General features: G+C 56.2%; 75 protein-coding genes and 1 other annotated feature (2 of these 76 only partly in view). All 75 genes read left to right on the forward strand.

The features are described 5' to 3' along the window. Positions 1 to 318, forward strand: the 3' portion of a protein-coding gene (gene rplC, locus FLZ89_RS06885) for a 50S ribosomal protein L3 (RefSeq protein ID WP_141263500.1). The gene continues 312 nt to the left of window position 1, outside the view; only the last 318 of its 630 coding nucleotides appear in the window; its start codon lies beyond the left edge, outside the window; it ends in the stop codon at positions 316 to 318. 6 nt (positions 319 to 324) lie between these two features. Next, positions 325 to 981, forward strand: a complete 657-nt coding sequence (gene rplD / locus FLZ89_RS06890; RefSeq protein ID WP_141263498.1) for a 50S ribosomal protein L4 — start codon at positions 325 to 327, stop codon at positions 979 to 981. 54 nt (positions 982 to 1,035) lie between these two features. Then, positions 1,036 to 1,326 (forward strand): 50S ribosomal protein L23, encoded by a 291-nt coding sequence (rplW, locus tag FLZ89_RS06895; RefSeq protein ID WP_141263496.1) that lies wholly within the window; start codon positions 1,036 to 1,038, stop codon positions 1,324 to 1,326. A gap of 24 nt (positions 1,327 to 1,350) precedes the next feature. Further along, positions 1,351 to 2,181, forward strand: a complete 831-nt coding sequence (gene rplB, locus FLZ89_RS06900; protein WP_141263494.1) for a 50S ribosomal protein L2 — start codon at positions 1,351 to 1,353, stop codon at positions 2,179 to 2,181. 24 nt (positions 2,182 to 2,205) lie between these two features. Then, positions 2,206 to 2,490: a 30S ribosomal protein S19 gene (rpsS, locus tag FLZ89_RS06905; RefSeq protein WP_106006341.1), complete on the forward strand. Its 285-nt coding sequence runs from the start codon at positions 2,206 to 2,208 to the stop codon at positions 2,488 to 2,490. A gap of 11 nt (positions 2,491 to 2,501) precedes the next feature. Further along, a complete protein-coding gene (rplV, locus tag FLZ89_RS06910; RefSeq protein WP_141263491.1) occupies positions 2,502 to 2,840 on the forward strand; it encodes a 50S ribosomal protein L22 in 339 nt (112 codons plus the stop codon). Positions 2,841 to 2,844: 4 nt separating this feature from the next. Then, positions 2,845 to 3,504 (forward strand): 30S ribosomal protein S3, encoded by a 660-nt coding sequence (gene rpsC / locus FLZ89_RS06915; protein WP_141263489.1) that lies wholly within the window; start codon positions 2,845 to 2,847, stop codon positions 3,502 to 3,504. Further along, complete coding sequence (rplP, locus tag FLZ89_RS06920) at positions 3,504 to 3,938, forward strand: 50S ribosomal protein L16 (protein WP_141263487.1); 435 nt, start codon at positions 3,504 to 3,506, stop codon at positions 3,936 to 3,938. The genes rpsC and rplP overlap by 1 nt, the downstream gene beginning before the upstream one ends. After that, complete coding sequence (rpmC, locus tag FLZ89_RS06925; RefSeq protein ID WP_141263485.1) at positions 3,928 to 4,131, forward strand: 50S ribosomal protein L29; 204 nt, start codon at positions 3,928 to 3,930, stop codon at positions 4,129 to 4,131. Before rplP ends, rpmC begins: the two co-directional genes overlap by 11 nt. A 33-nt stretch (positions 4,132 to 4,164) precedes the next feature. Then, a complete protein-coding gene (gene rpsQ, locus FLZ89_RS06930; RefSeq protein WP_141263483.1) occupies positions 4,165 to 4,419 on the forward strand; it encodes a 30S ribosomal protein S17 in 255 nt (84 codons plus the stop codon). Positions 4,420 to 4,449: 30 nt separating this feature from the next. Beyond that, on the forward strand, positions 4,450 to 4,818 hold the full coding sequence (gene rplN / locus FLZ89_RS06935) for a 50S ribosomal protein L14 (protein ID WP_106006335.1): 369 nt from the start codon (positions 4,450 to 4,452) through the stop codon (positions 4,816 to 4,818). A 21-nt stretch (positions 4,819 to 4,839) separates the two neighbouring features. Beyond that, positions 4,840 to 5,166 (forward strand): 50S ribosomal protein L24, encoded by a 327-nt coding sequence (gene rplX, locus FLZ89_RS06940; protein WP_141263481.1) that lies wholly within the window; start codon positions 4,840 to 4,842, stop codon positions 5,164 to 5,166. A 23-nt stretch (positions 5,167 to 5,189) separates the two neighbouring features. Beyond that, positions 5,190 to 5,732 carry a 50S ribosomal protein L5 gene (gene rplE / locus FLZ89_RS06945; protein ID WP_141263479.1) on the forward strand — a complete coding sequence of 181 codons (543 nt, stop codon included), beginning with the start codon at positions 5,190 to 5,192 and terminating at the stop codon, positions 5,730 to 5,732. A 15-nt stretch (positions 5,733 to 5,747) separates the two neighbouring features. Then, on the forward strand, positions 5,748 to 5,933 hold the full coding sequence (locus FLZ89_RS06950) for a type Z 30S ribosomal protein S14 (protein WP_141304676.1): 186 nt from the start codon (positions 5,748 to 5,750) through the stop codon (positions 5,931 to 5,933). Between the two features lie 35 nt (positions 5,934 to 5,968). Further along, positions 5,969 to 6,361 carry a 30S ribosomal protein S8 gene (gene rpsH / locus FLZ89_RS06955; protein WP_141263475.1) on the forward strand — a complete coding sequence of 131 codons (393 nt, stop codon included), beginning with the start codon at positions 5,969 to 5,971 and terminating at the stop codon, positions 6,359 to 6,361. Between the two features lie 16 nt (positions 6,362 to 6,377). Next, complete coding sequence (gene rplF, locus FLZ89_RS06960; RefSeq protein ID WP_141263473.1) at positions 6,378 to 6,929, forward strand: 50S ribosomal protein L6; 552 nt, start codon at positions 6,378 to 6,380, stop codon at positions 6,927 to 6,929. Positions 6,930 to 6,940: 11 nt separating this feature from the next. Then, positions 6,941 to 7,306: a 50S ribosomal protein L18 gene (gene rplR, locus FLZ89_RS06965; RefSeq protein ID WP_141263471.1), complete on the forward strand. Its 366-nt coding sequence runs from the start codon at positions 6,941 to 6,943 to the stop codon at positions 7,304 to 7,306. 18 nt (positions 7,307 to 7,324) lie between these two features. Next, positions 7,325 to 7,825: a 30S ribosomal protein S5 gene (gene rpsE / locus FLZ89_RS06970; RefSeq protein WP_141263469.1), complete on the forward strand. Its 501-nt coding sequence runs from the start codon at positions 7,325 to 7,327 to the stop codon at positions 7,823 to 7,825. Positions 7,826 to 7,837: 12 nt separating this feature from the next. Then, positions 7,838 to 8,020 carry a 50S ribosomal protein L30 gene (rpmD, locus tag FLZ89_RS06975; protein WP_141263467.1) on the forward strand — a complete coding sequence of 61 codons (183 nt, stop codon included), beginning with the start codon at positions 7,838 to 7,840 and terminating at the stop codon, positions 8,018 to 8,020. A gap of 12 nt (positions 8,021 to 8,032) precedes the next feature. Further along, positions 8,033 to 8,473 carry a 50S ribosomal protein L15 gene (gene rplO, locus FLZ89_RS06980; protein WP_141263465.1) on the forward strand — a complete coding sequence of 147 codons (441 nt, stop codon included), beginning with the start codon at positions 8,033 to 8,035 and terminating at the stop codon, positions 8,471 to 8,473. Next, positions 8,474 to 9,736: a preprotein translocase subunit SecY gene (gene secY / locus FLZ89_RS06985; RefSeq protein ID WP_141263463.1), complete on the forward strand. Its 1,263-nt coding sequence runs from the start codon at positions 8,474 to 8,476 to the stop codon at positions 9,734 to 9,736. Positions 9,737 to 9,757: 21 nt separating this feature from the next. Then, positions 9,758 to 10,411, forward strand: coding sequence for an adenylate kinase (locus tag FLZ89_RS06990; protein ID WP_141304677.1), 654 nt, complete (start codon positions 9,758 to 9,760; stop codon positions 10,409 to 10,411). Next, positions 10,408 to 11,154 carry a type I methionyl aminopeptidase gene (gene map / locus FLZ89_RS06995; RefSeq protein WP_141263459.1) on the forward strand — a complete coding sequence of 249 codons (747 nt, stop codon included), beginning with the start codon at positions 10,408 to 10,410 and terminating at the stop codon, positions 11,152 to 11,154. The genes FLZ89_RS06990 and map overlap by 4 nt, the downstream gene beginning before the upstream one ends. 22 nt (positions 11,155 to 11,176) lie before the next feature. Continuing rightward, positions 11,177 to 11,461 carry a KOW domain-containing RNA-binding protein gene (locus FLZ89_RS07000; protein ID WP_141263457.1) on the forward strand — a complete coding sequence of 95 codons (285 nt, stop codon included), beginning with the start codon at positions 11,177 to 11,179 and terminating at the stop codon, positions 11,459 to 11,461. A 15-nt stretch (positions 11,462 to 11,476) separates the two neighbouring features. Next, entirely contained in the window at positions 11,477 to 11,695 is a 219-nt protein-coding gene (gene infA / locus FLZ89_RS07005) for a translation initiation factor IF-1 (protein WP_141263455.1), read from the forward strand. A 16-nt stretch (positions 11,696 to 11,711) separates the two neighbouring features. Continuing rightward, a complete protein-coding gene (gene rpmJ, locus FLZ89_RS07010) occupies positions 11,712 to 11,825 on the forward strand; it encodes a 50S ribosomal protein L36 (protein ID WP_141263453.1) in 114 nt (37 codons plus the stop codon). An 18-nt stretch (positions 11,826 to 11,843) separates the two neighbouring features. Beyond that, entirely contained in the window at positions 11,844 to 12,215 is a 372-nt protein-coding gene (rpsM, locus tag FLZ89_RS07015) for a 30S ribosomal protein S13 (protein WP_141263451.1), read from the forward strand. Between the two features lie 12 nt (positions 12,216 to 12,227). After that, positions 12,228 to 12,617, forward strand: a complete 390-nt coding sequence (gene rpsK / locus FLZ89_RS07020) for a 30S ribosomal protein S11 (protein WP_141263449.1) — start codon at positions 12,228 to 12,230, stop codon at positions 12,615 to 12,617. 70 nt (positions 12,618 to 12,687) lie between these two features. Further along, positions 12,688 to 13,314, forward strand: coding sequence for a 30S ribosomal protein S4 (gene rpsD, locus FLZ89_RS07025; protein ID WP_141263446.1), 627 nt, complete (start codon positions 12,688 to 12,690; stop codon positions 13,312 to 13,314). Between the two features lie 38 nt (positions 13,315 to 13,352). Then, positions 13,353 to 14,294 carry a DNA-directed RNA polymerase subunit alpha gene (locus FLZ89_RS07030; RefSeq protein ID WP_141263444.1) on the forward strand — a complete coding sequence of 314 codons (942 nt, stop codon included), beginning with the start codon at positions 13,353 to 13,355 and terminating at the stop codon, positions 14,292 to 14,294. A 15-nt stretch (positions 14,295 to 14,309) separates the two neighbouring features. Beyond that, positions 14,310 to 14,648 (forward strand): 50S ribosomal protein L17, encoded by a 339-nt coding sequence (gene rplQ / locus FLZ89_RS07035; RefSeq protein ID WP_141263442.1) that lies wholly within the window; start codon positions 14,310 to 14,312, stop codon positions 14,646 to 14,648. 3 nt (positions 14,649 to 14,651) lie between these two features. Then, positions 14,652 to 15,482: an energy-coupling factor transporter ATPase gene (locus tag FLZ89_RS07040; RefSeq protein ID WP_141304678.1), complete on the forward strand. Its 831-nt coding sequence runs from the start codon at positions 14,652 to 14,654 to the stop codon at positions 15,480 to 15,482. Next, positions 15,458 to 16,309: an energy-coupling factor transporter ATPase gene (locus FLZ89_RS07045; protein ID WP_141304679.1), complete on the forward strand. Its 852-nt coding sequence runs from the start codon at positions 15,458 to 15,460 to the stop codon at positions 16,307 to 16,309. The genes FLZ89_RS07040 and FLZ89_RS07045 overlap by 25 nt, the downstream gene beginning before the upstream one ends. A 4-nt stretch (positions 16,310 to 16,313) precedes the next feature. Beyond that, on the forward strand, positions 16,314 to 17,102 hold the full coding sequence (locus tag FLZ89_RS07050) for an energy-coupling factor transporter transmembrane component T family protein (protein ID WP_141263435.1): 789 nt from the start codon (positions 16,314 to 16,316) through the stop codon (positions 17,100 to 17,102). 97 nt (positions 17,103 to 17,199) lie between these two features. After that, positions 17,200 to 17,940, forward strand: a complete 741-nt coding sequence (gene truA, locus FLZ89_RS07055) for a tRNA pseudouridine(38-40) synthase TruA (RefSeq protein WP_141263433.1) — start codon at positions 17,200 to 17,202, stop codon at positions 17,938 to 17,940. Positions 17,941 to 18,003: 63 nt separating this feature from the next. Next, positions 18,004 to 18,438, forward strand: a complete 435-nt coding sequence (gene rplM / locus FLZ89_RS07060; protein ID WP_141263431.1) for a 50S ribosomal protein L13 — start codon at positions 18,004 to 18,006, stop codon at positions 18,436 to 18,438. A gap of 18 nt (positions 18,439 to 18,456) precedes the next feature. Beyond that, complete coding sequence (gene rpsI, locus FLZ89_RS07065; protein WP_141263429.1) at positions 18,457 to 18,849, forward strand: 30S ribosomal protein S9; 393 nt, start codon at positions 18,457 to 18,459, stop codon at positions 18,847 to 18,849. 15 nt (positions 18,850 to 18,864) lie between these two features. After that, positions 18,865 to 19,011, forward strand: coding sequence for a six-cysteine ranthipeptide SCIFF (gene scfA / locus FLZ89_RS07070; protein WP_141304680.1), 147 nt, complete (start codon positions 18,865 to 18,867; stop codon positions 19,009 to 19,011). Between the two features lie 54 nt (positions 19,012 to 19,065). Next, positions 19,066 to 20,481 carry a thioether cross-link-forming SCIFF peptide maturase gene (gene scfB, locus FLZ89_RS07075; RefSeq protein ID WP_253256428.1) on the forward strand — a complete coding sequence of 472 codons (1,416 nt, stop codon included), beginning with the start codon at positions 19,066 to 19,068 and terminating at the stop codon, positions 20,479 to 20,481. Positions 20,482 to 20,638: 157 nt separating this feature from the next. Continuing rightward, positions 20,639 to 22,066: a M23 family metallopeptidase gene (locus FLZ89_RS07080; RefSeq protein ID WP_141304682.1), complete on the forward strand. Its 1,428-nt coding sequence runs from the start codon at positions 20,639 to 20,641 to the stop codon at positions 22,064 to 22,066. A gap of 322 nt (positions 22,067 to 22,388) precedes the next feature. Continuing rightward, positions 22,389 to 23,303: a thioredoxin-disulfide reductase gene (trxB, locus tag FLZ89_RS07085; protein WP_141263421.1), complete on the forward strand. Its 915-nt coding sequence runs from the start codon at positions 22,389 to 22,391 to the stop codon at positions 23,301 to 23,303. A 94-nt stretch (positions 23,304 to 23,397) separates the two neighbouring features. Next, a complete protein-coding gene (copZ, locus tag FLZ89_RS07090) occupies positions 23,398 to 23,604 on the forward strand; it encodes a copper chaperone CopZ (RefSeq protein ID WP_141263419.1) in 207 nt (68 codons plus the stop codon). 139 nt (positions 23,605 to 23,743) lie between these two features. Then, complete coding sequence (locus FLZ89_RS07095) at positions 23,744 to 24,616, forward strand: peptidase MA family metallohydrolase (protein WP_141263417.1); 873 nt, start codon at positions 23,744 to 23,746, stop codon at positions 24,614 to 24,616. A 331-nt stretch (positions 24,617 to 24,947) separates the two neighbouring features. Further along, the gene (locus tag FLZ89_RS07100) at positions 24,948 to 26,087 is read left to right on the forward strand and encodes a S1C family serine protease (RefSeq protein WP_172613485.1); all 1,140 of its coding nucleotides are present in this window, start codon (positions 24,948 to 24,950) and stop codon (positions 26,085 to 26,087) included. Between the two features lie 6 nt (positions 26,088 to 26,093). After that, positions 26,094 to 26,576 carry a 23S rRNA (pseudouridine(1915)-N(3))-methyltransferase RlmH gene (gene rlmH / locus FLZ89_RS07105; protein WP_141263413.1) on the forward strand — a complete coding sequence of 161 codons (483 nt, stop codon included), beginning with the start codon at positions 26,094 to 26,096 and terminating at the stop codon, positions 26,574 to 26,576. Positions 26,577 to 26,792: 216 nt separating this feature from the next. Then, positions 26,793 to 28,103: a putative manganese-dependent inorganic diphosphatase gene (locus tag FLZ89_RS07110; protein WP_141263411.1), complete on the forward strand. Its 1,311-nt coding sequence runs from the start codon at positions 26,793 to 26,795 to the stop codon at positions 28,101 to 28,103. Between the two features lie 155 nt (positions 28,104 to 28,258). Continuing rightward, on the forward strand, positions 28,259 to 29,599 hold the full coding sequence (locus tag FLZ89_RS07115; RefSeq protein ID WP_141304684.1) for an MFS transporter: 1,341 nt from the start codon (positions 28,259 to 28,261) through the stop codon (positions 29,597 to 29,599). Positions 29,600 to 29,646: 47 nt separating this feature from the next. After that, positions 29,647 to 29,925 (forward strand) — a binding site (T-box leader). Positions 29,926 to 30,029: 104 nt separating this feature from the next. Continuing rightward, entirely contained in the window at positions 30,030 to 31,094 is a 1,065-nt protein-coding gene (gene aroF / locus FLZ89_RS07120) for a 3-deoxy-7-phosphoheptulonate synthase (RefSeq protein WP_141263407.1), read from the forward strand. A 180-nt stretch (positions 31,095 to 31,274) separates the two neighbouring features. Beyond that, complete coding sequence (locus FLZ89_RS07125; protein ID WP_141263405.1) at positions 31,275 to 31,709, forward strand: DUF1934 domain-containing protein; 435 nt, start codon at positions 31,275 to 31,277, stop codon at positions 31,707 to 31,709. Positions 31,710 to 31,752: 43 nt separating this feature from the next. Then, complete coding sequence (gene argS, locus FLZ89_RS07130; protein WP_141263403.1) at positions 31,753 to 33,435, forward strand: arginine--tRNA ligase; 1,683 nt, start codon at positions 31,753 to 31,755, stop codon at positions 33,433 to 33,435. A gap of 32 nt (positions 33,436 to 33,467) precedes the next feature. Further along, on the forward strand, positions 33,468 to 35,081 hold the full coding sequence (locus tag FLZ89_RS07135; protein WP_141263401.1) for a CTP synthase: 1,614 nt from the start codon (positions 33,468 to 33,470) through the stop codon (positions 35,079 to 35,081). Continuing rightward, positions 35,078 to 36,166, forward strand: a complete 1,089-nt coding sequence (locus tag FLZ89_RS07140; RefSeq protein ID WP_141263399.1) for a lipid II:glycine glycyltransferase FemX — start codon at positions 35,078 to 35,080, stop codon at positions 36,164 to 36,166. Before FLZ89_RS07135 ends, FLZ89_RS07140 begins: the two co-directional genes overlap by 4 nt. A gap of 36 nt (positions 36,167 to 36,202) precedes the next feature. Further along, positions 36,203 to 37,441, forward strand: a complete 1,239-nt coding sequence (gene alr / locus FLZ89_RS07145; RefSeq protein ID WP_141304685.1) for an alanine racemase — start codon at positions 36,203 to 36,205, stop codon at positions 37,439 to 37,441. Positions 37,442 to 37,554: 113 nt separating this feature from the next. Beyond that, the gene (locus tag FLZ89_RS07150) at positions 37,555 to 37,905 is read left to right on the forward strand and encodes a response regulator (RefSeq protein ID WP_141263395.1); all 351 of its coding nucleotides are present in this window, start codon (positions 37,555 to 37,557) and stop codon (positions 37,903 to 37,905) included. Between the two features lie 149 nt (positions 37,906 to 38,054). Further along, entirely contained in the window at positions 38,055 to 38,729 is a 675-nt protein-coding gene (locus FLZ89_RS07155) for a hypothetical protein (protein ID WP_172613486.1), read from the forward strand. 43 nt (positions 38,730 to 38,772) lie between these two features. Next, the gene (locus tag FLZ89_RS07160; RefSeq protein ID WP_141263391.1) at positions 38,773 to 39,645 is read left to right on the forward strand and encodes a class II fructose-1,6-bisphosphate aldolase; all 873 of its coding nucleotides are present in this window, start codon (positions 38,773 to 38,775) and stop codon (positions 39,643 to 39,645) included. Between the two features lie 37 nt (positions 39,646 to 39,682). Beyond that, positions 39,683 to 39,835, forward strand: a complete 153-nt coding sequence (locus tag FLZ89_RS07165; RefSeq protein ID WP_141263389.1) for a DUF1540 domain-containing protein — start codon at positions 39,683 to 39,685, stop codon at positions 39,833 to 39,835. Between the two features lie 234 nt (positions 39,836 to 40,069). Further along, positions 40,070 to 40,717 (forward strand): fructose-6-phosphate aldolase, encoded by a 648-nt coding sequence (gene fsa / locus FLZ89_RS07170; protein ID WP_141304686.1) that lies wholly within the window; start codon positions 40,070 to 40,072, stop codon positions 40,715 to 40,717. Between the two features lie 19 nt (positions 40,718 to 40,736). Then, the gene (gene rho, locus FLZ89_RS07175; RefSeq protein ID WP_141304687.1) at positions 40,737 to 42,017 is read left to right on the forward strand and encodes a transcription termination factor Rho; all 1,281 of its coding nucleotides are present in this window, start codon (positions 40,737 to 40,739) and stop codon (positions 42,015 to 42,017) included. A 191-nt stretch (positions 42,018 to 42,208) separates the two neighbouring features. Further along, entirely contained in the window at positions 42,209 to 43,105 is an 897-nt protein-coding gene (locus tag FLZ89_RS07180; protein ID WP_141304688.1) for a peptidoglycan DD-metalloendopeptidase family protein, read from the forward strand. Positions 43,106 to 43,229: 124 nt separating this feature from the next. Beyond that, the gene (gene rpmE / locus FLZ89_RS07185) at positions 43,230 to 43,430 is read left to right on the forward strand and encodes a 50S ribosomal protein L31 (RefSeq protein WP_141263381.1); all 201 of its coding nucleotides are present in this window, start codon (positions 43,230 to 43,232) and stop codon (positions 43,428 to 43,430) included. Beyond that, positions 43,420 to 44,361, forward strand: a complete 942-nt coding sequence (locus FLZ89_RS07190) for a DUF1385 domain-containing protein (protein WP_141263379.1) — start codon at positions 43,420 to 43,422, stop codon at positions 44,359 to 44,361. Before rpmE ends, FLZ89_RS07190 begins: the two co-directional genes overlap by 11 nt. Positions 44,362 to 44,490: 129 nt before the next feature. Then, positions 44,491 to 45,561 carry a peptide chain release factor 1 gene (gene prfA / locus FLZ89_RS07195; RefSeq protein WP_141263377.1) on the forward strand — a complete coding sequence of 357 codons (1,071 nt, stop codon included), beginning with the start codon at positions 44,491 to 44,493 and terminating at the stop codon, positions 45,559 to 45,561. Between the two features lie 4 nt (positions 45,562 to 45,565). Next, on the forward strand, positions 45,566 to 46,423 hold the full coding sequence (prmC, locus tag FLZ89_RS07200) for a peptide chain release factor N(5)-glutamine methyltransferase (protein ID WP_172613487.1): 858 nt from the start codon (positions 45,566 to 45,568) through the stop codon (positions 46,421 to 46,423). Then, positions 46,377 to 47,525, forward strand: a complete 1,149-nt coding sequence (locus FLZ89_RS07205; RefSeq protein ID WP_141304689.1) for an L-threonylcarbamoyladenylate synthase — start codon at positions 46,377 to 46,379, stop codon at positions 47,523 to 47,525. Before prmC ends, FLZ89_RS07205 begins: the two co-directional genes overlap by 47 nt. 14 nt (positions 47,526 to 47,539) lie before the next feature. Continuing rightward, complete coding sequence (locus FLZ89_RS07210) at positions 47,540 to 48,124, forward strand: manganese efflux pump MntP (protein ID WP_141263373.1); 585 nt, start codon at positions 47,540 to 47,542, stop codon at positions 48,122 to 48,124. A gap of 3 nt (positions 48,125 to 48,127) precedes the next feature. Beyond that, positions 48,128 to 48,691 (forward strand): low molecular weight protein arginine phosphatase, encoded by a 564-nt coding sequence (locus FLZ89_RS07215; protein ID WP_141304690.1) that lies wholly within the window; start codon positions 48,128 to 48,130, stop codon positions 48,689 to 48,691. 137 nt (positions 48,692 to 48,828) lie between these two features. Continuing rightward, a complete protein-coding gene (rpiB, locus tag FLZ89_RS07220; protein WP_172613488.1) occupies positions 48,829 to 49,287 on the forward strand; it encodes a ribose 5-phosphate isomerase B in 459 nt (152 codons plus the stop codon). A gap of 17 nt (positions 49,288 to 49,304) precedes the next feature. Beyond that, the gene (locus FLZ89_RS07225) at positions 49,305 to 49,901 is read left to right on the forward strand and encodes a TIGR01440 family protein (RefSeq protein ID WP_141304692.1); all 597 of its coding nucleotides are present in this window, start codon (positions 49,305 to 49,307) and stop codon (positions 49,899 to 49,901) included. 198 nt (positions 49,902 to 50,099) lie between these two features. Then, positions 50,100 to 51,350, forward strand: coding sequence for a serine hydroxymethyltransferase (glyA, locus tag FLZ89_RS07230; RefSeq protein ID WP_141304693.1), 1,251 nt, complete (start codon positions 50,100 to 50,102; stop codon positions 51,348 to 51,350). A 170-nt stretch (positions 51,351 to 51,520) separates the two neighbouring features. Beyond that, a complete protein-coding gene (locus tag FLZ89_RS07235) occupies positions 51,521 to 51,928 on the forward strand; it encodes a deoxycytidylate deaminase (protein ID WP_141263364.1) in 408 nt (135 codons plus the stop codon). 81 nt (positions 51,929 to 52,009) lie between these two features. Continuing rightward, the gene (locus tag FLZ89_RS07240) at positions 52,010 to 52,318 is read left to right on the forward strand and encodes a MazG-like family protein (protein ID WP_141263362.1); all 309 of its coding nucleotides are present in this window, start codon (positions 52,010 to 52,012) and stop codon (positions 52,316 to 52,318) included. 38 nt (positions 52,319 to 52,356) lie between these two features. Further along, positions 52,357 to 53,514, forward strand: a complete 1,158-nt coding sequence (wecB, locus tag FLZ89_RS07245; RefSeq protein ID WP_141263360.1) for a non-hydrolyzing UDP-N-acetylglucosamine 2-epimerase — start codon at positions 52,357 to 52,359, stop codon at positions 53,512 to 53,514. 122 nt (positions 53,515 to 53,636) lie between these two features. After that, positions 53,637 to 53,909 carry an AtpZ/AtpI family protein gene (locus tag FLZ89_RS07250; RefSeq protein ID WP_141263359.1) on the forward strand — a complete coding sequence of 91 codons (273 nt, stop codon included), beginning with the start codon at positions 53,637 to 53,639 and terminating at the stop codon, positions 53,907 to 53,909. Then, positions 53,881 to 54,202, forward strand: partial view of a hypothetical protein gene (locus FLZ89_RS07255; RefSeq protein WP_141263358.1) — the 5' portion only. 47 nt of this gene lie beyond the right edge of the window; 322 of the gene's 369 nt are visible here — the first part of the coding sequence; its start codon is at positions 53,881 to 53,883; its stop codon lies beyond the right edge, outside the window. The genes FLZ89_RS07250 and FLZ89_RS07255 overlap by 29 nt, the downstream gene beginning before the upstream one ends.

Here is a 54,202-nt window from a genome sequence, read left to right on the forward strand (position 1 = left end):
GGCGAAAAGGTCGATGTTACCGGTATATCCAAAGGTAAAGGTTTTGCCGGCGGCATTAAACGTCACGGTTTTCACCGCGGCCCCATGGAGCACGGTTCCAAGTATCACCGCCGTCCCGGGTCCCTGGCGGCCAAAGGACCGGCCCGCGTCTTTAAAGGGCGCCGCCTGCCCGGCCACATGGGTGCCGAAAGGGTTACGGTACTGGGCCTGGAGGTTATCAAGAACGACCCCGGGCGGAATCTTCTGTTGATCAAGGGTTCCGTTCCGGGCCCGCGCCAGGGGCTGCTGGTAATTAAGAATTCGGTAAAGGGAGGCTAACAGGCAATGCCCAGAGTAGCCGTGTACAATATACAGGGCCAGCAAGTAGGGGAAATGGACCTGGACGAGCGCATCTTCGGCGGCGAGGTTAACGAAGCCGTCCTCCACCAGGCTGTGGTCATGCAGCTGGCCAGCCGGCGACGTGGCACGGCAGCGACCCGCACCTGGGCCGAAGTTAGCGGCGGCGGCCGCAAACCCTGGCGGCAAAAGGGAACCGGCCGGGCCCGGGCGGGTAGTATCCGCTCGCCCCTATGGCGTGGTGGGGCAGTAATTTTTGGTCCTCAGCCCCGTGATTATGGCTTCAAGCTGCCCAAAAAAGTGCGCCGTTTAGCTCTACGTTCGGCCCTGGCGAGCAAAGTACGTGAGGGCAATATAATTGTCCTGGATGAGTTAAAGCTGGCCAGGCCGCGGACGAAGGATATGGTGGCCGTTCTCAGGGCTCTGCATGTCGAAGATAAAGCCCTCGTAGTCACCGCGGGCAAAGAACCCAATGTTGAGTTGTCGGCCCGTAATCTACCGGGAGTGACGTGTTTAACCTCTGCGGGACTGAACGTCTATGATCTCCTTGCCCATGACAAGCTGGTCATTACTAAAGAGGCGATATCCCTGATTGAGGAATCCCTTATGCCAGCTGAGAAACCGGCAATTGCCCAGGAAGCATAAATAAGAAAGTGACGCTTCTGGCCTCTGACTTCAAAATAAGGAGGTGCTGGCTTAATGCGGGCTCCCGAAGAAATAATTATCCAGCCCCTGGTAACGGAAAAGTCTACCGGCCTGATGGCGGAAAATAAATATACTTTTATAGTTGACCGCGGGGCCAATAAGATTGAAATCAAAAATGCCGTCGAGAAACTTTTTAACGTCAAAGTGTTGAAGGTCAATACCCTGATGGACCGCGGCAAAATGCGCCGGGTGGGTCGTTTCCAGGGGCGACAACCAGATCGGAAAAAAGCTATTGTTACCTTAAGACCTGGCGATAAAATAAAGGTCTTTGAAGGGTTGGAGTAGCTTAAAATCAAGGAGAGAAGCAAGATGGCCATTAAGAAGTTTAAACCCACTTCTCCCGGCCGGCGGCAGATGACAGTATCTACCTTTGCCGAGGTTACCGTTGCGGAACCTTATAAACCCCTGGTGGCCCCTTTAAAGAAAACCGGGGGACGCAATAACCAGGGTCGGCTTACTGTCCGGCACCGGGGCGGGGGACACAAGCGCCTGTACCGGATAATCGATTTTAAACGTGATAAAGATGGCATTCCCGGCCGCGTGGCAACCATTGAGTATGATCCCAACCGTTCGGCCAATATCGCCCTGATTAATTATGCCGACGGGGAGAAGCGTTATATCCTGGCACCGGAAAACCTGCAGGTTGGTGACCAGATTATCAGCGGCCCCGGGGCTGACATAAAAATCGGTAACGCGCTGCCTTTAAGCCAGATACCGGTTGGTACCATGGTGCACAATATTGAGCTTAAACCCGGGAAAGGCGGCCAGATGGTCAGGGCAGCCGGGACCAGCGCCCAGCTGATGGCCAAAGAAAACGGTTATGCTCTCCTGCGCCTGCCTTCCGGCGAATTACGCAAGGTGCAGGAAGAATGCCGGGCAACTATTGGCCAGGTTGGCAACCTCGACTGGGAAAACATCACCATTGGTAAAGCCGGGCGCAGTCGCTGGCTGGGCATCCGGCCGACGGTGCGCGGTGTGGTCATGAATCCGGTGGACCATCCCCATGGTGGCGGTGAAGGAAAAGCTCCGGTAGGCCGCAAGCACCCGGTGACACCGTGGGGTAAACCGGCCCTGGGCGTTAAAACACGTAAAAAGCGGAAACCCAGCGATAAGCTCATTGTCAAGCGCCGGAATGAATAAAGGGGTGAAAGGAGGTTCCTTTTTATGGGCCGCTCCCTGAAAAAAGGGCCGTATTGTGATGAAAAGCTGCTCAAGAAAATTATTGAAATGAACGAGAAGGGTACTAAACGGGTGATTAAAACCTGGTCCCGCCGTTCAACTATCTTTCCGGAGATGGTAGGACATACCATAGCCGTCCACGACGGCCGCAAGCACGTACCAATTTATATTACCGAAGATATGGTCGGACACAAGCTGGGCGAATTTGCTCCCACCCGCGTCTTTCGGGGGCATGGCGCCCATACGGAGCGTTCCACAGCGCTGAAGTAGGGGGTAAACAGATGGAAGCAAGGGCGGTAGCTAAATATATCCGGATTTCCCCGCGACGCGTCCGCCAGGTAGTTGATTTGATACGCGGCAAAGGAGTGCGGGAGGCTGAGGCCATTCTGATGGTCACGCCCAAACGGGGGGCCCGGGCGGTAGCCAAGGTATTAAAATCGGCTGTCGCCAATGCTGAGCATAATTACGATATGGATGCCAGCAAGCTGGTGGTCACCCGCGCTTATGTTGACGAAGGGCCGACCCTGAAACGCTACCAGCCGCGGGCCATGGGCAGGGCCAATATCCGGCGGAAACGTACCAGCCATATAACTGTGGTGGTTGGGGAAAAGGAGGACTGATTTCGTGGGTCAAAAAGTTCACCCCAAGGGATTACGTCTCGGCATTATCCGCGATTGGGATTCCCGCTGGTATGCGGGCAAGGAATATAAAACCTTGCTCCACGAAGACTTGAAAATACGTGAGTTCATAAAAAAGCGTCTCTACCAGGCGGGTATTGCCAATGTGGAGATTGAACGGGCGGCCAATCGCGTCAAGGTGATAATCAATACTGCCAGACCGGGAGTTATTATCGGCCGGGGTGGTGCTGAAGTTGAGGCCCTGCGGAAAGAACTGGAGCGTTTAACCGGTAAACAGGTAAGCCTCAACATCGTCGAGATTAAAAAACCGGAACTTAATGCCCAGCTGGTGGCTGAAAATATTGCCGCCCAGCTGGAAAAAAGGGTTGCTTTCCGGCGGGCCATGAAGCAGGCTGTAAGCCGCGCCATGCGTTTGGGGGCTTTAGGCATTAAAATAGCCTGTGGCGGCCGCCTGGCAGGGGCCGAAATCGCCCGTACCGAGTGGTACAGCGAGGGCAAGGTACCCCTGCATACCTTGAGGGCGGATATCGATTATGGTTTTGCCGAGGCCAGTACCACCTATGGTAAAATAGGCGTTAAGGTATGGATTTATAAAGGTGAAGTATTACCTGAACGGGCCAGGGTCCAGGAAGGGGGCCGCAAATAATGTTAATGCCCAAAAGGGTAAAATACCGCAAACCACACCGCCCGGGTACTCGGGGCAAGGCAACCCGGGGGAATGAGATTCACTTCGGGGAATACGGGTTGCAGGCCCTGGAACCGGCCTGGATCACCAGCCGTCAGATTGAGGCTGCCCGTATAGCTATGACCCGTTATATTAAACGCGGCGGCAAGGTATGGATCAAGATTTTTCCCGACACCCCCATTACCGCAAAGCCGGCTGAGACCCGGATGGGCAGCGGCAAGGGAGCGCCGGAGTACTGGGTAGCCGTTGTTAAACCGGGGCGGATCCTTTTTGAGATGGCCGGAGTTACCGAAGAAGTAGCCCGCGAGGCAATGCGCCTGGCCTCCCACAAGCTGCCCATTAAAACCAAGTTCGTAAAACGGTCGGAAGTGGGTGGTGAGGTCAATGAAAGCTAAAGAAATCCGCGAGTTGACCACGGAAGAGCTGCTGCAAAAGGTGGGCGAGCTGAAGCAGGAACTCTTTAACCTGCGTTTCCAGCTGGCCACCGGTCAGATAGATAATCCCATGCGCCTGCGGGAAGTCCGCCGGAGCATAGCCCGGGCCAAGACAATATTACGGGAACGGGAACTGAAACGGGAACAAGCATAAAGACAGTCACGGTACAGAAAGGGGGCAGGCCTTTTGGAAAGGAATCACCGTAAAACGCGGATTGGCAGCGTAGTAAGCGATAAAATGGACAAAACCGTGGTAGTGGCGGTAGAAAACCGGGTGCGCCACCCGTTACTCGGTAAAATTATCCGCAAAACCAAGAAATTCAAGGCCCATGATGAAAAAAATGAATGCCGCATCGGCGATAAAGTCAAGATTATGGAAACCCGACCTTTAAGTAAAGAAAAGCGCTGGCGGGTAGTTGAGATCCTGGAGAAGGCCAAGTAGCCTTATTTTTCGCCGGGAAGGAGGTAAAGCATGATCCAGCAACAGACGATCCTCAAAGTCGGCGACAATACCGGCGCCAGGAAACTGATGTGCATACGCGTCCTCGGCGGTTCCAAAAGGCGTTATGCCAGTGTGGGAGATGTGATTATTGCCTCCGTAAAAGAGGCAACGCCGGGGGGCGTGGTTAAGAAGGGGGATGTCGTCCGGGCGGTAGTGGTACGGACGACAAAGGCTATAAAACGTGAAGACGGGTCCTATATCCGCTTCAATGAAAATGCAGCGGTAATTATCAACGAACAAAACAACCCGCGGGGTACGCGTATCTTTGGACCGGTAGCCAGGGAACTGCGGGAAAAAGATTTCATGAAGATCATTTCCCTGGCCCCGGAAGTCCTGTAGGAAAAGGGAGGTGGCTTGGAATTGACCCCAGTTAAGGTACACGTTAAAAAAGGTGACCTGGTCATGGTAATTAGCGGTAAAGATGCCGGCAAAAAAGGCAAAGTATTGAGCGTCGACCGCGCTAAAGGCCGGGTCATCGTCGAAGGGGTAAACATTGTTAAACGGCACACCCGTCCCACCCCCAAGATGCCCCAAGGCGGGATTATTGAAAAGGAGGCTCCGGTGGCCAGCAGCAATGTTATGCTGTTTTGCAATAAATGTAACCGACCTACTCGAATCGGGAAACAATTTCTGGCCGATGGAACCAAGACCCGGGTGTGTAAAAAGTGCGGCGAAGTAATTGATTAAGCCCAGGTAAAGGAGGGCTGGCTTTGGCTAGACTGAAGGAAAAATACCTGACAGAGATACGTAAGCTCTTACAGGAAAAATTTGGTTACAAAAATGTCATGGAGATCCCCAAACTGGAAAAAATCGTTGTCAACATGGGTGTTGGCGAGGCAACCCAGAATCCCAAGGCCATTGATGGTGCCGTCCAGGACCTGATGGCCATTACCGGGCAAAAACCTATTGTTACCAGGGCCAAAAAATCTATTGCTGCCTTTAAACTGCGCCAGGGAAACAGTATTGGCTGCAAGGTAACCCTGCGGGGAAACAGGATGTACGAGTTTCTGGACCGCCTGATCAATGTGGCCCTGCCCCGGGTCAGGGATTTCCAGGGCGTGTCGCCCAATTCCTTTGATGGCCGCGGTAACTATTCCCTGGGCCTGAAAGAACAGCTGATTTTTCCGGAGATTGAATATGACAAGATCGACAAAACCCGGGGTCTGGAAATAACTATGGTGACTACGGCAAAAAGCGATGAGGAAGCCCGGGAACTCCTGCGCGCTTTTGGCATGCCGTTCCGGGAACAATGATGAAGGAGGAAATCCATGGCCAAGAAATCTTTACGTGTTAAACAAGCACGTCCCCAGAAGTTTAAGGTTCGCGCGTATAACCGTTGCCTGCGCTGTGGCCGTCCCCATGCTTATATTCGGAAGTTCGGCCTGTGCCGTATCTGTTTCCGCGAGCTGGCCTACAAGGGAGAGCTTCCTGGTATAGTGAAAGCCAGCTGGTAAGTGCGGGACGAGAAGGAAGGGGGTAGTTCAAATTGATGACCGATCCCATTGCTGATTTCCTGACCCGCATTCGTAACGCCAACATGGTCTACCAGGAGAAGGTGGAAGTACCGGCTTCCAAAATGAAGCGGGCTATAGCTGAAATCATGAAGAACGAAGGATATATCAAGAACTACGAGTATATTGAAGACGACAAGCAGGGCACCTTGAGGATTTATCTCAAGTATGGGCCCAACAAGGAAAAGGTTATTACCGGCATAAAGCGCATCAGCCGCCCGGGGCTAAGGATTTATGCCAGGAAAGGCGAAATCCCTAAAGTTCTGGGAGGCCTGGGAGTGGCTATAATTTCTACCAGCAAAGGGATACTCACGGATAAACAGGCTCGCCGGGAAGGCGTCGGCGGCGAAGTTATCTGTTACATCTGGTAAGGCTGGAGGTGTTTAAGTGTCACGTATAGGCAGAAAGCCGGTGCAGGTACCGGCAGGGGTAGAAGTAAACATTGACGGCAATACGGTAACGGTAAAGGGCCCCAGGGGAAAACTTACCCGCCAGTTCCCGGCCGAGATTACCATTAGCCGGGAAGGGGATGTATTGCAGGTCAACCGTCCCTCGGATGCCAAACCCCACCGCGCCCTGCATGGTCTTTCCCGGGCCCTGTTGCAAAATATGGTTGATGGTGTCACCAAGGGCTTTCAAAAAAGCCTGGAACTGGTGGGGGTAGGCTACCGTGCCGCCAAGCAGGGGAACAAACTGGTGCTGACGGTAGGCTATTCCCATCCAGTAGAAATAGTGCCGGGAGAAGGGCTGGAGATTGAAGTGCCGGCCCCCAACAAAATAATTGTTAAAGGCATTGACAAAGAAGCGGTAGGGGCACTGGCGGCCAATATTCGCGACGTCCGTCCCCCGGAGCCCTACAAGGGTAAAGGTATTAAGTATGAAGATGAGTATATCCGGCGCAAAGTTGGTAAGACTGGCGCCAAGGGCGGTAAAAAATAGGGGGTAAAGGAATGTTCAAGAAGATAGACCGCAAACTCACGCGGCAGCGGAAGCACCTGCGGGTGCGGCGGCGTATAATGGGCACTCCTGAACGGCCCCGTTTGAGTGTCTACCGCAGCCTGCGCCATATCTACGCCCAGGTGGTAGACGATACCCGGGGTATAACCCTGGTGGCTGCTTCAACCCTAGACCCGGCATTAAAAGACCTGGAAGCTACCGGGAATAAAGCTGCCGCCAGAAAGGTGGGCGAACTTATCGCTCAGAAAGCCCTAGCTAAAGGGATTAAAAAAGTTGTTTTTGACCGGGGCGGCAATATTTACCATGGCCGTATAGCTGCCCTGGCCGAAGGCGCCCGAGAAGCAGGGCTGGAATTTTAAAAGGGAAGGAGGGGAAAAATGGCGCGCGTTGAAAACAAGGACCTGGAGTTAACGGAAAAAGTCGTCCACATCAACCGTGTAGCTAAAGTCGTAAAGGGTGGCCGGCGCTTTAGTTTTTCTGCCCTGGTAGTTGTTGGTGACGGTAAAGGCCATGTAGGTGCGGGCCTGGGCAAGGCCAGTGAAGTGCCGGAAGCCATCCGTAAGGGTATTGAAGATGCCAAAAAGAATCTCATTAAAGTACCGATGGTGGGCACGACCATTCCCCACGAAATTATAGGCCATTTTGGTGCGGGGAAAGTTTTGCTTAAACCTGCAGCCCCCGGTACCGGAGTTATTGCCGGGGGACCGGTACGGGCGGTCCTGGAAGCTGCCGGAATCAGGGATATTTTGACCAAGAGCCTGGGATCGGCCAACCCCAATAACGTCGTCTATGCCGCCCTAGAAGGTTTAAAGGGTCTTAAAAGAGCAGAAGACGTAGCCCGCCTCCGGGGTAAAACTGTGGCCGAGCTGCTTGGCTAGGAGGAGTTGGCATTGGCAAATTTGAAGATTACCCTGGTAAAAAGCTTAATTGGTCGACCGGAAACGGAAAGGAAGACGGCCCGCGCACTGGGTCTTAAGAAACTACATGCGGAAATTATCCGCCCTGATACACCGGCTGTCAGGGGCCAGATAAAAAAGCTGGCCCACCTGGTTAAGTGCGAGGAAGTAGAATAGGAGGTGACAGGGGTGCGCCTGCATGAGTTACATCCAGCACCTGGCTCCAGGTTTAAACCTACCCGGGTAGGACGGGGTATCGGGTCCGGCCTGGGCAAAACTTCCGGCCGTGGCCATAAAGGGCAAAAAGCCCGCTCCGGGGGCGGTGTCCGCCGGGGCTTTGAAGGTGGCCAGATGCCCTTAAGCCGCCGTCTTCCCAAAAGGGGCTTCACCAATAAATTTGCCCGCGAGTTAACGGTCATTAATGTCGGCGAACTGGAACGCTTTGAACCGGATACTGTAGTGACGCCGGAGGTCCTGGCCCGGGCCGGCCTGGTCAAGCAGGCCAGGAACGGCGTCAAAATCCTGGGCGATGGTGAAATAACCAAGCCCCTGACCGTCAGGGTTCAGGCTGCCAGCCGCCAGGCCATTGCCAAAATTGAGGCTGCCGGCGGCAAAGTTGAGGTGATGTAAGTGTTAAACACCCTGGCCAGCGCCTGGAAGCTGGAAGACCTGCGGAAGAAGATATTTTTTACCCTGATGATGTTTATCGTCTTCCGCCTTGGCGCCCATGTGCCCCTCCCTGGAATCAATAATGCCGTCCTGCAGGAATTAGTTCGGGGCGGTACGATATTGGGTTTTTTTGACGTTATTTCCGGCGGGGCCTTTAAGCGATTTACCGTGTTTGCCATGGGCATTATGCCCTATATCAATGCCTCGATTATCATGCAGCTCCTGACGGTGGTCATTCCAGCCCTGGAACGGTTGGCCAAAGAGGATATCGAAGGGCGCAAAAAGATCGTCCAGTATACCCGTTACGGGACGGTTATTTTAGGCCTCCTTCAGGCCCTGGGTATGGCCCTGTATCTCGCGCGCTCGGGGGCTTTCTTAAGACCAGGCCTGCACAATTACCTGGTGGTAGCGGTAATGCTTACAGCAGGTACGGCCTTCCTCATGTGGCTGGGGGAATTAATTACGGAAAAGGGTATTGGTAACGGCATTTCCCTGATTATCTTCGCCGGGATTGTTTCCCGCCTGCCGGCTGGTGCTGTTAGTCTCTACCAGTACCTCACTTCCGGAGAGGTAAGTATCATTTCGTTAATCCTCTTTGCCATTATTGCCGTGGTAATCATTGCCGCAGTAGTGGCCATGCAGCAAGGGGAACGCCGGATTACCGTGCAGTATGCCAAGAGGGTGGTGGGCCGGCGGATTTACGGCGGCCAGAGTACCCACATCCCGTTAAAGGTCAACCAGGCCGGGGTTATTCCTGTGATCTTCGCCATGTCTATCCTGCTCTTTCCCAGCACCCTGGCTTCCTGGTTTCCCCACAGCAGCCTGGCCCAGGCTATAGTAAGGTTTTTTGACCCGCGGTCGGCTTTCTATATGATCCTTTATGCGTTGCTGATCATCTTCTTCACCTATTTCTATACGGCTGTGACCTTCAACCCGCAGGATGTGGCCGATAACATGAAAAAGTACGGCGGCTTCATCCCGGGCTTGAGACCCGGCCGGCCGACTGCCGAATATATTGAACGGATCTTAACCCGGATAACCCTGGCAGGGGCGATTTTCCTGGCCTTTATCGCCGTGTTGCCCAATATCCTGATGGCCGCTACCGGCATTAACGTATATTTCGGGGGCACTTCCCTCCTGATTGTAGTCGGTGTGGCCCTGGAAACCATGAAACAGCTGGAGTCCCACCTGTTGTTGCGGCACTATCAGGGCTTTATGAAGTAAATACCGGGGGGGCTAAAGAGGATGCGTTTGGTATTGCTGGGGCCACCTGGGGCTGGTAAAGGTACCCAGGCCGCGTTAATCTGCAAACACTTGGGTATACCCCATATTTCCACCGGGGATATGTTCCGCCAGGCCATCAAAGAAGGTACCGAACTGGGACGCCAGGCAGAAAAGTACCTGCAAAGCGGGGGCCTGGTGCCCGATGACGTAACTATTGGCCTGATCCAGGAACGCCTGAGCCAATCCGACTGCCGGCAGGGTTTTTTACTGGACGGTTTTCCGCGGACGGTAGCCCAGGCCGAAGCCCTGGATGCCTGGCTGGCCGGGAGAAAGGAAAAGCTCGATGCGGTTATTGATATTGAGGTGCCGCGGGAGGAACTCATGGCGCGTCTGACAGGACGCCGGGTCTGCCGCCAGTGCGGGGCCACCTACCACCTCCAGTACAATCCACCGGCTGAGGCCGGCAAATGCGATGTTTGCGGCGGGGAGCTCATCCAGCGAGCGGACGACACCGCAGCAACTGTCGGCAAACGGTTGGATGTATACAACGAGCAAACGGCGCCCCTTATTACCTATTATCGTCAGCGCGGTCTTTTAAAGGAAATTGACGGCAGCGGGGATATTGCGGCCGTAAGCCGGGCCATCGGTGCGGCCCTGGGAAGAGACTGGCAATGATTATTTTAAAGTCACGCCGGGAAATAGCCCTGATGCGTGAAGCGGGACGGATCGTGGCCCGGACCCTGGCTAAACTTAAAGACCATATCGCCCCCGGGGTAACTACTGCGGAACTGGACCGCATAGCCGAGGATTATATTCGGGAAAATGGTGCCGTGCCGGCCTTTAAGGGCTATCAGGGCTTTCCGGCCAGTATTTGTGTTTCCGTTAATGAGGAAGTCGTCCACGGTATACCAGGTTTAAAGCAACTGGCTGAAGGGGATATTATTAGTATTGACATCGGTGCGGTAAAAAATGGATATGTTGGTGACGCCGCGGTTACTTTTCCAGTTGGCGCTATTGATGCCGAGAAGCAGCATTTGCTGGCCGTAACCGAAGCCGCCCTTTACGAAGGCATCAAACATGCAGTCGCAGGCAACCGGCTGACTGATATATCCCACGCTATCCAGACCTATGTCGAAAAAAATGGCCTTTCGGTAGTCCGTGATTATGTGGGCCACGGTATTGGCCGGGCGATGCATGAAGACCCCCAGGTACCGAACTTTGGTCCCCCGGGTTATGGCCCCCGCCTCCGGGCGGGGATGGTCCTGGCCATTGAACCCATGGTAAATGCCGGTACCCATGAGGTTTATACCCTGGCCAATGGCTGGACAGTAGTGACCAGGGATAAGAAACCTTCGGCGCACTTTGAGCATACGGTAGCTTTGACGGATAACGGACCGGAGATCCTGACGTTACTCTAACTGGCAGGTGGAGGCGAAGGTTATGCCGGCAGGTGAACTAAAGGTGGGGCAACTGGTATATTCCCGGGCTGGGCGCGACCGGGGGCGACCTTTTCTGGTCTGGCAGCTGGCCGGGCCCAGCCGGGTTTATCTTGTTGACGGCCGTTTACGACGTACCAGTAAACCTAAACTGAAAAACGTCCTCCATGTCCAGGCGGTTAACCGGGTAGCGACGGCTATTGCTGACCGGTTAAAACAGGGAGAAGTAGTTACCGATGCCGAAGTACGACGGGCTATTGCCCAGCTCTTAGAGACTGAGCAGGCTTGATAAGGAGGGGTTTATTTGGCCAAAGAGGATGTCATTGAAGTTGAAGGCACGGTGATCGAACCCCTGCCCAATGCCATGTTTCGGGTAGAGCTGGCCAATGGGCACCGGGTGCTGGCCCATGTCTCCGGTAAGATCCGGATGAACTTTATCCGTATTTTGCCGGGCGACCGGGTAATGGTGGAATTGTCACCCTATGATCTCAACCGGGGACGCATCGTTTACCGCTATAAATAATCTGGGAGGGTTTAGTTTGAAAGTCAAGCCTTCAGTGCGGCCTATTTGTGAAAAATGCAAGATCATAAAACGCAAGGGTAGAATTATGGTTATTTGCGAAAATCCCAAGCACAAGCAAAAACAGGGATAGACAGGGGGTAAGGCGTAAATGGCAAGGATTGCCGGGGTAGACCTTCCCCGGGATAAGCGGGTGGAAATTGCCCTGACTTATATTTATGGCATTGGCCGGCCAACGGCAAATAAAATCCTGGCTGCGACAGCCGTTAACCCTGATACCAGGGTAAGGGATCTAACGGAAGAAGAAGTAAGCCGGCTACGCGAATATATAGATAAAAATTTAACGGTCGAAGGGGATTTGCGCCGGGAGGTAGCGTTAAATATCAAGCGATTGATGGAAATAGGTTGCTACCGTGGCCTGCGTCATCGTCGGGGGCTGCCGGTACGCGGCCAGCGCACCAAAACCAATGCCCGTACGCGTAAAGGACCCCGCAAGACTGTGGGCGTGCGGCGCAAGAAGTAAGGGGGAGAAGCTATGCCAAGGAAAACTACCCGGCCACGCCGGCGCGAACGTAAAAATATTGAAAGCGGCGTGGCCCATATTAAATCAACCTTTAACAATACCCTGGTAACCATCACCGATAAAAATGGTAACACTATTGCCTGGGCCAGTGCCGGTACCGTGGGGTTTAAAGGTTCCCGCAAGAGCACACCTTTTGCCGCTCAAATGGCGGCCGAAGCAGCTGCCAGGCAGGCTATGGAACATGGCATGCGCGAAGTAGAGTGCTACGTAAAAGGTCCGGGAGCCGGCCGGGAAGCTGCCATTCGTTCCCTGCAGGCCGCTGGGCTTGAGGTTAGCGTAATTAAAGATGTAACCCCGATTCCCCACAACGGCTGCCGGCCTCCCAAGCGGCGGCGAGTGTAACAGGAGCTTTTAAAGGTCGCAAGAACACGTCGTCGTTAAGAAGCATGCGACTTGCAGAGGAGGTAATACTTTGGCAAGGTATAAAGATGCTACCTGTCGCCTGTGCCGGCGGGAAGGCATGAAGCTTTTCCTGAAAGGCGATCGCTGCTATTCTGATAAATGTGCTGTGGCCCGGCGGTCCTATGCCCCCGGCCAGCACGGCCAGACCAGGAAAAAGCTTTCCGAATACGGCCTGCAGCTAAGGGAAAAGCAGAAGGCCCGCCGCATTTACGGCGTCCTGGAACGCCAGTTCAGCAACTACTTTGAGAAGGCCGAGCGCATGAAAGGCGTTACCGGTGAAAACCTGCTTATCCTGCTGGAGAGGCGCCTGGACAATGTTGTTTATCGCCTGGGTTTTGCCGATTCCCGTGCCCAGGCGAGGCAATTAGTCCGGCACGGCCATTTTACGGTAAATGGCCAGAAGGTGAGTATCCCTTCCTACCTGGTCCGGCCTGGTGATATCATTGCCGTCCGGGAAAAGAGCAAGGAGAGTCCCCTTTTCAAAGAGATTGCCGCGGCGGCAGCCCACCGGACGGTCCCGGCCTGGCTTAAAGCTGACCCGGCAGCTTTAGAAGGGCACGTCCTCTCCCTGCCGACGCGGGAACAGATTGATGTGCCGGTGCAAGAACACCTCATCGTTGAGCTTTACTCCAAGTAAGATGCAGGCTGGATGAGCTCACGAGAAGGAGGGGAACAATGCTCGAAATTGAAAGGCCCAGGATTGAGTGCCTGGAAATGTCCAATAAGTACGGGCGGTTTGTAGTCGAGCCCCTGGAGCGGGGTTATGGAATCACTCTGGGTAATTCCCTGCGGCGGATTCTTCTCTCCTCACTGCCCGGGGCTGCTGTAACCACGGTCAAAATTGAAGGGGTCCTTCATGAGTTTTCCACCATTCCCGGTGTCGTCGAGGATACCACGGAGATTATTTTAAACCTCAAGTCCCTGGCCCTGAAGCTCCACAGCGATGAACCCAAGGTAATAAGAATTGAGGCTGAGGGCGAAGGCGAGGTTACAGCTGCCGATATTATTACTGATGCTGACGTTGAGGTCTTAAACCCCGACCTGCACATTGCCACCATAGAAAAAGGCGGCCGCCTGTTTATTGAAATGACGGTAGAAAAAGGGCGGGGTTATGTCAGTGCGGAAAAAAATAAAAAAGAGGACCAGCCCATCGGGATTATTCCCGTCGATTCCCTCTTTTCGCCAGTCCATAAAGTGAACTATCAGGTGGAAAACACCCGGGTAGGACAGGTTACTGACTACGATAAACTTACCCTGGAGGTATGGACTGACGGTACTATTGCCCCCGATGAGGCAGTGAGCTCGGCAGCCAAAATTCTTATCGAACACATGCGTCTCTTTTTAGGTTTAACGGAGCGCGTCAGCGACGAAGTAACCATGGTTGAGAAAGAAGAAGAAAGCCGGGATCGCCTCATGGACATGTCCATTGAGGAACTTGATCTATCGGTGCGTTCTTACAACTGCCTGAAGCGGGCGGGCATTAATACCGTTGGCGAGCTTTTGCAGCGTACCGAAGAAGATATGATGAAGGTACGCAACCTGGGCAAAAAATCCCTGGAAGAAGTTACGCAAAAGCTCGCGGAACTGGGCCTGTCCCTGCGACAGAGTGATGGGTAAAGGGGTGACATTTAGATGGGTTACCGGAAATTAGGTCGCCTGTCCGGCCACCGGAAAATGATGCTGCGCAATATCGTCACTTCCTTTTTGCGGGAAGGTAAAATAGAAACTACAGAAATGCGGGCTAAAGAACTAAAAAGCCTGGCCGAGAAAATGATTACCCTGGGCAAAAGGGGCGACCTCCATGCCCGGCGCCAGGCCCTGGCCTACCTGCTGGATGAAGACGTGGTTACCAAATTATTTAAAGAAATCGGCCCGCGCTATCAGGATAAAAACGGCGGCTATACCCGGATAATTAAGACCGGCTTCCGGCGGGGTGACGGCGCGCCCATGGTCCGCATTGAACTGGTTTAAGCGATGATCGAGGTCCGGGGCGTCACTTTTTTCTACCCGGGAACTACCGAACCGGCCCTGGAAAATATAAGTTTAACCATCAAGCCGGGGGAATTTGTGGCCGTCACTGGCCCCAACGGTTCCGGCAAATCAACCCTGGCCCGGCTATTAAACGGCCTGCTCCGCCCCGGGGAAGGCCGTGTCCTGGTAGACGGGCTGGACACCGGTGACGAAGCTTCCTTGGTAGAGATTCGCCGCCGGGTAGGGATGGTTTTCCAGGACCCTGACAACCAGCTGGTGGCCGCTACCGTCGAAGATGATGTGGCCTTCGGGCTGGAAAATCTGGGCCTGCCACCGGCTGTAATCAGGCAGCGGGTTGCGGCCGCCCTGGAGGCCGTGGAGCTGGCAGATTTAAGGACCAGGCCCCCCCACCACCTATCCGGAGGGCAGAAACAGCGCCTGGCCCTGGCCGGCGTCCTGGCCATGGAACCGTGTTATCTGGTGCTGGACGAGGCTACGGCCATGCTGGACCCGGTAGCCCGGGAGGAAGTGCTCAAGAAAGTACTGGATTTACGCCGGGAAAAAGGGCTGGCCGTTATCCTTATAACCCACCTTATGGAAGAGGCGGCCCTGGCAGAACGGATGCTGGTCCTGAATGCCGGGCGCATACTTTTGGCCGGCCCGCCTGCAGAAGTGCTGCAGCAGGAGGAGAGGCTGGCGGCAGCAGGGCTAAAGGCGCCGGTAACTGTTGCCCTGGGCAAGAGCTTAAGGCAGGCAGGGCTAAAATTACCGGCCAATTTAGTCACAGTGGAGGAGATGGCCCGGGCCCTATGGAAATTGGCCTCCAGGAAGTAAGTTTTGCCTACAGAGTAGCCGGCAGGCAGTTACCGGTGTTGGAAAACATCAATATCAAAGTCTCCCCGGGTGATTTCCTGGCGATTACCGGGGCCGGGGGTTCGGGGAAATCAACCCTGGCCATGCTTATGGCCGGCCTGCTGGAACCGACGGCGGGCCGGGTTACCCTGGACGGGCGACCGGTCCGGGGGCGGGGTAAAGGGAAAGATACCTTATCCTGGCAGAGGGTGGGCATGGTCTTTCAACAGCCGGAGCAGCAACTTTTTGCCGAAACGGTGGCTGAAGATGTAGCCTTTGGCCCCAGGAACATGGGCCTTAACGGTACCGGGCTCGAAGCCAGGGTCAAGGCGGCCCTCCGTGCTGTAGGCTTGGAGCCGCAAAGGGTGAGTGGGCGTTCCCCCTTTAGCTTAAGCGGGGGACAGCAACGGCGGGTAGCCATTGCCGGGATCCTGGCCATGGAGCCGGAGGTTCTAATCCTAGATGAGCCGACGGCCGGTCTGGACCCGGCCGGCCGGGAACAGATACTCAATGTAATCAGGGCCTTTTACCGCCGGCCCGGGAAGGCAGTAGTCCTTATCTCTCATAATATGGCCGAAGTGGCCGAACTGGCCCGGCAGGTTATAGTATTACACCGGGGGCGGGTGGCTCTCCAGGGTACGCCGCGGGAAATTTTCCGCCAGGGCGAAGCCTTAAGATCCTATGGTCTTATCCCTCCGCCCCTCACCCGCCTGATGCAGAAGCTGCGTCGCCAGGGAGCCCCGGTCACCATGGAAGTCCTAACGTTGACCGAGGCCCGGGAAGCCATCTTGGCCTGGCTGGGGGCTTAGCCTTATGGTTATTGAAGTTGGTCAATATGTCCCGGGGACAAGCAGCATCCATAACATGGATCCCCGGGCCAAACTGCTAGGCTTGCTCCTTTACGGAATAGCTCTTCTAACCGCGCCAACTGGTATAGCAGCGAGCCTTACCGGGGCAGCTATATTACCGGTAATAATCTTGGCCGGCCTGGCACCGGCCTTTATATGGCGCCAGCTGAGGCCGCTTATTGTTTTCCTGGTAATTATCTTTATCCTTCAGGCAGCCTTTACCCCGGGGGAAATAATGGCTGTGGTGGGGCCGGTGAGGATTACCCGGGAGGGGCTCAACTACGGCTTATTGGCCCTGGCCAGGGTGTTTTTCCTGGTCCTGGCCGCGGCTGTACTCATGGCTACGACCGATCCCCTGGCCCTGGCCGACGGCCTGGAGCGGCTGCTGCGACCGGGGCAGAAACTGGGCCTGCCGGCCGCTGAACTGGCCCTGATGCTGACCATGGCCCTCAGGTTTGTGCCCACCCTGCTGGAAGAGGCCGAGCGGATTATGCGGGCGCAGGTTGCCCGGGGAGCGACCTTCCGGGGCAGCCACATCAAAAACCTGATGCCTCTGGTCATCCCGCTCTTTATCAGTGCCTTTCGCCGGGCCGAAGGCCTGGCCGAAGCTATGGAAGCCCGGGCCTATCAGGGTGGTAAAGGCCGTACCCGGATGCGGGAGCTGCATTTTAAGGCGGCTGACTATATCTTCCTCCTGCTGGCCGGCCTTCTGGCCGCCGGGTCGGCCTATTTCCGGCTAAGAGTCGGAAGTTAGGATTGAAGACGCCGCTAAGGAAAGGGGGAGGAGGCGCTTATGTTTTTGCGTCTCCGGGACATATCCCTCCCATATGTTAGGAGGCTAACTTCCGCCCATGCCGCACCTGAAAATTACCCTGGCCTATGACGGCACCAATTACGCCGGCTGGCAGGTGCAGCCGGTGGCCCACGGGCCTACCATCCAGGGTGTCGTAGCCGCAGCCTTAAACCGGCTGACAGGGGAAAGGATCTGCCCGGTAGCTGCGGGGCGGACGGACGCCGGGGTCCATGCCCGCGGCCAGGTAATCAGCTTCTGCACTTCCAGCCGCATACCGGTGGAGCGCTGGCCCCTGGCCTTGAACAGCCTGCTGCCGGAAGATATTGCGGCATTAGACGCTGAGGTAGTATCACCTGAATTTCATGCCCGTTACAGTGCCCGGTGGAAATGGTACCGCTATACCATTTACAACCACAGCCTGCCTGACGTCTTCAGTCGCCGTTACAGCTGGCAGGTACGTTACCCGCTGGACTTTGCCGCCATGGCCAGGGGTGCAAGTTACTTTACAGGCCGCCATGATTTTCGTTCCTTTTGCGCCGCCGGCAGCCCGGTGCGCCAATTTGAACGCGAGGTAGTTAAGGCGCACTTGCACCGCCAGGGTCACTTCATTTTTTTTGATGTGGTGGCCAACGGTTTTCTTTATCATATGGTAAGAATTATGGTCGGCACCCTGGTAGAAATCGGCAGGGGCCGACTGCTGCCGGAGGATGTTCCGGTTATACTTGCCGCCCGTTCCCGGGCAAAGGCCGGCCCGACGGCCCCGCCCCAGGGACTGTGTCTGGAGAGGGTAGCATACTAATTTTCTTGACTTGCCGTAGTTAATTGCTTAAAATAGTCTCGTGATAGGAACAGGAGGGAGAAAATGTCCACCTTTATGGCCAAACCACATGAGGTGGAGCGAAAGTGGTATATCATTGACGCGGCCGGTAAAACGCTGGGTCGCGTAGCCACCGAAGCTGCCCGCCTCCTCAGAGGCAAGCATAAACCCATCTTTACCCCCCATGTGGATTGTGGCGATCACGTTATTGTCATTAACGCAGAAAAAGTACGGCTCACCGGTAAAAAGCTCCTGCAGAAGAAATATATTCGCCACAGCGGTTACCCCGGTGGCTTAAAGGTTATGAACTATGCCCAGCTCTTAAAGACTTTTCCCGAGCGAGCCATTGAGAAGGCCGTGAAAGGGATGATCCCGCATAATCGCCTGGGCCGGCAGATGGTCAAGAAGCTCAAGGTCTACCGCGGCGATAGCCATCCCCACGCGGCCCAGCGGCCGGAAGTCTGGGAGATCAAGGATTAATCGAAGGAGGGGAAAATTTTGGCCCAGGTTCAATTTTACGGCACGGGAAGGCGAAAAAATGCCGTGGCCCGGGTGTACCTGGTTCCCGGCGAGGGCCGGGTGTTAGTTAACGACCGCCCCCTCGATGAATATTTTGGCCAGCAGATCCTGGCTATGCAGGTACGCCAGCCCCTGGAAGTAACCAACAACACGGGCCGCTTTGATGTCCTGGCTAAAGTTAGGGGCGGCGGGATCAGCGGCCAGGCCGGTGCCATCAGGATGGGCATTGCCAGGGCCCTGTTACAGGCTGACGCCGACCTGCGCCCGGTTTTGAAAAGCCATGGTTTCCTTACCCGTGATCCAAGGATGAAGGAAAGAAGGAAGTACGGCTTAAAGAAAGCCCGTAAGGCGCCACAATTCTCCAAGCGATAAGAAGGGGTGTTTCATATGCACATCAAGACGGTTTTTACGCCCCGCCTACAGGAGAGTATCAGGCAGGGCGGCTGCGGCAACTGCCATGTTTCCTGCCAGTCGGCCTGCAAAACATCCATTACCGTCAGCAATCAGCCCTGCGAACGTGAAGAAAGGAAGTAACCACCAAGGCCCGACTTTTCCGGTCGGGCTTTTATTGTTAGGAGGAGACCAATATTGCCATCCCTAAATCTCCAAAATGTTGACTGGCAGGGGGATGTCCACTGGTTCGACTTTGAAGACCTCTGCCTGCTTCTGGACGTCAATAGTGGCGCTCTCCATATAATCGACGCTCCTGCCCGGGCCGTTTTGGAAGAATTGCGGTCCGGGGATGAGCGCGGTACCTTCACCGAAGCCGACTGGCCTGCGCTCCTGCCCCGGTCTGTCCGGGAGTGGGGTGCCGGCACAGTCCTGGAAGTCTGCCGGGAACTGGCTGCCAAACAGGCCGAAGGGACTCTCTTTACCGTCGATGAGGTTGGCCGCAGTTACCAGCCGCCGGCACCCAGCCTCCAGGCCCTCTGCCTCCACGTTGCCCATGACTGTAATATGCGCTGCCGTTACTGCTTTGCCGGCGGGGGCCCTTTTGGCGGCGAGCGGGGCTTAATGAGCCGGGAGACGGGGTACCAGGCCCTGGACTTGCTTTTTAAAGAATCCGGCAACCGCCCCCGGGTGGAGGTCGACTTCTTTGGCGGCGAGCCGCTGCTCAATTTCAGCGTCGTACAGGACCTGGTAGCTTACGGCCGGGAAAAGGCTGCGGCGGCCGGGAAAAAAATCAGCTTTACCCTGACCACCAACGGCCTGGGCTTGACGCCGGCCATCGAGGAGTACCTCATTGAGAACCAGATCAGTGTTATTTTGAGCCTTGACGGTCGCCCGGAAATTCATGACTTAAACCGGAGGACCCGCACCGGCCAGGGCACTTATCACTTAGTGGTCCCCAGGGAGCAGCATTTTGTCGCTGCGTATGAGCACGTGGACTACTGGGTGCGGGGAACCTACACGCGCCAGAATCTCGATTTTACCAGGGATATCCTGCATATGGTAGAATTAGGATTTCGCTACCTGTCCCTGGAACCGGTAGTAGCGGCTCCGGAGGCTGAATATGCTATTAGGGAGGAAGATCTGGACCTGCTGGCGGCACAATATCGCCACCTGGCCCGGGCCTACCTGGAAGCGAGGGCTAAAGGTACACCCTTTAACTTTTTCCACTTCAACATTGACGCTAGTGCCGGCCCCTGCCTTACCAAAAGGCTTACCGGTTGCGGTGCGGGCACCAGTTACCTGGCAGTCACCCCCGGCGGCGACCTTTATCCCTGCCACCAGCTAGTGGGGAGAAAGGAGTACTGCCTCGGCAACGTCCGGGAAATGATCTTGCGTCCTGAAATACGGGAAGATTTTCGCCAGGCCCATGTATATAACCAGCCGGCCTGCAGCCGTTGCTGGGCACGCTTCTACTGTAGCGGCGGCTGCCATGCGGCCAACCTGGCCGCTACCGGGAATTTGCGGCAACCGGCGCCTGTACCCTGCGCCATCCAGAAGATGCGCCTGGAAGCGGCTCTTTATGTGCAGGTCAAGGAAGCCATTGGAGCCTGATTTTACCCGGATTTACAGCGCGCCGGGCCTCCAGGGTTAAAAAAGGGCAAAAAATTTCTAAATGGGGAGGAATCCTGGCTTCAAAGGTAGAATAATAGGAAGGTAAAGGGCAGGAAGAAGCAGTTCCTGCCGTATTTTCGGGGAGAGGAGGCATGCCATGCCGCCGCCGGGTAAGCTGCCGGATGTGGCGGCCATAGCGGGTCGCCTTTTAAAGGATTGGCCGGCACGGTGGAAAGAAGCACCCAGGAATAAAAAACTTTTTTTCATAATAAGCGGTATCCTGGCCGGGGGATTATTGTTGCTGGCCGGATGGTACCGGCTAACTGTTCCCAATGCCTGGGCAGTGATGGTCAACGGTCGCCAGGTGGCTGTAGTTAGCCGTCAGGTAGATATCAATCAGGCCATCCAGGATATTCTCAAGGAAAGCGGGTCAGGCAACTACCAGGGCCTAAAGATTACCGATCAGATTGATTATAAAAAAGTCCGGGTCAACCCGCGGGAAATTATAGATGGCCAGCAATTAAAAAATATTCTCCAGGAGACGCTGCATTTTGTTGCGGCAGCGACAGTAATAACCATTAACGGTCAACCCGAACTTGTGGTGCGGGATGATAGTGTGGCGGATGCGGTCCTGGCCCAATTAAAACAATCCTATCTGCCACCGCCGGGGAGCGGGGAGGTCCAGGAGGTCAAATTCCTGGAGGAGGTAGCCTATGAGCACCGGTCGGTCCGGCCAGAAGAAATTTTAAACCCGGAGGCGGCCCTGGCCAGGCTCAAGGGGACTACGACGGCGAGCCAGGAGTATGTAGTTAAAGAAGGGGACTCTCTGTGGACCATAGCCCGGGAACACGGGTTGCTAGTTGACGATATTAGAGCCGCCAATCCGGAACTCCAGGGCGAACGCCTGGACATCGGCCAGCGCTTAAGACTCACGACAGCGAAGCCACTCCTCCAGGTAATGGTCGTCTATAGACAGGAAGTGAAAGAACCTGTTCCCTATGAAGTGAAAGTAGAAACGAATACCGACCTCTTACGGGGCCAGGAAAGGGTAAAGCAGGCTGGGTCAGAGGGCGAACGGCTGGTTACCTACCAGGTAGTGACTAAAAACGGCGTCCAGGTTGAGAAGAAAGTTATTCAGCAGCAGGTGCTGAAAGAACCTGTAACTAAAATAGTGGAACGAGGGACGCGGGTAGTTCTGGCTTCCCGCGGCGGCGGTTCCGGCCGGCTGGCCTGGCCCATCCGGGGAATTATTACTTCCCCCTATGGTTACCGTGGCCGGGAGTTCCACTCAGGTATGGATATTGACGGCTACGTTGGACAGCCGGTAGGGGCCGCCGAGGACGGAACGGTGACCTTTGCCGGTTACGACGGCGGCTACGGCCGAATGATTACCATTGATCACGGCGGGGGCCTGGTAACCCGATATGCCCATCTATCGGGCTTTAACGTCCGCGTAGGCCAGCGGGTGAACCGGGGACAGGTCATCGGCTATGTAGGGGTTAGTGGGCGTACTACCGGACCGCACCTGCACTTTGAAGTTTTGGTCAATGGCAGTTTCCGTAACCCGTCGGGATTTTTAAATTAGATTATTATCGCCATCCCTGAGGACAAGCCTCAGGGATATTTTTCTTGCCCGACCTTGCCTAACTAAAAGCGAGAGCGTATAATAACTATAGTTTAAACCGAAAAGGGCATGACGGACTGGAAGCAGGCGCATAATATAGCCAAAGTGGACCCATTGGATTGAAATCAAGCGATACTATGAAAATGCCGTGAGGCCTTGGTCCGGGAGAGAACTTTTGCCTGATCGGTGAAGCTGATCGAAGCGGGGGCGCTCCGCAAGGGCCAGGGAACGAACGGTACAATGCAAGCCTGTGACAAGGTTATTTCCGAAGGAGGTAGGCAAGATGCCCCATGATTTGCTTATTATTGGTGGTGGGCCGGCCGGGCTGACAGCGGCTCTTTACGGTGCCCGGGGCGGGCTGGATACCGTGGTGCTGGAGATGGGTGCTCCCGGTGGACAGGCCGGGCTGACAGACAGGATTGAAAATTACCCCGGCTTTCCCGAAGGCATTAATGGTATGGAACTTGCCATGAAATTTGCCGAACAGGCCAGGCGCTTCGGTGCCAGGATAGAAATGACCACAGTCCAGGGAGTGGAGCTTAACGGGGAGATAAAAAAAGCCTTTACCGGGAGCGGTGAGTTTACTGCGAGGGCAGTAATCATCGCCAGCGGGGCTCATCCGCGGCCCCTGGGAGTACCAGGGGAAGAAGAATTTCGCGGCCGGGGTGTTTCCTATTGCGCTACCTGCGACGGCGCCTTCTTCCGGGACAAAAAGGTCGCTGTAGTCGGCGGTGGCGATTCGGCTGTGGAAGAAGCCCTCTTTCTAACCCGTTTTGCCAGCCAGGTGACCATTATCCACCGTCGTGACGCTTTGAGGGCGACGAAAGTGCTTCAGGAACGGGCCCGGGACAACCCTAAAATTTCTTTCTGCTGGAATACGGTTGTAACGAGGATAAAGGGCAAGGAAAAAGTCGGCAGCTTGGAGTTAAAAGATGTAAACAGTGGAGCCACCAGGGAAGAAGCCTTCGACGGGGTCTTTATCTTTATCGGCCTGGAGCCCAACACTGGTTTTCTGAAGGGGACCCTGACCCTGGATTCCCAGGGGTATATTGTTACCCGCGAAAATCTGGCCACTTCCATCCCCGGGGTCTTTGCCGCTGGCGACGTCCGGGCCAAGGATTTCCGCCAGGTGAGTACGGCTGTAGGTGACGGGGCAGTGGCGGCCATGGCGGCTGAGCGCTACCTGGCCGGCCTGTGAAAAAGGAAGGTCCGGGAGCGACATGTTTGACACTTTTCTTTCCGGTAGATTATAATACCTATATACCCATACCGGGTAGGAAGGAGGTGACGGTATGGCGGAAGTTGTCCTGCAGGTCGAGGGGATGACCTGTAATCACTGTAAAATGAGCGTGGAAAAGGCCCTGGGGGGCCTGGAAGGCGTCACGGCAGTAGCAGTCGACCTGGCGGCCAAGACGGCCCGCGTTACTTATGATCCTGCTAAGGTAAACCTGGAAGCTATGAAAAAGGCTGTAACTGAGGCAGGTTATGAAGTAAAATAGACAGGATATTACCAAGCAAACTTTTTTACAAAATCCGGAGCCAAGCCTGCTCCGGATTTTTTACACTCATTACCAGTGAAGCTGCCGCCAGCAATATAGTATAATCGAAACGGGAGAGCCCCTGGGGGAGGGGAGAAACTTGTTACAACACTGGTGGCAGGTAATTATTGTTAGCTGCCTGGCTGTGCTGGCAGTTGCAGTAGTTATCCTGGCGCGTACTACAGCTTTACCGCGTACCTTAAGCTATAGCCTGGTCCGCCAGATAGTGGCAGCACATACCGCCTGGCAGACCCGTAATTGGCAGGAGATAGATAGCTCCCATTTCCGCCTTCGCTACCGGCAGGAGGATGCCGCTATCGCACCCCTGGTCCTGGCAACCGCCGAGGAGGCTTACGGGCCGGTGGGTGCTATGTTACAACATGCACCCCATGGTAAAACTTTAATTATACTTTACCCTGACCGGGAGAGTCTTGCGCGTCAGTTTGGTTGGGCAGCCAGCGAAAGTGCCATGGGGGTTTACTGGGGCGGGGTTATCCGTGTCCTTTCGCCCTTTGACTGGGTGGCCGGCCGGGACCTGAAAGAGATTGCCCATATTTTTGCTGTTTCAGGACCCGTAGCCCATGAATTGACCCACCTTATGGTGGACGAGAAGGCGCGGGGTAACTACCCGCGCTGGCTGACGGAAGGTATTGCCCAGTATATAGAAAAGGAACTTACCGGCTTTACTATGCCGGGTTCGCCGGATGCTACTGGCTGGTATCCATTAAAGGCCATGGATTATGGATTTGATAGCCTGCCTGATCAGGCCCTGGCGTACCGCCAGTCGTTTTTAATGGTTGCCTACCTGGTAGAAAAGTGGGGCTTACCCGCCTTACGCCAGGTCCTGGAACGCCTCGGCCGGGGGGCTCCCCTGGAAAGAGCCTTCCAGGAAGTCCTTGGCGTCAGCACTGTTACCTTTGAGGAAGCCTTTTCCCGGGAATTTCCGGTAAGCAGGTTTTCACAAAGCCTTTAACTTTTCTTCACAAAAATATCACATCTGCGGGTTATATTAAAACCAAACAGATACCCTATAAGGGTATTCTTCGAAATGGAGGTGCGATTTACATGCTCAGGCTCAAGAGGTACTTCTTGCGCCCGGTGGCCCACTGTTCCGGCGGTCACAGTAGGTAGTCCTGGGCATGACGTTAAACTGCCCAACCATCCTCCCTTATAGCTTTTTCCTTAGCTCCTGGAATGGCTTCCGGGAGCTTTTTTTATCTTTAAATTATAAAATAGTGGTCGGCAGGTAATATTAGAACTGAAGGAGAGCAAGCAGTCTTCATTTGGAGCAAGGAGGCATTATTTTGCGTTATCCTTTTCCCGGCAGCTTAAAGTACGTGCGGATCGTGGCAATAATCCTGCTGTTTTTTTTCGGTGCGGTCCTCGGTGCCGGGACGGCCATTGTCATGGCCCCCCGCCTGATGCAGCGGCCCCTGGCGCCGGCACCTGGATCTACGGCCCCCTTAACTCCACCAGCGGGACAACCGGTCCAGTTTACGGACAGTTCACCGGTAGTTACCATTGCCAGGCAGGTTGGCCCGACCGTCGTTGGGGTGGCGGCCATGACGGGCCGCAGCTTTACGGGTGATGGCGGGATAAAACAGGGTTCGGGCGTTATTTTTGACGGTGCTAACGGCTATATCGTCACTAATAACCATGTCATTGCCGGCGCTGAGAGGGTCACCGTCAGCCTCGATCATGACCATGTTTACCCGGCCACCGTCGTGGGAGTCGATGAGCGAAGCGACCTGGCAGTTTTGCAGATCAAGGGAACCAATTTACCCCAGGCCCGCCTGGGAGATTCGGGCGCTGTCCAGGTGGGAGAGACGGTAGTGGCTATTGGCAACCCCCTGGGTCGGGCATTTGCCCGTTCGGTAACGGTGGGGGTCATCAGTGCCTTGAACCGGGAAGTGACCGTGCCCGGGCCCCACGGAGCAGAGATCACCTTGCGGACCCTGCAGACCGACGCTCCCATTAACCCCGGCAACAGCGGCGGTGCCCTGGTAAATTTAAGGGGAGAAATTATCGGCATTAACAGCGTTAAAATAGCCGCCAGCGGGGTAGAGGGGATGGGTTTTGCCATCCCCATCAACGATGCGCGTCCTATTATCGACCAGATCTTAACCCGGGGCTATGTTACCCATCCTTTTCTAGGCGTTTATAACCTCCGGGAGATTACCCCGGAAATGGCTCGGTGGTATAATATACCGGAGGGGGTATATATCGGCGGCATCTTTAATGATGGCCCGGCGGCTAGGGCCGGGCTACAGGTAGGCGATGTCATTATCGCTGTGGACAACAATAAGGTGACGAGCTATGCCGATATCCAGAGCTTGATTAATAAAAAATTACCGGGGGATAAGGTAACTTTAACTGCTGTGCGCCTGGCCGGCAAAAAGCAGCTTAATTTTACAGTAACCCTCGGTGAGTTGCCGTCGAAATAAGGAAGCATGCAGCATATTGATATTGTAGCCGTGGGCCGTGTACGGGAGCAATACCTGCGTGCCGGGATAAACGAATACTTAAAGCGCCTGCAGCCCTATGCCCGGGTGCGCATCCTGGAAGGCCCCGAAAGCAAGGTCCCGGAGCCTTTGAATCCGGCCCGGGTCGAGCAGATCCTGGCCGCGGAAGGAGAAGGACTGAAGCGTCTCCTGCGGCCGGGCGCTTATACCATCGCCCTGGATCGGGAAGGCTTGATGCTATCTTCAGAAGAGCTAGCAACGCGGCTTGCCGATTTAGCCCTGGCCGGGCGCAATAACCTGGCCTTTGTTATTGGCGGTACCCTGGGCCTGGCTCGAGACCTCCTGGAAGCTGCCGACCTGCGCCTCTCTTTTTCCCGCTTTACTTTCCCGCACCAGCTCATGCGGTTAATCCTGCTCGAACAGCTCTACCGTGCCTATAAAATCCAGCGCGGAGAAACCTATCACCGCTAAAGATCCCATCCTCAATTCCATAAACGCCAGCCCCGCATGTGCACGCCTTTGCGGATGGTGGCTGACCGCCAGGGGTGGCACCTTCCCGAGCCCTTGTCTTTTCTTGCTTCTTACAATAGAATTTAGTGAGGTTATATAAGTTCAGCGTAAAATGTGGAGAGTAACCTGCCTTGAGAACGAAGTCGTAAGCAGTTCTTTTGAAAGGGGATCAAGACTATGGGGAAAGAGATCCTGGTAATTGGGCACCAGCGACCGGATACGGATTCTATTGCCGCGGCCATTGGTTATGCCGCTTTAAAGAATGAACTGCACCAGGGGGGGTTCCAGGCCGCCAGGTGCGGCAAACTCAATCGGGAAACGGAGTTTGTCCTATCTTATTTCGATGTCACTGCCCCGCCTTTAGTTAACGATGTCCGTACCCGGGTAAAGGATGTCCTGGACGGCGGGCTCCTCTTCATCCATCCGGAAGCTACAGTGCGCCAGGCAGGTATTTTTATGCGCCAGCATGGCGTTAAAACCCTGGCTGTTGTCGATAACGACCGGCGTTTATTGGGTCTTTTTACTATGGGGGACCTGGCACGGTTACTCCTGGAAGCCTGGGATACGGGCAACGTGCCTATGGACGAACCCGTTCAGCAGGTGATGCAAAGGGATAACCTGGTGGTTTTTCACCAGGACGATCTTATCACGGAAGTCCGCCAGACCATGCTGGACACGCGTTACCGCAATTACCCGGTAGTCGACGATGACCACTGCCTGGTGGGTTTAATTGCTCGCTATCACCTCCTGGCCATGCGGGGCAAAAGGGTTATCTTGGTCGACCATAATGAAAAGAGCCAGGCCGTGCCCGGCATTGAAGAAGCGAAGATCCTGGAGGTCGTCGATCACCATCGCCTGGCTGATATCGAAACGGCCGAGCCCGTGATGGTTCGCAATGAACCGGTAGGGAGCACGGCAACAGTTGTCAGCAAGATGTACCGCGAACAGGGCCTTGAACCCGATAAAGGCATTGCCGGCGTCCTGTGCGCGGCCATCCTATCCGACACCCTGCTTTTTAAATCACCAACAAGCACTTTAACCGATAAAGAGCAGGCAGGGTGGCTGGCCGGGATAGCAGGGATAGACGTTAATGATTTTGGCCGGGATATGTTCCGGGCCGCTTCTTCCCTGGTCGGCCGCTCGGGACGGGAAATTATCCTGGAGGACTTTAAAAACTTCAACTTTGGCGGTACCACCGTCGGCATTGGCCAGATTGAGATTATCGATTCCGGCACCCTGCCGGTTGGCCGCCAGGAACTCATGGCCGAACTGGAAAAGCTTCAGGTAGAAAGGAATTATGATTTAATTGTCCTGATGGTCACCGATTTGATGCGTAACGGTACGGAGCTGCTGTTTACCGGGCCCCAGGCACGGGCCGTGGAACGGGCCTTTAATGTTGCTGCAGGAGCGGGCAGCGTCTTTTTGCCCGGGGTCATGTCCCGCAAAAAACAGGTGGTACCGCCTTTACAGCGCCTGTTGCAGAAGTAAAAGATAATGGCGCCTCCAGAGGGGTGAAAGGAGGCGCCATTGCTTTTATAACATGTTTTACCACTATATCTTTACACATAATATTTACATCTGTCTTGACATATGATAAGATAGTGATGCCGCCAGTTTGGTGAGGTTAAGGAGGGAGACGTTCTTTGAGTATTGCCCGTCGTTTAGAAGGACTACCCTTAGGGGGCTTTCATTACCGGCTGCTCTTTATCTGCGGCATCGGCTGGCTTTTCGACGCTATGGACGTGGGCCTGGTCGCCTTTGTCCTGCCAGCAGTGGGTAAAGAATGGCATCTTTCTGCCGCCCAGTTGGGGGCCCTGGGCAGCATTGGCCTTTTAGGGATGGGCCTGGGTGCAGTTTTGGGTGGAACTTTAAGTGACCTCCTGGGCCGCAAAAGGGTCTTTACTTACACCCTGATTTTTTACGGTGTAGCTACTTTCCTGGCAGGACTGGCAGTTAATTACCCCTGGCTGATGTTTTGGCGCTTCCTGGTGGGCCTGGGTCTGGGGGCAGAGGTACCGGTGGCCTTTACCCTGATGAGCGAATTTTCACCAGCCCGGTACCGGGGTCGCATGGCGGTCTTGCTGGAAAGCTTCTGGGCCTTTGGGTGGATTGCTGCAGCACTGATAGGCTACCTGGCCGTACCCCGGTGGGGCTGGCGCCTGGCCTTTTTTATCGGTGCCCTGCCGGCCTTGTATGCTGCCGTTTTACGCCGGGCTCTACCGGAATCCCCCCGCTATCTGGAGAAAACAGGTAAAGTTGAAGCGGCTGAAGCAATAGTGGCCATGGTGGAGAAAAGCAGCGGCGGCCCTGCGGGAGAAACACCACCTGGCCAGGAAGGGGAAGGAGAGACTGCAGCCAGGGTAACCGTAAGGGATCTCTGGTCGCGGCGCTATTTCCGGCGCACCCTCTGCCTGTGGCTTTTATGGTTCGGGATTAACTTTTCTTATTATGGCATTGTCACCTGGTTGCCTTCCCTGATGGTGGGCAGGGGTTTTACCATCATCAAGAGCTTTGAATACGTTTTAATCATGACCCTGGGCCAAGTACCGGGCTATTTCAGTGCCGCCTACCTGGTGGAGAAGATCGGCCGTAAAGCCACGCTGGTGACTTATCTGGCCCTGAGCGGGGCAGCGGCCTACATGTTCTCCCTGAGCACCACCACCGGCCAGCTTATTCTCTGGGGCCTGGCAGTCTACTTCTTCAACCTGGGAGCATGGGGTGTCCTTTACGCCTATACGCCGGAACTTTACCCCACGGCCATCCGGGCTACCGGTTCCGGCTGGGCCTCCTTCTGCGGCCGCATTGGCGCCATCCTCGCTCCCCTGATAGTAGGGCAGATGCTGGTTCTTATGGGCCAGGCGGCCGCCTACCCGGTGATCTTCCTCCTCTTTACCGCTGTCTTTGTCGTCACGGCTCTGGGAATGCTTATCTTGGGGATTGAAACAAGGGGTAAAACCCTGGAGGAACTTTCTTTTACCCCTTGACGCCGGCCGCGTCCATCTGTTAAATTATCCTTACACAACCAGGTAAAATAAATCCCATGAAGGGGAAAAGTAGGCTTTAGCGGCCTGCCCAGCGAGCCGGTGGCGGTGGGAGACCGGCCGGGAAGCTAGAGCTGAAGTTCGCCCCGGAGGAGCAGGCTGAAGGCCGGCAACAGCCGGCTGGGTAGGCCGGGCCGGAGCTCCCGCCGTTAAAAGGGAGGGGGTATCGGAAGGGACCCCTGGTGATGCCTTTCCCGTACCCTTTAATGAGCGGGCTGCTTTGGCAGCCAAATAGGGTGGTACCGCGGGTATAACTCCTCGTCCCTAGGACGGGGAGTTTTTATTTTGCCGTTATTTCCAGAAGCTCCTTATAAGGCGTTAAGCCCCGTCAAAATAACACAATCCTATTTTCGCAGGATGGGAGGAACGGACTGTGATCATCGTTATGAAACCGGGAGCAACCCGGGAGCAGATCGAGGCTGTGAGCGAGCGCCTGGTGGAACTGGGCTTTAAGACTCACCCCATTTACGGCCAGGAAAAGACTGTTATCGGCGCCATTGGCGATAAGAAAGCCCTGAGTTCGGAAGCCATCATCAACCTGCCCGGCGTAGAAAAAATCGTTCCCATTATGAAGCCCTACAAGCTGGTCAGCCGGGAACTGAAGGAGACACCGTCCATAGTGCGGGTCGGCGGGGTGCCGGTGGGCGGCCGCGGTCTGGTGGTTATGGCCGGGCCTTGTGCCGTGGAAAGCGAGGAACAGCTTTTGAGCACGGCCCGGGCCGTCAAGGCCGCTGGTGCCCAGATCCTGCGCGGCGGCGCCTTTAAACCGCGGACTTCTCCCTATGCCTTCCAGGGCCTGGAAGAAGAAGGCATCAAAATGCTGGCCCGGGTGCGCGAGGAGGCAGGATTGCCCTTTGTCACCGAAGTTGTAGACACCCGGGATGTAGCCCTGGTAGCCGAATATGCCGACGCCATTCAGATTGGCGCCCGCAATATGCAGAACTTCCGTCTCCTGAAGGAAGCCGGGGCTACCGGTAAACCCATCCTCCTGAAGCGGGGCCTGGCGGCGACCATCGAAGAGTGGCTCATGGCGGCCGAGTACATCCTGGACAGCGGCAACCCCAACGTGATTTTATGCGAGCGGGGGATCCGTACCTTTGAGACGGCCACCCGTTTCACCCTGGACCTGGCCGCCGTAGCTGTGGTAAAGGAAAACTCCCACCTGCCGGTGATCGTTGATCCGAGCCACGGCACGGGCAGCTGGCGCCTGGTCCTGCCCATGGCCCGGGCTGCGGTAGCCGCCGGCGCCGACGGGCTAATCATCGAGGTGCACCCCGATCCGGCCCGGGCCCTGTGCGATGGTCCCCAGTCCCTGCACCCGGAAACCTTTGACCGCCTGATGGGCGAACTGGCGCCGGTAGCCCTGGCCGTCGGCCGCGGCCTGGCCCCCACAGGGCTATTTCTAGAAAAGGCTGCCTCCCTTACGGTCGATAAGTAACCACAGTTTATATAAGCTCTCAGCCAGGAGCTTTCTTTTTTGACCAGGTGATAATTGTTATAGCAGGGTATAATTAACAACAAGAATTGTTAAATTATCATTAAAAATAAAAAGGAGATCGTTCTTTTCTGGAGAATTATAACTTGAGGACCCAAAAAATCCCGAAGGGATGTGCGTAGCTTGAAGAAGGACGTACTGGTCAAGGTTAAGGGCACCCAGACCAACGAGCTGGGGGAAAAGGATTCCATCGAGCTGGTTACCGAAGGTCGCTTCTTCATCCGGGATCAACACTACTACATCCTTTATAATGAAACCTGCCTATCGGGAATGGAGGGTACCACTACCACTTTAAAGGTCGAACCCCGGCGGGTAACCTTGAACCGCATGGGTACGGCCGAGCAGAAAACAACCTTTGAAGCAGGTATTTTAAATGCCGGTTTCTATGTAACTCCTTATGGTACTATGAAGATTACAGTTTTACCTTCGAAAGTAGAAGTTGACTTGACAGAACGGGGCGGAAGTATTAATCTAGAGTATGAATTGCAGGTCGGCCAGGAGAAAATCAGTGACAACCAGTTGGAAATCACCGTTGAGCACCTGGAAAACTATGCTTAAGCATGGAGAGAAGCTACGGGGTAAAAAGGAGTACAGGTAAGGCGTGAATATAGTACAGGAAACTAAAAGGCGGCTGGCAGCGGCACTGCGTGATGCCGCTGCCGCCGCCCGGGCAGCCGGTGATATAAGCTTTGAGGCGCTGCCTGATTTTGTAATTGAGGCGCCGCGGGATAAATCTCACGGCGACTTTGCTGCTAACCTGGCCTTGCTGCTGGCCAGGCAGGCCCGCCAGTCACCCAGGAACGTAGCGGAAATTTTAGTGCGACACCTGGAAATACCCCAACCCGGCGTGGCCAGGATCGAGGTGGCCGGACCGGGCTTTATTAATTTTACCCTGGACAACCAGTGGCTCTTGCCGGTATTGCCGGCCGTCCTGGCCGAAGACGAACATTACGGCTGGTCCAATATCGGCCAGGGGGTTAAAGTCCAGGTGGAGTTTGTCAGCGCCAATCCTACCGGGCTCTTGCATATGGGCAATGCCCGGGGGGCGGCCCTGGGGGATAGCATTGCCAACCTCCTTACAGCCGTGGGCTACGACGTTACGCGGGAATTCTATATAAACGATGCCGGCAACCAGATAGAGAATTTCGGCCTTTCCCTGGAAGCCCGCTACCTGCAGGCCCTGGGCTTTGATGCGACCCTTCCCCCCGACGGTTACCACGGGGAAGACCTGGTGGAGACGGTGCGCCATTTTATCGACCAGTACGGAGACAAGTACCTGGACGCCGACCCGGCATTACGCCGGGAAATGCTGGTCCGCTTTGCCCTGGAGGAAAAGCTGGCCGCCATCCGCCAGGTGCTGGAGGATTTTGGCGTTACCTATGATGTCTGGTTCAGTGAACAGTCCCTGCATGATTCCGGGGCTGTTGCCCGGGCCATAGCCGACCTGGACAGGGCTGGCTATATTTATGAAAAGGACGGCGCCCTGTGGTTTAAAGCCACCCGTTTTGGCGCCGAAAAGGATGAGGTGGTGGTGCGCAAGAATGGCCTGCCTACCTATTTTGCGGCCGATATCGCCTACCACCGCAATAAATTTGAACGGGGCTTTGAACGGGTCATCAATATCTGGGGCGCCGATCACCACGGTCATGTGGCCCGCCTGAAAGGGGCCCTCCAGGCCCTCGGTTATGACCCGGGACGCCTGGAAGTGGTTCTCATGCAGCTCGTCCGTCTTTACCAGGGCGGCGAGGTTTTACGCATGTCCAAGCGTACCGGCCGTTACGTAACGTTGAATGAGTTAATTGAAGAGGTGGGCCGGGACGCCGCCCGTTATTTCTTTGTCATGCTGAAGAGCGACAGCCACCTGGAATTTGACCTCGACCTGGCCCGGTCGCAGACGGCCGACAACCCCGTTTTTTACGTCCAGTACGCCCATGCCCGTATTTGCAGTATCCTGCGCCTGGCGAAGGAAAGGGGCCTGGAAGTCCCCCCGGCCCGGGAGGCCCGCCTGGATCTTTTAAAAGAACCGGCCGAAATGGAGTTAATCAAGCAGATTGCCACTTTACCGGAAACGGTGGCCGGGGCGGCCCAGGCTTTGGAGCCCCACAGGCTCACCCGTTTTGCCCATGACCTGGCCAGCCTGTTCCACAGTTTTTATACCAGCTGCCGCGTCCTGGCCGACGACCCGGAGTTAAGGAAGGCGCGCCTGGTACTGGTGGAAGCTACTCGTATAACATTGCGCAACGTCCTGCACCTCCTTGGGGTCAGCGCCCCGGAAAGGATGTAGGCTGAAGCAAAGAGTCTCTTGCGGAGGAAATTATGCCTGCGAAATTTATTTTTGTTACCGGCGGTGTCACCTCTTCTTTAGGGAAGGGGATAACCGCCGCTTCTTTAGGTAGACTTTTAAAGAGCCGCGGCCTGAAAGTCGCCATCCAGAAATTTGACCCCTATATCAACATTGACCCCGGCACCATGAGCCCCTACCAGCACGGTGAGGTTTTTGTCACCGATGACGGCGCTGAGACCGATTTGGACCTGGGTCACTACGAACGTTTTATCGATATTAACCTGACCCGGGCCAGTAACGTCACTGCCGGCAAGATTTACTGGTCGGTCATCACCAAAGAACGCCGGGGCGACTACCTGGGGGGAACTGTCCAGGTAATACCCCACATTACCAATGAGATTAAAGAACAGCTTTACCGGGTGGTCGAAGAAAGCGACCCGGATGTGGTTATCACCGAGATCGGCGGTACGGTGGGCGACATTGAGTCCCTGCCTTTCCTGGAAGCCATCCGCCAGATGAAAAGCGACATCGGTCGCGACCGCGTCCTCTATATCCACGTCACCCTTGTTCCCTACCTGCAGGCTGCCAGGGAAGCCAAAACCAAACCCACCCAGCACAGCGTCAAAGAATTGCGCAGTATCGGTATCCAGCCCGATATCATCGTCTGCCGGACGGAACGTCCCTTTTCCCGGGAAATGGAGGAAAAAATAGCCCTCTTCTGCGACATTGATCCCGATGCCGTCATCCAGGCCTGGGATGTCGATTCCATCTATGAAGTCCCCTTGTTGATGGAAAAGGAAGGCCTGGACAGCATTGTCGTGGAACGCCTGAAGTTGCAGTGCGGGCCCGCGCAAATGGATGACTGGCGCGCCATGGTAGAGCGCATGAAGAGCATTACCCGCCACCTGGAGATTGCCCTGGTGGGTAAATACGTAACCCTGCCCGACGCTTATTTAAGCGTCGTTGAGGCTTTGCGCCACGCCGGTTTCTATCACGGCGTCCAGGTGGACATCCGCTGGATCTACTCTGGCGAGCTGGAACGGAGCGGGCTGGAACAGCTGGAAGGAGTCGCCGGCATCCTGGTGCCGGGGGGCTTCGGTGACCGGGGCACCGAAGGCAAGATTTTAGCAGCCCGGTATGCCCGGGAAAAAAGGGTGCCTTACCTGGGTATCTGCCTGGGCATGCAGCTGGCGGTGGTCGAGTTTGCCCGCCATGTCTGCGGGCTTAAAGAAGCCCACAGCGCGGAATTCAACCCGGAAACCCCCCAACCGGTCATTGATTTATTACCGGAACAGAAGAATATAGCCGAGAAGGGCGGTACCATGCGCCTGGGGTTGTACCCCTGCCGGCTGCAGCCGGGAACGAAGGCCTACCAGGCCTACGGCGAGGAAGTAATCTACGAGCGCCACCGCCATCGCTACGAATTCAATAACAGCTACCGGGCGGAACTCACGGCCAGAGGTATGATCATCAGCGGGACTTCCCCCGACAACCGCCTGGTGGAGATTATCGAACTGGCCGACCATCCCTGGTTTGTCGCCAGCCAGTTTCACCCGGAATTCAAATCGCGGCCCAACCGGCCCCATCCCCTGTTCCGGGACTTTATCGGGGCGGCCCTGGCTTATCAAGGAGGGACAGGGGCATGAACCGCCGGGCGAGGCTCATCGGCCCTGAAGAGGAAAAACGCTTTGACGCCTTTATTGCCGGCCACCCCAAGGGCCATTTTCTCCAGTCCTACGGCTGGGGCGAGGTGAAGGCTACTACCGGGTGGCGACCTTTAAGGCTCGTCCTGGAGGAAGGGGGCAGCATCGTGGCTGCCGCCAGCCTTCTGAAAAGGCAGCTCCCTTACGTTGGCAAATCTATCCTCTATGCCCCCCGGGGACCGGTGGTGGACTTCCATGATCCTGCCCTCTTCAGCGAGCTCCTGGCTGCCATCGACAATGTGGCGCGGCAGGAAGGGGCTATCTTACTGAAGATCGACCCCGACATCCCGGAAGACGATACGGCCGTAAAGGAAATGCTGCGGGCAAAGGGTTTCCGCCTGGCCAACAAAGGGGCGGGTTTTGAAGGCGTCCAGCCACGCCATGTCTTCCGCCTCGACTTAACCCCTTCCCCGGAAGAGCTCCTGGCTGGCATGCACAGCAAAACCCGCTATAATATCCGCCTGGCGCAAAAAAAAGGCGTAGTTATCAAAAGGGACTGCACCCTGGATGACCTGCCAGTTTTTTACGAGATTTTAAAAGAAACCACCCTCAGGGACCGTTTTCTGGTGCGCTCCTACAGTTATTTTGAAACAATGTGGCGGGAAATGGTGGAGCGCGGCTACGCTAAACTCTTCCTGGCTTACTACCGGGGGGAAGCCATTGCCGGTACCCTGGCTTTTATCATGGGCGACAAAGCCTGGTACCTCTACGGCGCCTCCAGCAACCGCCACCGCAACGTTATGCCCAACTACCTCCTCCAGTGGACCATGATCCTGTGGGCCAGGGAACAGGGGTGCACCATGTACGACTTCCGCGGCGTGCCGGGTGACCTGGACGAAAAGAACCCCCTCTACGGCCTCTATCGTTTTAAGAAAGGCTTCAACGGTACCTTTACCGAGTTTATCGGCGAATACGACCGGGTTTACTCCCCCTTTTACTACTGGCTCTGGCAGTCGGTCCTCCCCCTCTATTCTCGTGGTTTCCGCCGCCTGCTTTTCTGGAAGAAAAAGGCTGCCACGGTGGAATGAAATTACTCTTTCAAGATAGGGTGGTGCCAATCCCCTGTGGACTTAGCAGAGCTAACCCGGCTGGTCGGCCCCCGCTGGATTGAGATCGAAGCTACAGCCATGGAGCATAACCTGTGCGCCGTCAAAAGCCTGCTCCAACCCCCGACCCGGCTGCTGGCCGTCATCAAGGCCGATGCCTACGGTGCCGGCGCCGTCGAGGCAGCCCGGATTTTTACGGCAGCAGGAGCAGACTACCTGGGGGTTACTACCCTGGCCGAAGGGCTGGAGTTACGCCGGGCCGGCATTACGGCTCCCATCCTGTTAATGAGCCCCCTGCTGCCGGAGGAACTGCCGCAGGCCCTGCACAATGACCTCACCCTGACCATCAGCAGCCGCAGCGGGGCTGAAGCGGCAGCGGCTGCCGCGGCGGCGATGGGCCGGCAGGCCCGGGTGCACCTGAAGGTAGAGACCGGCCTGCAGCGCACCGGCCTGGAACCGGGAGAAGTGGTCCCCCTGGCAAAGGAAATGCAGTGCTGGCCCGGGGTGCAACTGGAAGGACTCTACAGCCATCTAGCCGAAGCGGCCCGCCCGGGGGCAGCCCGCAGGCAGCTGCAATGTTTCCAAAAAGTTATTATGGACCTGGAAGGGCAGCAAATATCCCTGCCTTTAAAGCATATCTGCAACAGCACCGGCCTGCTGCTCCATCCGGAAATGCACCTTGATATGGTGCGGGCCGGCACCCTTTTGTACGGCCAGTTCCCTTACCGGGCTCCCCGTCGGGGCCTGGAATTAAAGAATCCCTGGCAGTTTAAAGCCCGCATTCTATTTATCCATGATGTGGCGGCCGGTACTCCCGTTGGCTATGGTGGCGATTATGTAGTCAAAAAGGCCACCCGGCTGGCCGTCATCCCTGTGGGTTATGCCGATGGCTTTGCTTTAACGGCCGTGAGCCGCCCCAAAAATCTAAACGACCTGGCCCGCCACCTGGCGAAGACCGTCCTGGCCTACCTGGGCCGTGGTGGCGGGGAGGGGACGGCAGTTACCATTGCCGGGCGGAGGGCGCCGGTGATAGGCCGGGTGGGCATGCAGCTCTCCATAGTCGACGTAGGTCACCTTACGGAGGTAGAGGTTGGGCAGGAAGTAGAGGTTGGCATCCGGCGACCGACGGCCAACGCCCGCTTGCCCCGGGTCTATTGCCGGGAGGGACAACCCTACCTGGTGCGGATGACCTCCGGGGAGATGGTGCCGGTAGGTTCCTCCGCCGCCCAAAGTTTAGCTCCTGAAGCAGGAATTTAGCGATTTATAGCTAAATATTGGATGATATAGAGGAGCTTGAGCGAAGTGCTGAAGAAGGGGGGCTTTGGGACCGCCGCGGTTGGAGGTGAGCTGGTCTGATAGACAAAAAGGTAATGGTAATTGACGACCAGCCGGGTGTACGTCGTTTAATTTGCGAAGCCTTGAGACAGCTTGGTTATAGCTTATGTGTAGCCAGTGAAGGTAGGGAGGCCCTCGAAAAAATTGCCAGCGAAGCGCCAGACCTGGTGATCCTGGATATAAAGATGCCAGGCATGAATGGAGTGGAGTTTTTGAAGGAATTGCGGAAACTTTCTGTTGCCACACCGGTGATAATCATCACGGCGTATAATGAGCTGGATCTGGTAGAACAAGCGAGTGAATTCGGTGCCCGGTATGTCCTGCAGAAACCCTTTGATATCAAGCAGCTATACCGGTTGGTGCAGGCGGCTTTGCAGCCGGAATAATGCCGGATCCAGGTAGCGGAAACAGTTGTAAAGTTGTTGTTACGAAAGGTAAGGGGGCCCTGCTGCTGGCAGGCCCTTTTAAATTTACCCTGGAGCAGGAATTTCTCCGGCTGCGGCGAATATGGAGGGGTGAGGAGGATTAAATAAAAGTGATTATCCACACCCTGAATGTTGTGGTTTTACGCTGTCCATCCTGCGGTCGCCTGGAGTTCCGCGGTTTTTCCCTCTTTAATTTTGCCGGCGGCCGGACATGGCAGGTAGAGTGCAGTTGCGGTACCCCCCTGCTAACCATCAGCAGGAAAAAAGGGAAAAGCTTCTGGCTCCAGTATCGCTGCGGCATGTGTGACAGCCTCCATATCAGCCGCCATACCCGCAAGGAACTGTGGTCGCGGGAGCTCCTGACCCTGACCTGTAAGGAGACAGAGCTGGAGGTAGGCTTCATCGGTCCCCGGGAAAAGGTGCAGCGCGCGGTGCAGCGTCATGACCGCACCCTGGCCCAGGTAGCCCGAGACCTTGGTTTCAGCGATTATTTTGAGGAACCGGACGTCATGTATCAACTGCTGTCCCTTATTTACCAGCTGGCCGAAGAAGGCCGGGTGAGCTGCGGCTGTGGCAGCGAAAACATAGAAATTGAAATTTTTCCCGGCCATTTGCAGCTGCGCTGCCAGGCCTGCCGGGCGGAAAAAAACCTGCCCGCCGCTACCATGGCCGACCTGGAGCAGGTAGAAAACTTGCAGGAAATCCGCCTGCCCGGTCACCTGGTAAGTAGAAATGGAACTCTTTCCAAGCAGCGTTATCGCCGCCGCCAGAAATCGCGGGTATAATGAACGGAAGTTAGAGGCACAATTTTTAAAAGGAGCTGAGCCTATGCCTTTAGTTACCCTGGCCGAGGTTCTCAAAGACGCTGATGCTAAGGGGTACGCCGTCGGCGCCTTTAACTGTAATAATATGGAAATTGTTCAGGCCATTATCAATGCCGCCGAGGCGGAAGGGGCACCGGTCATCATCCAGGCCAGCCAGGGAGCGATTAAATATGCCGGCCTGGAGTATATAACAGCCCTGGTGCGGGCGGCGGCTGCAGGGACCTCAGTCCCGGTGGTCCTGCACCTTGACCATGGCACTGACTTCAACCAGGTCCTGCGCTGCCTGCGGGCCGGTTTCACCTCGGTCATGATCGACGGTTCCAAATACCCTCTGGAAGAAAACATCGCCCTGACCAGGCGCGTTGTAGAGATTGCCCATGCCATGGGCGCTTCTGTCGAGGGGGAACTGGGTAGAATCGGTGGCACCGAGGACCACATCAGCGTGTCCGAGCGTGAGGCGACCATGACCGACCCCGAAGAAGCCAGGCGTTTTGTCGCCGAGACGGGCGTCGACGCCCTGGCTATTGCTATCGGTACGGCTCATGGCCGTTATAAGGGTACGCCCAAATTGGATTTTAACCGCCTGGCCGCCATTGACCGCCTGATCCCCACCCCCATAGTCCTCCACGGTTCTTCCGGCGTTCCCGATGCCGATATCCGCCGCGCTGTGGAACTGGGCGTCCGCAAGATCAACATCGATACCGATATTCGTATCGCCTTTGTCGAAGCTGCCCGCCAGGCCCTGGCAGCCAACCCCGACGAAATCGACCCCCGCAAAGTGCTGGGACCGGCACGGGAAGCTGCCACCGGTATTATCCGCCATAAAATGCAGGTCTTTGGCTGTGCCGGCCGCGTGCATATTTCTCCCCGGAGGTGAGAACCCTATAGGTAAACACCCTGAGGAGGTAGAGAAAATGGCGGGCATAAAATGTGGCGTAGAAGAGTGTCATTTCTGGGATAACATGGCCTGTACTGCTGATTCCATTGAAGTCAGGTCCAGTGGCGACCGCCAAGTCACCACTTCTGATGGGACAGCCTGCCATACTTTCCGCCCCAAGAAGAGATAACTTCAGCGGGCTTTAAAATAAGAGCCCCGCGGCTCTGCCGCCGGGCTCTTATCCTTAATCTAGACTTTTTCCAATCGCCAGCAGGATTCTGGCATTACATGGTGAATGATTTACTAAGGTATTACCCTTCTTTTTTTGCCAGATAACTTTCGTTTTTTATAGCCCTTCACCTATAAGTATCCAACCTCTCACTTCCCACATCTTACATCCATTTTACGGAGGTGCCCCTGAGAAGTGCGTATTTTCATCGATTCCGCCAATATTGAAGAGATTAAAGCAGCCAGTGATCTGGGTATAATTTCAGGTGTAACAACCAATCCTTCCCTGATTGCCAGGGAAGGGCGTAATTTTCGCCAGGTCGTGGAAGAGATCGCCGCTATTGTTGACGGCCCTATCAGTGCAGAAGTAATCAGTACGGAAGCCGGGGCCATGATAGCCGAAGCCCAGGAACTGGCAGCCATATCCCCCAACATTGTCATCAAGATCCCCATGATAGCCGAAGGCCTTAAAGCCGTCAAAAAACTGGCGGCTCAAGGTATTAAAACCAACGTTACCCTGGTATTTTCCGCCAACCAGGCGCTTCTCGCCGCCCTGGCCGGCGCAACCTATGTGAGTCCCTTTGTTGGGCGCCTCGATGATATCAACCACGACGGTATGCAGGTCATTGCCGATATTGTTCCCATTTATGCCCAGTACGGCCTGGAAACTCAGATTATTGCCGCCAGTATCCGCCATCCCCTCCATGTGCTCCAGGCCGCCCGCCTGGGTGCTGATATTGCCACCGTTCCCTATAAAGTTATCATGCAGATGGTAAAGCACCCCCTGACAGATGCCGGCCTGGCTAAATTTCTCGCCGATTGGGAGAAAGTAAAGGATAAGTAATTATGGAGGTTATTACCATTTGAATACTGCCGAGTTAGAAAGCAAGACCATGGTTGAGCTTTACCGGATAGCCAGGGAGCTCAATTTAAGCGGCTACTACCGCCTGCGCAAGAAAGAGCTGGTCTTTGAAATTGCCAAGGCCCTGGCCCAGAAGGAGCAGCAGGAACAGGAAAAGGAAGAGCAGCTGCAGGCCCAGGGCATCCTGGAGATCCTGCCGGATGGCTACGGCTTCTTACGACCCTTCGGCTACATACCCAGCGGCGACGATATCTATATCTCCCCTTCCCAGATCCGCCGCTTTGACCTGCGCACGGGAGACAAGGTAGCCGGGCTGGTCCGCCCTCCGAAGGATAACGAGCGTTTTTTCGCCCTGCTGCGGGTAGAGAAGGTCAACGGGGAAAACCCGGAGACATCACCGGAACGGCTGCACTTTGATGCCCTGACGCCCATATATCCTTACGAACGTTATACCCTGGAGACGGAGAATGGCGATCCCTCCACCCGGATTATCGACCTGATTGCTCCTCTGGGCAAAGGCCAACGCGCCCTGATCGTTTCCCCTCCCAAGGCCGGCAAGACCGTGCTGCTGAAAAAAATCGCCAATGCCATCACTACCAACTATCCCGACGTTGAGCTGATAATTTTATTAATCGACGAACGACCCGAAGAAGTCACCGACATCGAACGCTCGGTGCGGGGCGAGGTGGTGAGCTCCACCTTTGACGAGCTGCCGGAGAACCACGTCAAGGTGGCCGATATGGTCCTGGAACGGGCCAAACGCCTGGTGGAGCATAAAAAAGACGTCGTCGTCCTCCTGGACAGCATCACCCGCCTGGCCCGGGCCCACAACCTGGTCGTCCCTCCCAGCGGCCGCACCCTTTCCGGCGGCGTTGATCCAACCGCCCTTTACAAACCCAAACGCTTCTTCGGCGCTGCCCGCAAGGTCGAAGAGGGCGGGAGTCTCACCATTGTGGCGACAGCCCTGATTGAAACCGGCAGCCGTATGGATGAAGTTATCTTTGAAGAATTTAAAGGAACCGGCAATATGGAACTCATCCTGGACCGGAAACTGGCCGAACGCCGCATCTTCCCGGCCATTGACGTCAAGCGCTCCGGCACGAGGCGGGAGGAATTGTTGTTAAGCCCCGAGGAGCTGGAGCTGGTCTGGAATTTCCGGCGGGTCACCAGCGGTATGGGACCGGTGGAAGTGGCCGAGGTTTTAATTGAATCCATGCAAAAGACCAAAAGCAACAAAGACCTCCTGCGCGCCCTCCCGGCCATGTTCCCCCGGGAGCATTAGTGAGGCTAGCAACCCCGTTAGCAAAATGCTAAAAATAGTATAAACAAAGCCCAGCCAAAATCGGCAGTTGGCAATTGCAAGACTAACCCCGTCCAGAACGGGGTATATTTTTGTTCACGTATGGCTAAAATAAAGGCTAAATGGGAAGAAAGGCAACTTATACCATAATGGTAAAGAACAGGAGTGAAAAAATGCTGTACAAAAAGATGGCGGTAAGCCTGGCCCTGGGGTTGGCCCTGCTGGTTAACAGCCTTTTCGCCCTCCCGGCGCAAGGGGCCGTCATCGAGGATTTGCAGCAGGTGGCCACTGTCCTCGCCCCGGAAACCTACCAGGAATTGGCTGCCCGGGTTAATAACTATACCCGCATCTACCGGGTAGAAGAGGGTGATACCCTGGAACGCATTGCCCGCCGCTACCAGACAGACCCCGAACTGGTGGCGGTGATGAACTACCTGGAACCTGATGCCGCCCTGGCACCGGGACAGTTCCTGGTGTTGCCTCACGAAGCAGAGCAGAGCTATACGGTGGCTGCCGGGGACACTCTCTGGGATATTGCGCGGCGTTTTGACACCAGCGTGGAAAACCTGGCCGCCGCCAACGGTATTGTCGATGCCAGGCGGCTGCGAATTGGTATGGTCCTTACCATCCCCGGTTCACCGGGTGGGGTACCGGTCACCAGGGTAGAGGCGGTACCTGCTTCCCGTAGCTTAAGGCTGATTTCCTTTCTCTGGCCCCTCATCGGTGCCATTACCTCCGGCTTTGGCTGGCGGGATAATGAGTTCCACCACGGCCTGGATATAGCAGGTAAGGTCGGAGATAAAATCCGGGCTGCCTGGTCCGGGGTGGTAACTTTTTCCGGCTGGGGTAACGGTATCTATGGCAACATGGTTAAACTCGACCATGGCAACGGCCTGGAGACTGTTTATGCCCATAACTCCCGCAACCTGGTCAAGGTTGGCGAGTACGTCCGGGCCGGCGAGCCCGTTGCCGAAGTGGGTGGTACGGGCAATGCCACCGGTCCCCATCTTCATTTTGAAATCAGGGAAAGGGGCAAGGCCGTCAATCCCGAACGTTTCTTAAACAGGTAAAAAGGCCGGTTCGCCGGCCTTTTTTGATGGTAACGGTATTCCGCGCCAATTTTTTTCTTTGCACTGGCGGCTCTTTCATGTTATACTGATATGAGTTTGATTTTTCCGCGGAGGTGAAGATGGCGTGAAACCGGATATTCATCCCAATTACGACAAAGCGCGGATTATATGTGCCTGCGGTAATGTCATTGAGACACGCTCCACAAAAAAAGAGATCCGGGTAGAGATATGCTCCCAGTGCCATCCCTTTTACACTGGTACCCGGCAAAGGGTAGTTGAGCGTGGCGGGCGGATTGAGCGTTTCCGGAAAAAATATGGTCGCTAGGGCAAGAAGGCGGAGCCGCAGGCTCTGCTTTTTCCTATTGCCGGCGGCCCCCGAGGTGCAATACGGCGGCCAGGCCGTCATTGAGGGCGTGATGATGCGGGGGCCGCACAAAACGGCAGTAGCCATCCGTAAAGCCGGCGGCGAGATCCTGGTCGAGGCCGAACCCAACAGTTCCATCACTGCCCGTTACCCTGTTTTAAAACTGCCCCTGCTCCGCGGCGTTGTGGCCTTATTTGAGTCTTTAATCCTGGGTATCCGGTATCTAACCTTTTCGGCCAACCAGGCTATGGAGGGAGAAGAGGAGGAGTTAAGCACCAGGGACCTGGTCCTGACGGTAGCCATTGCCCTGGCGGCAACCGTGGGTTTCTTTGTCCTCCTTCCGGCCGGGGCGGCCCTGCTCCTCCATAACCATTTATCTATCTTCTGGCAGAATGTAGTCGAGGGGCTGCTCAGGATGCTCCTCTTTTTAGGCTACGTGGCGGCCATTGGCCGGGTCAAAGACGTCCAGCGCGTCTTCCAGTATCACGGGGCCGAGCATAAAGTAATTAATGCCCTTGAGGCAGGAGAAGATTTAAGGGTGGAAACGGTGCGGTCCTATCCGACCCTGCACCCCCGGTGCGGTACCAGTTTTCTCCTGCTGGTCCTGGTATTAACTATTGTCTTTTTTTCTATCGTTGGCCGGGGTGGAATTGCCTGGCGCCTGGCCTCCCGCCTGGTGTTGCTACCGGTAGTAGCCGGCCTGGCCTATGAACTGCTCAAATTCACCGGCCGCCATTTAAACGTACCCCTGGTGCGGGCCATAGCCGCCCCGGGACTCTGGCTGCAGAAACTTACTACACGGGAACCCGACGACGGCATGCTGGAGGTAGCCCTGGCCGCCCTGGAGGCGGTGCGGGAAAAGCCCCATCGGGAAAGTGATGCTTTCGCATAAGCTTTTGACCTGAGCAGCTGCTACTTAAAAGAGTTGAGGGCGGGCGCTCCGCGAGGGCCAGGGGAGCGCAAAAAGGTGCCGGCCTGGAGGGGAGTTGTTTTCTCAGGGTAAGAAAAGAGGTGATGCCATTTGCTGGAGAAGCTAGAACAGATCGAAGCTAAATATGAAGAGCTGGGACGGCTCATGGGCGACCCGGCAGTAATAGCCGACCCGGAGCAATTGCAGAAGCATGCCCGGGCCCACGCGGCCCTGGAAGAAATAGTTATGACCTTTCGCCAGTATCGCCGGGTCATGTCCGACCTGGAAGAAAGCCGCAACCTTCTGGAAGAAGAAAAGGATCCGGAGTTCCGCGACTTCCTTACAGATGAAATAAAACGCCTGGAAGAGGAAAGGGAGAACCTGGAACGGCAGTTAAAGATCCTGCTCCTGCCCAAAGATCCCAACGACGAAAAGAACATCATCATGGAGATCCGGGCCGGAGCCGGCGGCGATGAAGCGGCCCTTTTTGCCGGCGACCTTTTCCGCATGTACCAGCGCTATGCGGAAAAAAAACGCTGGCGGACGGAGATTATGAGCTCCCATCCTACGGAACTGGGAGGCTTCAAGGAGATTATTTTCCTGATTGAAGGCCAGGGAGTGTACAGCCGCCTGAAGTTTGAAAGCGGCGTCCACCGGGTGCAGCGCATCCCTACTACCGAGTCCGGCGGGCGGATTCATACCTCCACAGCAACTGTAGCCGTCCTGCCAGAAGCGGAAGAAGTAGATGTGGAGATAAACCCCGAGGACCTGCGTATTGACATCTTTTGTTCCAGCGGGCCCGGGGGCCAGTCCGTTAACACCACTTACTCGGCGGTACGGATCACCCACCTCCCGACAGGTCTGGTAGTATCCTGCCAGGACGAGAAATCCCAGCTGAAGAATAAGGAGAAGGCACTGAAAGTCCTGCGGGCGCGGCTCCTGGATATGGCCAGGGCTGAACAGGAGGGGGAACTGGCGGCCGAACGGCGCTCCCAGGTGGGTACCGGTGACCGCAGCGAGCGGATCCGCACCTACAATTTTCCCCAGAACCGGGTCACCGACCACCGCATCGGCCTGACCCTGCACCACCTGGATACCATCCTGGATGGCGAGCTGGACGAAATCATCGACGCCCTGGTGACCAGTGATCAGGCCGAAAGGTTAAAGAATATGGAGGCTTAAGGCATTGGCGTTGACCCTCCAGAAAGCCTTAAAAGAAGCAAGCCTGAAATTTGCGGCGGCAGGAATACCCCAGCCTCGCCTGGAGGCGGAAGTACTGCTCGGCTGGGCCGGACGGTATACCCGGCCCCAGCTCCTGGCCCGTCTGGAGGAGGAACTGGAGCCTGCCGTTGCGGCCAGGTTCTGGCCGGCCGTGGAGCGCCGGGTGGCCGGGTACCCCCTCCAGTACCTTACCGGCAGCCAGGAGTTCATGTCTCTGGAGTTTAAAGTTACCCCTGCGGTTTTAATCCCCCGCCGGGATACGGAAGTGGTGGTGGAAGCCGTTTTAGAGCGCCTTGACGCAAGGGGAAGTTCTGTTATTGCCGATTGCGGCACGGGCAGCGGGGCCATAGCTTTAAGCCTGGCCTACTACCTGCCCAACGCCAAAGTTTACGCCACTGATATAAGCCCGGCAGCCCTGGAAGTAGCCCGGCAGAATGCCCGCGCTTTAGGCCTGGCAGGCCGGGTTACTTTCCTGCAGGGCGATTTTTTGGCGCCCCTTAAGGGTTTAAAGTTAGACGCCCTGGTGGCCAACCCTCCCTACATACCTGCGGCCGAGCTGGACAGGCTGCCGCCGGAGGTCCGGGCCGAGCCGCGTCTGGCCCTGGACGGCGGCCCCGACGGTTTGCGCGCCTACCATGTCCTGTTACCCGGGGCACCGGAAGTTTTAAAGGCAGGAGGGCTCCTGGCCCTGGAAATAGGGTATAATCAAGGCAGGGCCGTCCTGGAGCTGGCAGCGTCCACCGGGGCTTACCGGGATATGGCGGTGTTACCCGATTATGGCGGCCGCGATCGTTGTTTCCTGGCCTATCGCCGGGAAGAATAATAACTGCGATAAATACATAGAGGTGAAATGGGTGGCTGTGGGTAAGCGAACGAAATACTTAAAAATAGACCCCCGCGTGCCGGAACTCCATAAAATTCGCCTGGCAGCCCGGATTCTTAACCGGGGCGGGGTGGTGGCCTTCCCCACGGAAACGGTCTACGGCCTGGGGGCCAATGCCCTGGACAGCCGGGCGGTGCGGCGTATTTTTCGCGCCAAGGGACGGCCGGCCGACAACCCCCTTATTGTCCATATTGCCAGTTTCCGGGATGTCCAGGACCTGGTGGCCTACCTGCCGCCGCGGGCGACCCTGCTCATGCAGCGCTTCTGGCCCGGGCCCCTGACCCTGGTCCTGCCGCGGGGCGACCTGATTCCGGATATCGTGACCGCCGGCCTGGATACGGTAGGCATCCGCATGCCTGCCCACCCGGTAGCCCAGGCCCTCATCCGGGTCGCCCGCCTGCCCATAGCCGCGCCCAGCGCCAATGTCTCCGGACGTCCCAGCCCTACCACCGGCCGGCACGTCCTTAAGGACCTGAGGGGCAAGATTGATGCCGTCGTCGATGGCGGGCCGGCTATCGTGGGGGTAGAATCAACGGTCCTGGACCTGACAACCCCGGTGCCCACCATTTTAAGACCGGGGGGAGTGACCTATGAGGAGCTCAAAGCCGTCCTCGGCGAAGTCGCCATTGATCCGGCCGTCCGCGGCAGCCAGGTAGCGCAGCCGCGCGCCCCGGGAATGAAGTACAAACACTATGCCCCGCGGGGCGAAGTTTTTGTCGTTACCGGTGAGCTGGAGCGGGTGACGGCCAAGATCCGCGCCCTGGTGGCAGCGTGGCAGCAAGGGGGGCGCCGGGTGGCCGTCCTGGCAACCCGAGAAACGGCCGCAGCCTACCAGCAGGACCCCCGGCCCGATTACCTGGAGGTCCTGGGCAGCCGCTCCCAGCCGGCTACCATTGCCGCCAATCTCTTCAACGCGCTGCGCAACTGCGACCGCCACCGGGCCGACATCATTCTGGCCGAAGCCATTGCCGAAGAAGGCCTGGGCCTGGCCATTATGAACCGCCTGCGCAAGTCAGCAGCCAACCGCATCATCCAGGCTTAAGTGGAGGTATTGACATGGAGCCTTTAGGTCTCATCCTGGTAGCCATGGCCCTGGGGACCGATGCCTTTTCCCTGGCTACCGGCCTGGCCCTGGGAGGCCTCCGGGGCCGGCAGGCCCTGCTCTTCGCCGGGACGGTGGGTGTTTTTCACATCATTATGCCCCTGACGGGGCTCTACCTGGGCCTGCTCCTGGGCCGGATCCTGGGGAAACTGGCGGCCATTATCGGCGCCCTGGTCCTGGCCGGCATAGGCGGGCTGATGCTCTGGGAGGCTGTTGCCTCCCCGAAAGAAGGCGGCGGTCTGGCCGGGCAGGTGCTGCGGGCCGTACCAGGCCAGGAGAGCGTGATCGGCGGCCTGATGGCCGTCCTGCTCATGGCCGGCAGCGTTAGCCTGGATGCCCTCAGCGTCGGCTTTGGCCTCGGCGCCATCAGCGTCAATATCCCTCTGACGGTCCTGACCATGGGCTTTATTGCCGGGACCATGACGGCCTTGGGGCTCCTGGCCGGCCGGCGCCTGGGCGCCTACCTGGGCAGCAGGGCCGAGATTGTCGGCGGCCTGATTCTGGTAGGTATCGGCTTAAAAATGTTGATGGGGGTATAGGATATGCCGGGTATTCTTTTTATTTGTACCGGTAACACCTGCCGCAGCAGCATGGCGGCGGCCATTGCCTCCCGCATAAAGGATGAACGGGGTTTAGATATTGCTATTGCCTCGGCCGGCCTGGCAGCCCGGGAGGGCGACCCGGCGACACCGGAAGCCATCCAGGCACTGGCGGCCATGGGCATTAATCTCCAGGATCACCGCGCCCGGCAGGTTACAGGGGCCTTGGTGGAAGACGCCGACCTGATTTTAACCATGACCAGGTCCCACAAGGAATTTCTCCTGCAGTTTTACCCGGCCGCCAGGGGCAAAACCTTTACCTTGAAGGAGTATGTCCGGAAAGGAGAAGAAAAGCCCTCCCGGGAGGAGCTGCGGGAAGAGGCGGGTGCAAAGGCGGCCGCAGGAGAACAGTCCGCTAGTGTTGATGACGATATTCCCGATCCCTTTGGCCGCCCCCTGGAAATTTACCAGGCTACTGCCAGGGAACTGGCCAGCCTTATAGGACAGGCCCTGGAGAAATATGCACAAGACACCCATGCCGCTAACCCGGCACCATCAGAAGGATGAAAATAACGGGCTGGCATTTGTTTGGAGCGAGCAAAAACAATGCCAGCCTGGAGACAAGTTATTTGCAGCAGGAATTATCGTTAACACGGCGAATAATTAAATAGTATTTAATCTTTACGGCAAGAGGTGCAGTTAAATTGCGCGTCGCCCTGGGTAGTGATCACGGCGGTTTTCACCTCAAGGCAGCAATTAAAGAGTACCTGGACCGGCAGGGTATTGCCAATCACGATTTCGGCACCTATGATGCCAGCGCGGTAGATTACCCTGACTATGCCCGTAAGGTGGCCGAAGCTGTGGCCAGCGGTGAATACGATCGGGGCATCCTCTGTTGCGGCACGGGGATCGGCGTCTGCATCGCGGCCAATAAAGTCCCCGGCATTCGCGCCGCCCTTTGCCACGATACCTTTTCAGCCCGGGCGGCGCGGGAACATAATGATGCCAATATCCTGACCATGGGAGAGCGGGTCATCGGTCCCGGCCTGGCCCTGGAAATTGTCGCCACCTGGCTGGCGGCCGGCTTCAGCGGCGGCCGTCATGCCCGCCGGGTGGCCAAAATTAGTGCCATAGAGGTCAGTTACCGCTGCCAGGAAAAGTAGGAGAAAGGACGGATAGAATGGCCGACTTAAGCGCCATTACAGCGGCGGTTAAAGCAGCTGCCATGGAACTTATTGAAGTTGCCGCTCTAAAGCCCGGCCAGATCCTGGTAGCCGGCTGCAGCACCAGTGAGATTACGGGCCAGAGGATTGGCACGGCCTCTTCCCTGGAAATCGGGCAGGCCGTGGTAGCGGGCCTGCTGCAGGCCACCAATGCCGCCCAGGTGTACCTGGCAGCCCAGTGCTGCGAGCATTTAAACAGGGCCCTGGTCATCGAGGCCGGCGCCGCCAGGCTTTACAACCTGCCGGTGGTAACAGTCGTTCCGGCGCCAAAGGCCGGCGGTTCTCTGGCTACGGCGGCTTTTTCCGCCCTGCACCGGCCGGTGGTGGTCGCCGGGCTCCAGGCCCATGCCGGCCTGGATATCGGCGCCACCCTCATCGGCATGCACCTGCGGCCGGTAGCCGTGCCCGTCCGCCTGCAGGTCAAAACCATCGGCAGCGCCCCCGTAACGGCGGCTCGGACGCGCCCACCCTTGATTGGTGGTGAACGGGCGGTATATGTATTTCAGAGGGAACAAGACCCTCATACCGCTAACCCGGCACCATCAGAAGGATGAAAATAACGGGATGGCATTTGTTTGGAGCGAGCAAAAACAATGCCAGCCTGGAGCGAAGTTATTTTCAGGGTGTTAAAAGGCAGGAGAAATAACCGGCTGCTGTAGCTTGAGGCGAGATAAGGATAAGGAGCCAGAACCAGGAAGTTAGAAGCTGGTAGAGGAAGAGTTTCCAGCAGCAAAAACAGGAGGGAAATTTTAATGAACTTAGAAACCGTAGCGCGGGTGGACCCGGAACTGGTTGAGGCCGTCAAGGGTGAGTTGCAACGCCAGCGTACCCACCTGGAACTCATCGCCTCGGAGAACTTTGTCAGCCGGGCCGTCATGGAAACCTACAGTTCGGTTCTGACCAATAAGTACGCCGAAGGTTACCCGGGCAAACGGTATTACGGCGGCTGCGAGTGGGTAGATGTGGTCGAAAACCTGGCCCGGGAACGGGCCAAAGTCCTCTTTGGCGCTGAACATGCCAACGTCCAGCCCCATTCCGGCAGCCAGGCCAATACAGCCGTCTACCTCGCCGTCCTAAAGCCGGGCGATAAAGCCCTGGGGATGAACCTGGCCCACGGCGGTCACCTGACTCACGGTAGCCCGGTCAGCATCTCCGGCCGGTATTATAATTTTTCCTTTTACGGCGTCAACCCCGATACCGGGCGGATTGATTACGATGAAGTGGCCCGGATAGCACGGGAAGTAAGGCCCAAGCTAATTGTCGCCGGGGCCAGCGCATACCCGCGGGTAATCGATTTTGCCCGTTTCCGGGAGATAGCCGACGAAGTCGGCGCCCTTCTCATGGTGGACATGGCCCATATTGCCGGCCTGGTGGCCGCCGGCATCCACCCCAGCCCCATACCTTACGCCCATTTTGTGACCACTACCACCCACAAGACCATGCGGGGGCCGCGGGGAGGTATTATTTTCACCACCCGGGAATACGCCAGGGAAATCGACAAGGCGGTCTTTCCAGGCATCCAGGGCGGGCCCCTGATGCACGTCATCGCCGCCAAGGCGGTGGCCTTGAAGGAAGCCATGCAGCCGGAATTCAAGCGCTACCAGGAAAGAATTGTCGCCAACGCCCGTACCCTGGCCGAAGCTTTGCAGGGTTACGGCTTTAACCTGGTATCCGGCGGTACCGACAACCACCTGATCCTTGTGGACCTGCGCAATAAAGGCGTTACCGGTCGCGAGGCCGAGGAAATCCTGGGTTCCGTGCAGATAACCGTCAATAAAAACGCTATTCCCTTCGACCCGGAAAAGCCCAGCGTAACCAGCGGCATCCGCCTGGGCACAGCCGCGCTGACCACGCGGGGTATGGATACCGACGCCATGCGGATGGTAGCCCGGGCTATAGACCTCGCCCTCTCCTACGGCTCTGATGCCAAGAAACTTGATGCAGCGCGAGGCATTGTCGCCGAACTCTGCCAGGCCTATCCCCTGTACCCGGAGCTTGATTGAGCTAAAAGGCCCGCTGGAGGTAAAAGTCCAGCGGGTTTGGCTTTAAAAAACTCTAGTAGCCAGGGAAAAATTATGCTAAAATAAGCCCGGGATACGCGCAATTTAATTTTTAATTTCGGCGGGTACGACCCGCTAAAATTTTACCTGTATTTTACGCCACAGGTGAGTTTATGCGTAAAGACTGGGATGAATACTTCCTGGATATCGCCTTCCAGGTGGCCAGCCGGAGCACCTGCAACCGGCGGGCCGTGGGTGCCCTGGTGGTCAAGGACAAGCGCATCAAAGGTACCGGTTACAATGGCGCCCCCCATGGCCTGCCCCACTGCCTGGATGTCGGCTGCCTCATGGATGGGGAGCACTGCCAGCGGACCATCCACGCCGAAATCAATGCCCTCCTGGAGTGTTCACCGGAAGAAAGGGCCGGGGCGACCATGTATGTGACCGATTATCCCTGCGAGAGGTGCGCCCTGATCATTATCCAGGCCGGGATTAAAAGGATTGTCTATGCCCGGCCCTACCCGGTCGCCCATAATTGGCTGCGGGAAGCCGGGCTGGAAATCGTTCACCTGCCCCGCTAGAGGGCAACAGCCGGCATTGTTTCTCCAGCGGCGAAGGTCGTAGGAGCTTTTAAGGAGCCTCTCCGGTTGGAGGGAAAAATTTTGCAGCAAAAGATTATCGCTTTACCCAAACTGGACAACCTGACACCCACCATGGAATCTACCGCTTTAAAACTTATGGAAGAAGCCGGAGAACTGGCCCAGGCTATCGGCAAGCTCCGGGGTTTAAGCGGCGAGGAGATCAAGATGGACCATAACGCCGTCCTGGCGGCCATTACCCGCGAGCTGCTGGACGTGGCCCAGACGGCCGTTTCCCTCATGTTTGTCCTGGAAGACCAGTACGGCGTCGACATCCAGCAGGCCCTGGAGGAGCACATCAATAAACTCCGGGCGAAAAAGTATCTAAAGTAAAGGAGGCCCTTTTTAAGGGTTTACGGAGGAAACTTTTCATGCCGCCCTTAAAGGTCTTAACTGTCTTTGGCACCCGTCCCGAGGCCATCAAAATGGCCCCGGTCGTAAAAGAACTAAACCGTTATCCGGAAGAATTCAACTGCCAGGTGGCCGTCACGGCCCAGCACCGGGAAATGCTGGATCAGGTCCTCCAACTGTTCCAGATCCAGCCCGGCTATGACCTGGATATCATGCGGCCCCGGCAGACCCTGGAAGAAGTGACTACCAGAGCTTTAAACGGCCTTTCCGGGGTTTTAAAAACCTCCCGACCGGACGTGGTCCTGGTTCACGGGGACACCACCACCACCTTCGTAGCGGCCCTGGCTGCCTTTTACCAGCAAATTCCTGTCGGCCATGTAGAAGCCGGCTTAAGGACTGGTGACCGCTACGCCCCGTTCCCGGAGGAGATGAACCGCCGCCTGGCCGGAGCCCTGGCCGACATTCATTTTGCCCCCACGGCCACTGCCCGGGACAACCTTTTGCGGGAAGGTGTACCGGCGGAGCATATCTACGTCACCGGTAATACCGTTATCGATGCCTTGAAGGCTACCGTCCGCCCCGGATACTGCTTCAGCGATCCCCGCCTGCAAGAGCTGGATATGGAGAGGTGGCGGGTCGTTCTGGTAACAGCCCACCGCCGGGAAAACTGGGGCGAGCCCATGCGGGAAATATTCAGCGCCTTGCGGGACCTGGTAAAGCGCTATAGCGATATTGCCGTCGTTTTCCCCGTTCACTACAACCCCCGTGTCCGCGAGCTGGCCGGAGAAATCCTCGGTAACCGGGAGCGTATTTACTTGATCGACCCCCTGGACTACGAGCCCTTTGTCAACCTTATGGCCCGTTCCTACCTGGTGTTGACAGACTCCGGTGGCCTCCAGGAAGAAGCGCCGGCCCTCGGCAAACCGGTGCTGGTCCTGCGGGAAGTCACCGAACGCCCGGAAGCCGTTGCTGCCGGTACCGTACGCCTGGTGGGCACGGGCTACCACGAGATCCTGGCAGCGGCCGGCGAACTCCTGGAAGACCGGCAGGCTTACCTGCGCATGGCCCATGCTGTCAACCCCTATGGAGACGGCCAGGCTTCACGGCGTATCCGCGGCGCCCTGCGTCATTATTTTGGCCTGACAATTGCTAGGCCACAGGAATTTACGCCCGCATAAAGTTTCCCTATGTGTTGGATTAAAAAATAAACATCTTTGCGGCAGGAATTTCATTGACAAAAGAGAATACTTTTTAACACTGGCAGGGTATAAAAATTTCCTCCAGGTACAATTTAACATCAATGGCAGCCAAGAAACGTCACTACTGGGATTACGCGAGATTTGCCAATATGGCCTTTTCCTTCGGAGTTACCATGATTGCCGCCATCCTCCTCGGCCTTTATGGCGGGGCATGGCTGGACCGGCGGTTGGGTACGTCACCCCTTTTCATGCTGGCCGGCGTTTTTCTGGGGGTAGGGGTGGGATTTCGCTCTATCTTAAGCGAATTGCGTATCCTGGAAAAGGAAGCACCAAAGATTAAAACCAATGATCAAGATAAAACTCACCCGGACTGAAAAAGGGATGCTGGCCCTGGCTGCCCTGGCAGCAGTAGCTGGCCTGGGAGGCGGTTATTATGCCTTTGTAGCGGGCCTGGGGGTAGCTTTGCCTGTCTCCCTGGGGTTGTTCCGCTGGCAGCTGGGAGCCGTCGCCAACCTGGACAACCTGCCGCCCCAGAAGGCCTTTAATCGTTTCTTTGGCCGTTCCCTCATGCGATCCTCCCTGGCCCTGGCCCTTCTGGGTCTGGCCCTGGCCGGGGGGATAGAATTTCTTTTTGGTGTGTTTGCAGGGCTGCTCCTTCAGGTCCTGG

This window comes from Moorella sp. E306M, from assembly GCF_006538385.1.
Lineage (GTDB): Bacteria > Bacillota > DSM-521 > Neomoorellales > Neomoorellaceae > Neomoorella.

Excerpts from the sequence above, each read along its gene's own strand:
- scfA (WP_141304680.1), top strand. The coding sequence starts at position 18,865 with ATGCACATCAAGACGGTTTTTACGCCCCGCCTACAGGAGAGTATCAGG.
- FLZ89_RS06990 (WP_141304677.1), top strand. The coding sequence starts at position 9,758 with ATGCGTTTGGTATTGCTGGGGCCACCTGGGGCTGGTAAAGGTACCCAG.
- FLZ89_RS07225 (WP_141304692.1), top strand. The coding sequence starts at position 49,305 with ATGGCCGACTTAAGCGCCATTACAGCGGCGGTTAAAGCAGCTGCCATG.
- FLZ89_RS06950 (WP_141304676.1), top strand. The coding sequence starts at position 5,748 with ATGGCCAAGAAATCTTTACGTGTTAAACAAGCACGTCCCCAGAAGTTT.
- rlmH (WP_141263413.1), top strand. The coding sequence starts at position 26,094 with ATGCAGCATATTGATATTGTAGCCGTGGGCCGTGTACGGGAGCAATAC.
- FLZ89_RS07180 (WP_141304688.1), top strand. The coding sequence starts at position 42,209 with ATGCTGTACAAAAAGATGGCGGTAAGCCTGGCCCTGGGGTTGGCCCTG.
- rpsM (WP_141263451.1), top strand. The coding sequence starts at position 11,844 with ATGGCAAGGATTGCCGGGGTAGACCTTCCCCGGGATAAGCGGGTGGAA.
- FLZ89_RS07165 (WP_141263389.1), top strand. The coding sequence starts at position 39,683 with ATGGCGGGCATAAAATGTGGCGTAGAAGAGTGTCATTTCTGGGATAAC.
- rplB (WP_141263494.1), top strand. The coding sequence starts at position 1,351 with ATGGCCATTAAGAAGTTTAAACCCACTTCTCCCGGCCGGCGGCAGATG.
- rplP (WP_141263487.1), top strand. The coding sequence starts at position 3,504 with ATGTTAATGCCCAAAAGGGTAAAATACCGCAAACCACACCGCCCGGGT.
- rplQ (WP_141263442.1), top strand. The coding sequence starts at position 14,310 with ATGGGTTACCGGAAATTAGGTCGCCTGTCCGGCCACCGGAAAATGATG.
- map (WP_141263459.1), top strand. The coding sequence starts at position 10,408 with ATGATTATTTTAAAGTCACGCCGGGAAATAGCCCTGATGCGTGAAGCG.
- FLZ89_RS07150 (WP_141263395.1), top strand. The coding sequence starts at position 37,555 with ATGGTAATTGACGACCAGCCGGGTGTACGTCGTTTAATTTGCGAAGCC.
- wecB (WP_141263360.1), top strand. The coding sequence starts at position 52,357 with ATGCCGCCCTTAAAGGTCTTAACTGTCTTTGGCACCCGTCCCGAGGCC.
- rpsK (WP_141263449.1), top strand. The coding sequence starts at position 12,228 with ATGCCAAGGAAAACTACCCGGCCACGCCGGCGCGAACGTAAAAATATT.
- rpsH (WP_141263475.1), top strand. The coding sequence starts at position 5,969 with ATGACCGATCCCATTGCTGATTTCCTGACCCGCATTCGTAACGCCAAC.
- FLZ89_RS07190 (WP_141263379.1), top strand. The coding sequence starts at position 43,420 with ATGGTCGCTAGGGCAAGAAGGCGGAGCCGCAGGCTCTGCTTTTTCCTA.
- FLZ89_RS07210 (WP_141263373.1), top strand. The coding sequence starts at position 47,540 with ATGGAGCCTTTAGGTCTCATCCTGGTAGCCATGGCCCTGGGGACCGAT.
- FLZ89_RS07235 (WP_141263364.1), top strand. The coding sequence starts at position 51,521 with ATGCGTAAAGACTGGGATGAATACTTCCTGGATATCGCCTTCCAGGTG.
- FLZ89_RS07215 (WP_141304690.1), top strand. The coding sequence starts at position 48,128 with ATGCCGGGTATTCTTTTTATTTGTACCGGTAACACCTGCCGCAGCAGC.
- FLZ89_RS07250 (WP_141263359.1), top strand. The coding sequence starts at position 53,637 with ATGGCAGCCAAGAAACGTCACTACTGGGATTACGCGAGATTTGCCAAT.
- rplD (WP_141263498.1), top strand. The coding sequence starts at position 325 with ATGCCCAGAGTAGCCGTGTACAATATACAGGGCCAGCAAGTAGGGGAA.
- FLZ89_RS07110 (WP_141263411.1), top strand. The coding sequence starts at position 26,793 with ATGGGGAAAGAGATCCTGGTAATTGGGCACCAGCGACCGGATACGGAT.
- rpmC (WP_141263485.1), top strand. The coding sequence starts at position 3,928 with ATGAAAGCTAAAGAAATCCGCGAGTTGACCACGGAAGAGCTGCTGCAA.
- FLZ89_RS07140 (WP_141263399.1), top strand. The coding sequence starts at position 35,078 with ATGAACCGCCGGGCGAGGCTCATCGGCCCTGAAGAGGAAAAACGCTTT.
- rplV (WP_141263491.1), top strand. The coding sequence starts at position 2,502 with ATGGAAGCAAGGGCGGTAGCTAAATATATCCGGATTTCCCCGCGACGC.
- rplR (WP_141263471.1), top strand. The coding sequence starts at position 6,941 with ATGTTCAAGAAGATAGACCGCAAACTCACGCGGCAGCGGAAGCACCTG.
- rplN (WP_106006335.1), top strand. The coding sequence starts at position 4,450 with ATGATCCAGCAACAGACGATCCTCAAAGTCGGCGACAATACCGGCGCC.
- FLZ89_RS07000 (WP_141263457.1), top strand. The coding sequence starts at position 11,177 with ATGCCGGCAGGTGAACTAAAGGTGGGGCAACTGGTATATTCCCGGGCT.
- glyA (WP_141304693.1), top strand. The coding sequence starts at position 50,100 with ATGAACTTAGAAACCGTAGCGCGGGTGGACCCGGAACTGGTTGAGGCC.
- FLZ89_RS07080 (WP_141304682.1), top strand. The coding sequence starts at position 20,639 with ATGCCGCCGCCGGGTAAGCTGCCGGATGTGGCGGCCATAGCGGGTCGC.
- FLZ89_RS07030 (WP_141263444.1), top strand. The coding sequence starts at position 13,353 with ATGCTCGAAATTGAAAGGCCCAGGATTGAGTGCCTGGAAATGTCCAAT.
- truA (WP_141263433.1), top strand. The coding sequence starts at position 17,200 with ATGCCGCACCTGAAAATTACCCTGGCCTATGACGGCACCAATTACGCC.
- FLZ89_RS07045 (WP_141304679.1), top strand. The coding sequence starts at position 15,458 with ATGGAAATTGGCCTCCAGGAAGTAAGTTTTGCCTACAGAGTAGCCGGC.
- rpsS (WP_106006341.1), top strand. The coding sequence starts at position 2,206 with ATGGGCCGCTCCCTGAAAAAAGGGCCGTATTGTGATGAAAAGCTGCTC.
- trxB (WP_141263421.1), top strand. The coding sequence starts at position 22,389 with ATGCCCCATGATTTGCTTATTATTGGTGGTGGGCCGGCCGGGCTGACA.
- copZ (WP_141263419.1), top strand. The coding sequence starts at position 23,398 with ATGGCGGAAGTTGTCCTGCAGGTCGAGGGGATGACCTGTAATCACTGT.
- FLZ89_RS07040 (WP_141304678.1), top strand. The coding sequence starts at position 14,652 with ATGATCGAGGTCCGGGGCGTCACTTTTTTCTACCCGGGAACTACCGAA.
- rplM (WP_141263431.1), top strand. The coding sequence starts at position 18,004 with ATGTCCACCTTTATGGCCAAACCACATGAGGTGGAGCGAAAGTGGTAT.
- FLZ89_RS07050 (WP_141263435.1), top strand. The coding sequence starts at position 16,314 with ATGGTTATTGAAGTTGGTCAATATGTCCCGGGGACAAGCAGCATCCAT.
- rpsE (WP_141263469.1), top strand. The coding sequence starts at position 7,325 with ATGGCGCGCGTTGAAAACAAGGACCTGGAGTTAACGGAAAAAGTCGTC.
- FLZ89_RS07135 (WP_141263401.1), top strand. The coding sequence starts at position 33,468 with ATGCCTGCGAAATTTATTTTTGTTACCGGCGGTGTCACCTCTTCTTTA.
- FLZ89_RS07205 (WP_141304689.1), top strand. The coding sequence starts at position 46,377 with ATGGCGGCCGCGATCGTTGTTTCCTGGCCTATCGCCGGGAAGAATAAT.
- rplW (WP_141263496.1), top strand. The coding sequence starts at position 1,036 with ATGCGGGCTCCCGAAGAAATAATTATCCAGCCCCTGGTAACGGAAAAG.
- FLZ89_RS07160 (WP_141263391.1), top strand. The coding sequence starts at position 38,773 with ATGCCTTTAGTTACCCTGGCCGAGGTTCTCAAAGACGCTGATGCTAAG.